Origin of the sequence: Amycolatopsis sp. cmx-11-12 (assembly GCF_046269425.1) — a bacterium.
Taxonomy (GTDB): domain Bacteria; phylum Actinomycetota; class Actinomycetes; order Mycobacteriales; family Pseudonocardiaceae; genus Amycolatopsis.
Genome location: NZ_JADNQM010000052.1, coordinates 1 through 47,777 on the forward strand (window position 1 = coordinate 1; position 47,777 = coordinate 47,777).

The following is a 47,777-nucleotide window of genomic DNA, read 5'->3' on the forward strand; positions in this document are numbered from 1 at the left end:
TGCCGAAGGACCTACCTTCATCTCCGACACAGCATTGCTTTCAAGCGACTCTGGCTTCTACATCAGAACCTCTCAATCGCATTCGAGACACACGATGGAAAGAACAGACCAGCACTAGATTCCGCAGGTCCGTGGGTCCGCCGTCTGCCCAATGATGAATATGGTGAGCGTGACAGTTCTTCGGCCGCCGATGACAGCCCGGGAACGCGCACCCCCGATCCCGGATATTCAAGGCTCGGCGCTGGCCCGGGGTGACGAACCGCCTCAGCCGCCCCACATCCAACGGCTCGCCAGCGGCATTGAGCACCACCGGAAGCATCAGACAATCGCAGGCAGCCATACGGGCTTCGCGGGCAGTCATCGTCCCGACGAAATCGAGGCACGCCGTTCCGAGGCCGGTCTTCAGCTCCTCCAGACCGATGGTCACATGCACCAAGGTCCGGTAGCCATTGGTTCCAGGCTGATCCGGACAGGCCACCGCGAGGTCCACGAGGTCGACCCAGGCGTCACCCTGACGTTCGGCTTTGCTGCGCAGATCCGCCTGACCGAACTCATCCACCGGACGCGGCTTCGCATAGGCCTCCAGCGCCGCCGCGGTCCGGGCCCCGGACTCGTCATCGAGCAGGCCCTTCAGATTCCAGAACCCGTCCTTCCGGCGTTCCAACGTCAGTTCACGGCGGGGCTGGGCGGGTTCGGGATCCTTGGGCTCCTTGCCATCCGGGTCGAGCCATCCCAGCAACTGCTCCCCGAGATCCGACACCTGCCGAGGACCCGCATCCCGGGCCAACCCAGCGAGGGTCTTCTCCGCATGCTCCCGATCCTCCACCGCCACCTCGGCCGGGATTTGCCGCAGGAACTCCAGGATCTGTTTGATCCGTTCCTCGCCGATCGCGCCGTCCGCCGCCGCCGCGCCGGTCGCGGGCGCGAACGCCGGGATCTCGGTGCCATCCAAGGCGCGGGTGGGGTTCAGGTCGATCGCACGATTCACATACGGCCGCGCCTCACCAACAGACAACCCGGCGATATCGGCGAACCACGACACCGTCGTCCCATAGCCGTACAAGTCTTTCACGCCACGAGACTCGACCTCGGCCAAATACCGGCCCAACCCGGCGGACGCTACCCGCATCACCTGCAGGAACTGCTGCACGCCGTGGGCAAGCTCCAGCTTGCCAGCGCGCCACAGTTCCTGCGGCAACTCGGGAAGGATCGTCTCGGACACACCTCCATAATACCGCATTTCTGTCGAACATGTGTTCGTAATTTTACGTTACCGCGAACCGGCGCATTTACCACTGAAGGGTGATCCGGTCGGTTCGCGTGGTTACCGCATTTAGCCGACTAATTGCGGGGAACCCCGGCCGAAAGCAAGCGTTCAGCCAGAATCCGGCACCGCTCCCCCAATTCCACCGGCTCGATCACCTCGAAAGAATGTCCCAGCACCACCACATGCATCAGCAGGAAATCGAGATCCCCCGCCCCGCTCAGCACCTCACACCGCGCGTCCCCACGCGGCCGCACGACAGCCGCCGAGGCGGAAATCTGCGCCCTCACAACCGAAGCGGGCGCGTGCACCAGAAAACGTGCCTGATGCTGATAGACCCGGCTCGTCACGTTTTCCTGGACGTAGGCCGCCGCGTCAGGCGCCGGACGCGGGCGGAATCGCCACGCCCGCGCGGAAACCTCCGTCATCCGGTCGACCCGGAAGTTGCGCCAGTCGTCCCGATCGAGGTCGTAAGCCAGCAAATACCAGCGCCGTCCGGAGGCCACCAGCCGATAGGGCTCGACCCGTCGCCGCATCACACCAGAGGACGACGGATAGTCGAATCCTGCCTCGACCTCGTCCCGGCAGGCCCTGGCCAGGGTCATGAGCACGTCGGGGTCGATCGGCGCGCGGCTTCCGTCGAAGGAGACCACCGAGCCGGAGAGCGCGCGCACCTCGTGTCGCAGTCTGACCGGCAGCACCCGGTCGAGTTTGGTGAGAGCCCGGAGCGCGGCCTCACCGTTGCCCGCGCCGGCGAGCAGGGAGACAGCGGTCGCGATCGCTTCCTCGTCGTCGAACAGCAGCGGCGGCATGTCATGGCCTGGGCCGAGCTGGTAGCCGCCGCCGACGCCGTTGCTGGCCTGCACCGGATAGCCGAGCGCACGCAGCCGCTCGATGTCCCGCCGGATCGTGCGCGGGGTGACGCCGAGCCGTTCCCCCAGTTCGGGACCGGTCCACACGGCGCGCTGTTGCAGCAGCCCGAGCAGGGTGAGCACCCGCTCCGTCGTACCCCGTTCGTCCTCCATGGTCCCAGACTGCCAGAGATAGCGGACCGATCCTGTCCGCTAGGCATGCGAGAGTGTCACCATGAACCGCAAGAGCCGCGAAATCCAGGTCACCTTCGACGCCCACGACCCGAAGGCGCTGTCCACCTTCTGGCGCGATGCCCTGGGCTACGTCCACCCCGGCCCGCCGGGGGTCGACGTGCCCGAGGGCACCGATCCGCTGGACGCCTGGGACGAGTTCCTCGAACGTGTCGGCGTGCCCGAGGATCAGCGCAACTCCCGGTCCGCGCTCAAAGACCCGGCCGGCGAGGGGCCGCAGATCTTCTTCCAGCAGGTCCAGGAGGACAAGATCGCCAAGAACCGCGTCCACCTCGACATCCGCGCCGCACCCGGGCTTCAGGGGGACGAGCGGATGGCGGCCCTCGAAGCCGAATGCGACCGGCTCGTCGGGCTCGGGGCGAAGCGGATTCAGCGCTTCGAGCCCGAGCAGCCGCTGAGCCTCGGCTTCATCGTGATGAACGACCCCGAGGGCAACGAGTTCTGCCTGGACTGACTCAGACCGTCGTCACGGCGATCGCGCTGTCCTCCAGGGAGCCGAAATAGAGGGTTCCGGCCCGCTCACGGACCCCGACGAGCACATGGAACCCGTCGATCTCCCCGCGCAGTTCGTGCACCTGCTTCCCGTCCGGCGTGACACCCCGCACCCCACATTCCCGCGCGGGCGCGGGTTGAAGCGACGTCGGCAGCGCGCGGACACCGGCCCGTAACGGCGCGGGAAGCTTCTGCACCAAGGAAAGCGCGGGGACCTTCGGGCTCGCCACGGTGATCCAGATCAGCCCGTCGCTGCCGGTCGAGATGTTGTCGGGGTATCCCCACAGGTCGTCGACCAGGTAATCCTGCGTACCCGCCTTCTCGCCAGTGAGCCACACGCGAGCGACCCGGTAGGCGCCGGTCTCGGCAACGGCCACATAGGACTCGTCGGGTGGCAGCGCGACGCCGTTGGCGAACTGGAAACCGTCGGCGAGCTGCTCGATCTTCCCGTCCGGGGTCCGCCGCAGGAGACGCCCGCCGCCGGTCTGCTCGATCAGGTCGTCGCGCCACTTCTCGATGCCGAAGCGCCGCGACGAGTCCGTGAAGTACACCGTGCCGTCGGAAGCCACGGCGGCGTTGTTGCAGAACACGAAGTCGAGACCCACCGCCGAAGTCGCCAAAGTGGTGACGTCGCCACCGGCGAGCGGCATGGTCAGCAGACCGGCCTTGGCGTCGCAGATCAGGAGGTCGTCGCCGTAGAACTCCAGCCCCAGCGGGCGGCCGCCGGTGTCGCCGAGGACGTCGATCCGCTTGCCGTCCGGCGCGACGCGCAGGACGCGCCCGTCGTCGACGCCGGTGTAGATCCGGCCCTGGTCGTCGACAAGGACGTCCTCGGGACCGTGCCCGTTGACCGGGATGACCGTGACCTCGCCGAACGCCATCGCGTGTCTCCTATCGATAGGTGAGCAGTTCCGCGGTTTCCGCCTCGAAATGCGGATGTTCGTTGAACGACAGCAGGGTCACCCCGCCGCGGCCGGACACCAGTTTGGTGATGCCCGCGTTCACGGTGACCCGGTTCAGTTTCAGCAGCCCGGCCTCGGGCGTGCCCATCAGCGCGCCGCAGACCGTGGCGATGACCCCGCCGGAGCTGAAGACGACGGCGTGCTCGCCCTTGCCCAGCGACGCCACGAGATCGGCCAGCGCGTCCTTGACCCGCTCCAGGAACTGAGGCCAGGTTTCGGCGCACGGTCCGGCCAGCCCCGCCGCGATCCACGCGCTCAGCGCACCGTCCAAAGCGGCCTGATACGCCCGCGAATCGGTCTGCTGGACACCGGCGGCGTGGTACTTCGCGATATCGACGTGGTCGTATTCGTTCCAGCGCTCGTCCTCGACGACGGCGATCCCGGAGCCGAGCACCTTCAACGCCGTCGCGGCCGTGTCCCGTTGCCGGGCAAGGGAACCGGAGCGCGCCTGGCTGAATTCGACGCCGCGCCGCAGCAGTTCCGCACCGACCACAGTGGACTGTTCGAAGCCGCGCGGCGAAAGCTGGTCGTAGTTTTCCGCGCCGAACGACGCCTGCCCGTGCCGGACCAGGTAGATCGCACCCATCTACGCGTGTCCTCCTCCGATGATCCGGCGGCAGCGCCCGTCCAGATAGCCGACGAACTGCCAAAGATCCTTCAGCGCCGGATTGTTCGTCTGTCCACTGTGGAATCGGTAGTAGATCTGCTGGATCACCACCGCGAGCCGGAACAGGCCGTACACCTCGTAAAACGTCCAGTCGCCGATCTCAAGACCGGATCGCTCCGCGTACCGCCGCACGAATTCGTCGCGCGTGTACATCCCCGGCACGTGCGTCGGCTGACGACGGCTGAGCTTCATCACGTCGTCATCGTCGTCCTGCACCCAGTACGCCAGCGTGCTGCCCAGCTCCATCAGCGGATCGCCGAGCGTGGCCATCTCCCAGTCGAGGACGCCGACGATGTCGAGATCGTCGTCGAGCACCAGGTTGTCGAGCCGGTAGTCGTTGTGGATCAAGCAGATCTTCACCTCGGACGGCTGATTCTCCTTCAGCCACGCCATCACCTCGGCGCAGTCCGGGACGTTCTCCGTGCGTGCCTTGAGGAACCGCTCCGACCAGCCGCGCACCTGCCGTTCGACGTATCCGGCGCCCTTGCCGAGGTCGGCCAGTCCCGCGGCCTCGACGTCGACGGCGTGCAGTTCCACCAGCCTGTCGACGACCTTGCCGCACAGCTCACGTGCGCTCTCCGCCGGAAGTTCGAGATCAGCGGGCAGATCACCGCGCAGGATCAGGCCTTCGAGCCGCTCCATCACGTAGAAGTCGCCGCCGAGCACGGTTTCGTCGTCGCAGAACGCGAGCACCTCAGGCACGTAAGGGAAGACCGGCCGCACCGCCCGTTGGACCCGGAACTCGCGGCGCATGTCGTGCGCGGACGCGGCCTTGTGCCCGCCGGGCGGGCGCCGCAGGATCAGCTCGCGGTCCGGATAGGTCAGCAGATACGTGAGATTCGAGGCCCCACCCGGGAACTGACGAACCTGGGGCGGCGGGTCACCGAGTCCGGGCACCTGTCCGGTCAGCCAGGCATGCACCGCGGCGGGATCGAACGAGTCCTCGCCGCGTACTTCGACGGTCTTGTCCGCGGCCACCGTCATCCGAACTTCTTCAGCATCGACGCCGGGACGAACGGGAAGAGCTTCGAGAGCACGCTCCACGGCCACGTCGGCACGAACGCCTTCGCCGTCTCGGATTCGATCGCCTTCACCAGCGCCTGCGCGCCGGGCTCCGCTTTGACGGCGGCCGGGAGCTTCGAGATGTCCTCGTTCATCTCCGATTCGATGAATCCGGGAAGCAGTGTGGTGACCTTGATCGGCGTCTTCAGCAGCTCGATCCGGGTGCCCTCGGTGAACGCCGAGATCCCCGCCTTCGAGGCGGCGTACGCGGTGGCGTTGCCGGGAACACCGCGAAGCGCGAGGAAGGAGGAAACGACCACGAGGTGGCCGTTCTTCTGCTTGCGGAAGATGCCGACGGCGGCCTCGATCTGGGCGGCCGCGGCGAGGAAGTTCGTCTGGAGCGTCTGGCGGTTGGCGTCGAACCGGCCGGTGCCGATCCGCTGCCCCTTGCCGAGCCCCGCGTTCACGATCACGCGATCGAGGGAGCCGAGTTCCTCGCGGAACTCCTCGAAGACGGCGAAGACCTGGTCGTGGTCGTTCACATCCAGCTTCCGGGTGACCACGGTGATGCCGGGGTACGCCTTCTTGAGTTCCGCCGCGAGGGCTTCCAGCCGATCGACACGGCGGGCGGCCAACGCCAGGTTGCGGCCTCTGGCGGCGTACTGCCTCGCCATTCCCTCGCCGAGTCCGGAGCTCGCCCCGGTGATCAGGATGTTCTTCCGCAGGACCATGTCCGGAGCGTACCGGTTGGTAACAAGTCTGGCGCCCCGCGTTTGAAGAGCACGGACAGGCGGCTGCCCCCGACGCCTGGGGTTCGCCGGGGGCAGCCTGTCCGATAAGGGTCCTACTTCACCTGGAGCAGCTTGTTCGCCGTGCCACCGGTCGGGTTGCTGATCTTGCCGTCCGCAGCCGCGGCGACCAGGCCTTCGGAGACCTGGGCCGGGGTGGCGTCGGGGTGAGCCGACAGGTAGAGCGCGGCAGCGCCGGCGACGTGCGGCGCGGCCATCGAGGTACCGCTGATGGTGTTCGTGGCGTCGTCACCGGTGCCCCACGTGGACGTGATGTCGACACCCGGCGCGTAGAGGTCCACGACCGAACCGTAGTTCGAGAAGCTGGCCTGCTTGTCGGTCTTGTCGCTGGCGGCCACCGTGATGGCCTCCTTGACGCGGGCAGGCGAGGTGGTGCCGGCGTCGGAGGACTCGTTGCCCGCCGCGAGCGCGAAGGTCACGCCCTTCGAAATGGCTCCCTTGACCGACTCGTCCAGGGCGTCGTCCGCGCCGCCGCCCAGGCTCATGTTGGCGACCGACGGGCCCTTGGCGTTCGCCGCGACCCAGTCGACACCGGCGACGACACCCTCGGTGGTGCCGCTGCCGTTGGCGTCCAGCACGCGGACGCCGACGATCTTCACGCCCTTGGCGAGGCCGTGGTCCGTGCCGCCGATGGTGCCGGCGACGTGCGTGCCGTGGCCGTGCTCGTCGTTGGGGGTGTCGTCGTTGTCGACGAAGTCCTTGCCGCCGGTCGCGCGGTCACCGAAGTCCTTGTGCGAGCCGCGGACACCGGTGTCGATGACGTACGCGGTGACGTTGTCGGCCTTGGTCGGGTAGGTGTACTTCTTGTCGAGCGGCAGGTCCGCCTGGTCGACGCGGTCGAGGCCCCACGACGGCGGGTTGTCCTGGGTCTCGCTGATCTTGAACGTCTTGTTCTGCACGACGTATGCGACCTGCGGGTCGGCGGCGAGACGCTTCGCGGCGGCTTCGTCGGCCTTGATCGAGAAGCCGTTCAGCGCCGAGCCGAAAGTGCGGGAAAGCGTGGTGCCGTACTGACCGGTGAGGCCCTGCGCCTTGGCGGCGACGTTCGCGGTGATCTCGCTCGCCGCGGCCACGCCCTGGCCGACCGCGGTGGGCTTGAGGACGACGATGTAGCTGCCACCGACCGCGTTGGCCGCACCGGCGCCGCGGATCTCACCCTGCTGGTCGGCATTGGCCGCACCGGCGCCGAACGTGGCGACCGCCGCGGTCACCCCAGCGAGGGCGACCCCCGCCATCAAGCCGTTCCGGGACTTTCGGGACTTCAGGTTCTTCCGGGACTTGCTCACTGGTTCCCTTCCTGCCGCGCCGCGGATCACCCGGGAGGATGATCGTTGCTGAGAGCCATGCAAGCCGGTGCGCTGGTGGCCGGGCAATGATTCACAGTTACCAGTACTAGGCCAAAAGGAGTAGTGACGCTCGTCCGGAAAGGCGTTTTCGCCTGGCAGAAGGTGCCCCCGAAGCGTTACCTCAGACTGTTAAAGTTATTCGTGTTGTTATCAACCGGGCGGTGTCAAGAAACGGCAGACGGGGGCGGTCGGACAGCATATGGCGGCGGGGAGCGCTATCACGGACGAGGACGACCAGCCGCGTACGGCGTTCGCCACCGCGTTGCGGTCGGCCATCGCGACCAGCGGACTGAGTCTCGACCGCATCCAGGCCCGGCTCCTGACGCGCGGCGCGTCGGTCAGTGTCACCGCGTTGAGTTACTGGCAATCGGGGAAACGGCAGCCGGAACGGCAGAGTTCGCTGTCCGCGGTGCGGGTCCTCGAGGAGGTACTGGCGATTCCCGCCGGGTCGCTGCTGAGCCTGTTGCCGCCGCCTCGGCCGCGCGGGGCGTCGTCACGCCGGAGCCGCGCCACCACCGAACAGCCGATGACCTTCCCGCTCGAAGCACTCCAGGCCCTGTTGGAGAAGGTCGGCGCGCCGAACGCGCTCGAACAACACCATCAGCTGAAACTGGTCGGCCTGCACGACCTGTGCGAGATCGCCGCGGACGGCGGACAGCGCGCGGTGACCGCGCGGGCGGTGTTCCAGGCGGGCGCGGACGGGCAGGACCGCTGGCTGCTGGTCTACGCCCAAGGTGATCCCGGGGCGGGACCACCGGTGCTGAACACGTTGCGGAACTGCCACGTCGGCCGCGCCGAGGTCGACGACGAGCACGGGCTCACGGTGGCCGAACTGCTCTTCGACCGGCCCATCGACCGCGGCGAGACTCACCTGATCGAGTACTCGTTGACGAACCCCGGGCCGCCGTATCCGGAGTGCGAGAACACGCATTACCGCGAGTTCCGGCGGCCCGTCCGGGAGTACCTGCTGGAGATCCGGTTCGACCCGGACACCATCCCGACGAAATGCTGGCAATACAGCAGACAAGGAACGTCGCCACTGGACCGGAAGGAACTCAAACCGGACCAGGGCAGCGGCGTCCACGCCGTCGCACTCGACTTCGGTCCCGGGGTCTTCGGCATCGACTGGGAGTGCTAGTGGTTGCCATCGGAAGTCCTTCGGGGGTATTCGGCGGATCCAGGTTTCCGCTGGGCGTGCGGCCGCGAGGTCCTCGTACCGGTGTTGTACTCGGGCCTTGCGGCCGTGCGTCCAGCGGAAACCTGGGCCGTCGAGACCCCCGGAGGACTTCCGATGGTGACCACTAGTGCAGCTTGTTGCGCAGCACCTTCCCGGTCGCGTTGCGTGGTAGTTCGTCGAGGAACTCCACCTCGCGCGGCACCTTGTACCGGGCGAGGTTCGCCTTGACGTACTCGCGCACGCCGTCGACGTCCAGATCCGACTTCTCGGCCCGCACGACGAACGCCTTCAGCCGCTGCCCGAACTCGGGGTCGTCGACGCCGACGACCGCCGCCTCGATCACGTCCTCGCGCTCGACCAGGAGGTTCTCCACCTCGATCGGGAAGACGTTCTCGCCGCCGGAGACGATCATCTCGTCGTCGCGGCCGTCGATGAACAGCAAGCCGTCCTCGTCGAAGTGGCCGACGTCGCCGCTGGAGAGCAGCCCGTCGATGATCTCCTTGTTCCGCCCGTCGGTGTAGCCCTGGAAGCTCAGCCCACTGCCGACGAACACCCGGCCGGTGACGTGCGGCTCGGTGATCCTGCCGCCTTTCTCGTCGTACAGCGCGACCTTGCAGCCGACCGGCGCGCGGCCGACGGTGCCCGGTGCCTTGCGCCAGTCCTCGGGCGTCGCGACCGTGGCGACCGCGACCTCGGTCGAGCCGTAGAGGTTGTGCACGACGTCCCCGAACGCGGCGGTCGCGCGGTTCCCGAGGTCCGGGGACAGCGCGGAGCCGGCGACGAAGATGATCCGCAGGCACGAAGTGTCGTACTTGGCGCGGACCTCTTCTGGCAGGTCGACGATCCGCTGGAGCATCGTCGGCACGAGGACCAGTGTGGTGCAGCGGTTCTCCGCGACGCCACGCAACGTCTCCTCCGGCACGAACTTGCGCCGCATGACGACCTTCGAGCCGAGCGCGAAGGACAGGATGAACTGCGACAACCCGGTGCCGTGGAACAGCGGCGCGCCCATGTAGGTCGCCTCGCCGGTCCGCAGCGGGATGCGGTCCAGGAACTGCGCCGACGCGAGCGCGGAGGTGTGCGGCCGCGGCGCGCCCTTCGGCGTGCCGGTGGTGCCGCTGGTCAGAAGGATGAAACCGCCCGGTTTCGCGGGCGCGGGCCACGGGCGGTCGTCGGTGCTGGCCACCAGTTCGGTGACGATCGGGATGTCGTCCGAGCGCGCGGTGTCCGGATCGACCCACGCGAGGTAGTGGTCGACGTCGCCCTCGACCGCGTTCAGCAGGTCAGTGAACTCCTGGTCGTACACGAGCGCAGTGACGCCTTCGCGCTTCGCGACGTCCGCGAGCTGTGGTTTGGCGAACCCGGTGTTCATCAGCAGCAGCTTCGCGCCGAGTTTGCCGGAGGCGAGCATCGTCAGCACGAGACCTCGGTGGTCGCGGCACAGCGCGGCGATCACCGAACCCGGGCCGAGGCCACGTTCGGCCCACGCCCTGGCCAGCGCGTTCGACTGGGTGTCGAGCTGTTTGAAGGTCAGCGGCCCGAGCTCGTCGATGATGCCGGTCGCGGTCGGGTCCCGGCGGGCGGCGATCATGGTGGCGCCGGCGAACGGGCCCCACTTCCGCACGAGGACCAGCGAACGCAGACCCTCGTCGACCCGGGGGATCGGGAGCAAGCCCGCTTGGCGCATCACGTCGATGCTGCGCACGGTCTCGGTCACCTTGCCCGCCACCAGGGTGGCGAGGCCGGTGGGGTTTCTCATCCGGGCACCTCCGTTGCTGCTGCGGCGAGACACCATGCCGCCGTCGTTCGCGTACCGGCGGTATGGGGTTGCTACTCGACAGTAGCCGACCGGTAGCTGCAGCGCACTAGCGTGCTCGTGACAGAAATGTCGGTGGCAACTAGCACAATGGCAACGTGCAAGCGTTCGCAGGTCAAGAGGAAGATGGCGACTTCGCGATCGCTCTTTCCGGACAACCTCCACGCCGGGGCCTGAAGCTCCCCGCGTTCGTCGACGAAGTACGGAGTCTGGAGTCGGAGCACGCGCCACGCTGGGTGTTCCCGTCGGTCGAGCGGGCGTACCCGGCGCTGATCAAGGCAGGCGTCCGGGTGCGGCGGTGTCATGACCTGGCGCTGACCGAGGGTCTGCTGCTGGCCCACGAGGGCCGCCCGAAGGAGTCGCGGAGCCTGCACGCCGCGCTGGCCAGGGCGAACGGGCAGGAGGCGCCCGCCGACGAGCCGCCGCCGTGGGCCGAAGACGACCAGCCGACGCTGTTCGAGACACACGGCCCACGGTTGCCCGCCGGGGTCACCCTCGTCGAGGCGGCTCGCCGTGTACTGGCCGAGCAGGAGAAGCGGGTCGCGCTCGCCGAACATCCGGAGCGGCTTCGGCTGCTCTTCGCGGCGGAGTCGGCGAGCGCGCTGGCGGCCGCGGAGATGTCGGCCGACGGGCTGCCGTGGCGGGCCGACCTGCACCTCGAACTGCTCGCCGACCAGCTCGGGCCGCGAGTCCCGGCTGGGCAGCGGCCGAAACGGCTGGTCGAACTGGCGGCGCAGATCAGCGACGCGTTCGGCGGGCGTCCGGTCAATCCGGACGCCCCTGCCAGCGTCGTCCGGGCGCTGGGGCGGGAGGGCATCGAGGTCACCTCGGCCAGGAAGTACCTGCTGCGCGACATCGACCACCCCGCCGTCCCGCCGCTGCTGGAGTACAAGGAACTCGCGCGGCTGCATTCGGCCAACGGCTGGACCTGGCTCGACGAATGGGTGCACGACGGCCGATTCCGCCCGCACTACATCGTCGGCGGCGTCGTTTCGGGCCGCTGGGCCAGCCGAGGCGGGGGCGCGTTGCAGATCCCGAAGGTGCTCCGGACCTGCGTCCGCGCCGATCCGGGCTGGAAGCTGGTGGTCGCCGACGCCGCGCAACTGGAGCCGCGGGTGCTGACGGCGTTGTCCGGGGACCGGAAGCTGGCCGAAGTCGCCGCGGCCACGGATCTGTACGCGAGCCTCGCCGAGGCGATGTTCTCCGGAGTGCGCCGCGTGCCGGTGCCCGCCTGGGACGACAGGGACGATCGCGACCGGGCGAAGATCGCGATGCTGTCGGCGATGTACGGCGGTACGTCCGGCGAGGCCGGGCCGTTGCTGGCACTGCTGCGGACCAGGTTCCCGGACGCGGTGTCCTATGTGGAGCGTGCCGCGCAGGCAGGGGAACGCGGCGAGCGCGTCCGCTCCCGGCTGGGCCGGACCTCACCCGCGCCGTCGGAAGCCTGGCGCGCACTGACCGGCGGCTTCACCGACGACGAAGCGGCCGAAACGAAGGCGCGTCAGGCGTCGCGCGGCTGGGGCCGATTTACCCGGAACTTCGTCGTGCAGGCGAGCGCGGCGGACATGACCGCGGTCCTGCTGGCGACCCTGCGCGGCAAGCTTCCCGCCCCCGCGCACCTGGTTTTCTTCCAGCACGACGAGGTCTTGGTGCACACCCCGGCCGAGTTCGCCGACGAGGTCTCGCAGTCCATTGTGGACAGCATGACGGAGGCGGCGCGGATGCTGTTCGGTGCCGCCTGCCCGGTCCGGTTCCCGCTGCACATCGCGGCCGTGGACACCTACGCCGACGCCAAGTGAGTTCTCCGCCCAATCACGCGAGTTCTCCATCTGATCACGCGTGTGCGCCGCTCAATCACGCATGATCGCCGCCCAATCACAAGAGTCCCGCCGCCCGTCACGGTGGCCCGTGATTGAGCGGCGATCACACGTGATCAGGCGGAGAACTCGCGTGATTGGGCGGAGAACTCGGGTCAGGAGGCGGCGTCGTCCAGGGCCTTGATGACTCGCTTAAGGGAGACGGGGTGGGCGGTGCCGAGAGTTTGGGCGAAGAAGCTCACCCGCAGTTCCTCGATCATCCACCGGATTTCCTGTAGGGCGGGGGAACTCGTCCCTGGCGGCTGGGCGTCGAGCGCGGCCTGATACTCGTTGCGGAGCCAGGCGACGTCGCCGGTGCGCTGGAGGTCGCGGGTCGGCTCGGTCGGGAGTTTCTCCAGCCGCCGTTCGATCCCCCGCAGGTACCGGACGACGTGCTTCAGCCTGTCCTGCCCGGTTTCGGTGACGAAACCCTTGTGCACCAACCCGTTCAGCTGCGTCCGGATATCCGCGAGCGAATCCGCCGGGCCACGGGTGTCGGCCAGCCGCGTTTCGACGTCGTTCGCGGCGCGCAGGATCTTCTCGACATTGGTCAGGACGTCGAGCACTCCGGCGTTCAGCCCGGCGCGCACCTTTTCCTGCAGGACGGCGAAACCGGCCTCGTCCCAGCTCGGACCGCCGTTGTCGGTGACGAGCTGGTCAACGGCGCAGTCGACGCAGTCCTCCAGCAGTGCCGCCACCGAACCGTGCGGATTGCGGTTCAGCACGAGCTTCGACGAATTGCCGAGGTTGCGGGTGATGAACTTCATCGGCGACGGCAGGTTCAGCCGCAGCATCCGCCGCGTGCCCGCCCACATCGATCGTTCCTGCTGTCCCGGCGTGTCCAGCAGCCGCACCGCGACGGTGCCGCCCTCGTCGACCAGCGCCGGATACGCCTTGACGTCGTGCCCGCGCTGCTTGCTCGCGAACACCTTCGGCAGCTCGCCGAACGCGGGCCTGGTCAGGCCCTCGCGCTCGATACTGTCGGCGGCCTTCGAGATCGTCGCCCGCACCTGGCCGCTCAGATCCCGTTTGAGCGCCTCGAGGTCCTTGCCCTCGGAGACCTTCTTGCCGCGGACGTCGACCACGCGGAAGGTCATCTTCAGATGCTCGGGTACCGCGGACAGCTGCCAGGCGTCGTCGGGAATCACCACCCCGCGCAAGGCCTCCAGTTCGTCCGCGACGGCGTGCAGCAGCAGCCCGTCGGCGGGGCCGACCCGCGACAGCACCAGTTTCGCGTGGTCGGGCGCCGGCACGAAGTTGCGCCGGATCGCCTTGGGCAGCGACTTGATCAGCTGCGTCACCAGTTCTTCGCGCAGGCCGGGGACCTGCCAGTCGAAGCCGTCCGGGGTGACCTGGTTCAGCACCGGCAGCGGGACGTGCACGGTGACGCCGTCCGCGTCCGCGCCCGGCTCGAACTGGTACGTGAGTTTGAACGTCTGGCTGCCCTGGGTCCAGAAATCGGGGTAGTCGGCCTCGCGCACGCCACCCGCGGTCTCGTTGATGAGCATCGTCTTCTCGAAGCTCAACAGATCAGGCTCGGTGTGCCGCGCCTTCTTCCACCAGCTGTCGAAATGCCGCGCGGAGACGACGTCGGCCGGGACGCGCTGATCGTAGAACTCGAACAGCGTCTCGTCGTCGACCAGGATGTCGCGGCGGCGGGCCCGGTTCTCCAGGTCCTCGACCTCGTCGAGCAGCGCACGGTTCTCGCGGAAGAAGTGGTGCCGAGTCTCCCAGTCACCCTCGACCAGCGCATGCCGGATGAACAGTTCGCGGCTCATCTCCGGGTCGATGCGGCCGTAGTTGACGCGGCGGTCTGCGACCAGCGGGACGCCGTACAGCGTCACCTTCTCCAGCGCCATCACCGCGCCCTGCTTGCGCTCCCAATGCGGCTCGGAGTAGTTCCGCTTCACCACGTGCCCGGCGAGCGGCTCGACCCATTCCGGCTCGATCCGCGCGTTGACCCGGCCCCACAGGCGCGAGGTCTCGACCAGTTCGGCCGACATCACGAACCGCGGCTGCTTCTTGAACAGCGCCGAACCCGGGAACACCGAGAACCGTGCCCCGCGCGCGCCGAGGTAGTCACCCTTGGCCGGATCCTTGAGCCCCACATGCGACAACAGCCCGGCGATCAGCGACGTGTGCACACGTTGCGGATTGGCCGGGCCGTCGGTGTTGAGGGTGATGCCGAGGGGTTTGGCCAGCTGACGCAGCTGGCTGAAGATGTCCTGCCATTCGCGGATGCGCAGGTAGTTCAGGTACTCGTTGCGGCACAACCGGCGGAACTGGTTGGTGGACAACGCCTTCTGCTGCTCGCTGACGTACTCCCACAGGTTCAGGTACGCCAGGAAGTCGGACGTCTTGTCGGCGAACCGCGCGTGCTGCTCGTCCGCCGCCTGCTGCTTTTCCGCCGGCCGCTCACGGGGGTCCTGAATGGACAGTGCGGCGGCGATGATCATCACTTCGCGCACACAACCGTTGCGCGAGGCCTCCAGCACCATCCGCGCCATCCGCGGGTCGACCGGGAGCAGCGCGAGTTTGCGGCCGGTCTCGGTCAGCTTCTTGCCGTCGGTCATCTCGAAAGCGCCGAGTTCCTGAAGCAACTGGACGCCGTCGGTGACCTGGCGGCGGTCCGGCGGCTCCACGAACGGGAACGCCGCGATGTCGCCAAGGCCGAGCGACGTCATCTGCAGAATGACCGACGCGAGGTTGGTCCGCAGGATCTCCGGATCGGTGAACTCGGGCCGCGCGTCGAAGTCGTCTTCGGAGTACAGCCGGACGCAGATACCGTCCGAGGTCCGGCCACAGCGGCCCTTGCGCTGGTTCGCCGACGCCTGCGAAACCGGCTCGATCGGCAGGCGCTGGACCTTGGTGCGGTGGCTGTAGCGCGAGATCCGCGCGGTGCCGGGGTCGACGACGTACTTGATGCCCGGCACGGTCAGCGAGGTCTCGGCGACGTTGGTGGCGAGCACGACGCGGCGCCCGGTGTGCCGCTGGAACACGCGATGCTGGTCCGACGACGAGAGCCGGGCGTACAGCGGCAGGATCTCGGTGTTGCGCAGGTCTTGTTTGGACAGCGCGTCCGCCGTGTCCCGGATCTCCCGCTCCCCGGACAGGAACACCAGGATGTCGCCGGGACCCTCGTACTGGAGTTCGTCGACGGCGTCGCAGATGGCCTGCGTCTGGTCCCGGTCCTGGTCGGCGGCGGGGTCGTCGGGGTCGATGATCGGCCGGTAGCGGACCTCGACCGGATACGTCCGGCCGGAGACCTCGACGATCGGGGCGTCGTCGAAATGCTTGGAGAACCGCTCCGGGTCGATGGTCGCCGAAGTGATGATCACCTTGAGGTCGGGGCGGCGCGGCAGCAGCTGTTTGACGTAGCCGAGGATGAAGTCGATGTTGAGGCTGCGCTCGTGGGCCTCGTCGATGATCAGCGTGTCGTACTGCCGCAGCATCCGGTCGGTCTGGATCTCGGCGAGCAGGATGCCGTCGGTCATCAGCTTGACCAGCGTGTTCTGGCCTGACTGGTCGGTGAACCGGACCTTGTAGCCGACGGCCTCGCCGAGTTCGGTGTTCAGCTCGGAGGCGATCCGGTCGGCGACCGTGCGCGCGGCCAGCCGCCTCGGCTGTGTGTGCCCGATCTGGCCCCGGATCCCGCGGCCGAGTTCGAGGCAGATCTTCGGCAGCTGCGTCGTCTTCCCGGACCCGGTCTCACCCGCGACGATCACCACCTGGTGGTCGCGGATGGCGGCGGCGATCTCGTCCTTGCGCTGGCTGACGGGCAGCTCTTCGGGGTACGAGATCTTCGGCACGCCGTCGCGGCGGCGGGTGACCCGTAGTTCCGCGGCCTCGATGTCGACCTCGATCTGCGCGGTGATCGACTCGGCGTTCCGCGCTTTCCGGGCACCGTCGAGCCGGCGCCGGAGGCGGTGCTCGTCGCGCGACATGAGTTCGGGCAGGCGAGCGCGCAGGGCGCCGAGCGGGGAAGGGCTGCGGGATGGGGTGCTCTGAGAAGCCATGACCGGCACCAGGATAGCCGTGCGTGACGATCAGGGCCTCCGAATATCCCGCACGTCACCACCACCCCTCGCAATTCGGCACCTGGTTGCGGTAGTTGGCAGGGCGAACTACCGCAACCAGGTGCCGAATTGCGGGGGGTCAGGGGCGCGTGAGGGAGGCGGGGGTGAGGTCGGCGAGGGTGCGGTGACCGGACAGGCCCATGGTCAGGTCGAGGTCGGCGAGCAGGCTCCGCAGCACATGCCGGACGCCGTCGGCCCCCGCGTGCGCGAGCCCGTACACCCACGGCCGCCCCACCAGCACGGCCTTCGCACCGAGCGCGAGCGCCTTGGCGATGTCGGCGCCGGTGCGGATCCCGGAGTCGAACAGCACCTCGATCCGGTCCCCGACCGCGGCCACGACCTCCGGGAGCATGTCGAGCGAACCGACGGCGCCGTCGACCTGGCGACCGCCGTGGTTGGACACGACGATCCCGTCCATCCCGGCCTCGACGGCGCGACGCGCGTCGTCGAGGTGCTGGATGCCCTTGAGCACGATCGGCCCGTCCCAGTGCTCGCGCAGGAACGGCAGCCGGTCCCAGGTGAGATCGCTGCCGGTGATCATCGAGATCCAGCGCAGGATCGCGGTGGGCGCGTCCTCTTCGGGCGTTTTCTCCAGCAGGCCGCGGAACACCGGGTCGCTCAGCGGGACACCGAGTCCCTCGCCCTTGATGAACGGCAGATACGCGTGGTCGAGGTCGTTCGGGCGCCACGCGAGGGTCCAGGTGTCGAGCGTGACCACGAGCGTGGTGAAGCCCGCGGCCTTCGCCCGCGCCAGGATGCTCGCGCAGACGTCGTTGTCGGTCGGCCAGTACAGCTGGAACCAGCGCGGCCCCTCGCCGCTGGCCTCGGCGACGTCCTCGATGCTCGTCGAGGACGCCGTCGACATGATGTAGGGCAGGCCGACCGACGCCGCCGCGCGGGCGGCCGCCGGTTCCGCGCCCTCGTGCACGATCGACTGGACGCCGACCGGCGCCAGCAGGACCGGCGCCGGCACCGGCGTCCCCAGGACGGTCGTCGACAGATCGCGTTCGGTGGAGCCGGTGAGCATGCGCGGCACCAGGCGCCAGCGGTCGAACGCCTCCCGGTTGGCGCGCGCGGTGGCGCCCGAACCGGCCGAGCCCGCGACGTACCAGAACGGGCCGGGGTCCAGGATCTCCTTCGCCGACTCCTCCAGCTTCGTGGCGTCGGTGGAGCACGGCGGGAAGGTCCCGCCGAGCCCCTGCAAGTAGATCTCGTTCTGGTAGCCGCCGAACCGCTCCGTCACCCAGGCCTCCTCGTCACGTCGCCCGTGCCACCTCATCGCGGCCTTCGCGGGTCGAAGTGCCCCGGACGATACCCGCCGGTAGCAACCAGCTGAGTTTCTCCGAGCGGATGACCGCGACTGGACCGATCACGGCCAGCAGCAGGACGTAGCCCGCGACGAACGGCGCGACCCTCGAGTCCAGCCCCGCCGCGGTCGCCATCGCGGCGAGCACCAGCGAGAACTCTCCGCGCGTGAGCACGGTCAGCCCGATGTTCACCCCGGCCTGGCGGTCGAATCCGTGCAGCCGTGCGGCCAGCGCGCCCGCGCCGAGGTTCAGCACGATCGTCAGCGCCACCGCGATCAGCACCGGCACCACCACCGAACCGACCGCGTTCGGGTCGATGCTGAGGCCGAAGATGAAGAAGAACAGCGCGCCGAACGCGTCCCGCAGCGGGAGCACCAGCTTGTGGATACGCGGCGCGACCTTCGAGCCGCCGAGCATCATGCCGACCATGAACGCGCCGATGGCGTCGGACACCCCGACCTCTTCGGCGACGGCGGCACCCATCACGGCGACACCGACGAAGCAGACGGTCAGCAGTTCGTCGTCGGCCGAGCCGAACAGCTTCGACACCACCCGGCCGCCCCAGCGGGCGAGCGCGGCCATCACGATCAGGAACGCGAAGGCCTTGCCGAAATCGGCCATGGCCGACCCGAAACTCCCGGCGCCGGACAGCACCGGTTGCAGCAAAGCCAGGTACAGCGCGAGGAACAGGTCCTCGATCACGATGATGCCCATGATCAGCCGGGATTCGGGGTTGTTCATCCGGCGGGCTTCGAGCAGGAGTTTGGTGACGATCGCCGACGACGAGATCCCAATGGCACCGGCGATGACCAGCGCTTCCCTCGTCCCCCAGCCGAGCAGGAAGCCGAAGGCGAGCCCGCCGCCGATGTTGAGGATCAGGTAGATCAGCCCGGACCAGACGAGTTTGCGCCCGCCCTTGGCGAGATCGTCGAGGGAGAATTCGAGGCCGAGGTAGAACAGGAGGAAGACGAGACCGAGACCGGCGAGCACTCCGAGTTCGCTCGGGTCGTCCACAAGGGACAGTCCGGGGGTGTTGGGGCCGAAGACGAAACCGGCCAGCATGAACAGGGGAATGGTCGGCAGCCCGATGCGGGCGCCCGCTCTGGCGATGACACCGGCGGCGAGGAACGCCCCGCCGACGGCCAGCAGGGCATGACCGGAACTCATGAGACCTCCGATGGTGGCTGATGCGGTTATGGGGACCGGATCAGCGCGGAGGCGCCCGTGCGGCCGCCTGGGGCACCGCACGGCTGACGACGACGGGCTCACCCTGCTCAGGGGCGGGGCCGGCGTCGGGGAGGTCGACGGTCGCCGTTTCGGCGGGCACGTCGGCGAGGGGAACGGCTTGGCCGCCGTGGAAGGCGGGCAGCGGATGGGTCGCGAAAACGGCGACGGGGTCTTCCTTCGCGACGCCGCCATGACCGTGGGGGACGGTCGGCGTGACGAAGGCGAAGACGAGCAAGATCAGCAGAAAGAAGACGGAACGGTGCCGTGAGGCGGGGGCACGGTTCGTCGTCATCTGCCCGACACTTTACCAGTCCTTTATAGACAAATCGACGAGAGATCTGTCACGGGTCACGCCACATCGGCCGCATCGACGGCCCGCCCTCGGCCGCGAACGCCGGGCCGTGGTCACGGAAACCCAAGCGCCGGTACAGTTTCGCGCTCTCCTGGCTGCTGGCATCCAGGTACGCGGGCACGGTGCCGTTGCGGTCGAGCCCATGCCGCAGCAGCCTCGCGCCGATCCCCTGCCGCTGAGCACTCTTGCGGACGCCGATGAACTGCGCGTGGTGGTAGTCGCCGCCGGGGGCGTGCTTCGTCATCAACTCGAACAACGCGGCGAGCCTGCCCAGTTCTTCCCTGGTGAGCCCGGAGAACGCGTCACCGTCCACGTCTTCGCCGCCGCCGGGTGTCCAGAGGACGGCGGCGGACAGGTCGCCGGTGACGTCGACGTGGCCGCCCGCGGCCAGCGTCCCGCGCAGGATCGCGCGATGGAAGATCGGCAGCGCCACCGCGCGGCGCGCATCGCCGGGAAAGACCCACACACTGACAGGGTCCTCGTGAAAGGCCTCGGACAGCACGTCGACCACAGTGTCCATTTCGGACGGTGCGGCGGCGCGCACGATCATCGCCCCGACCTCAGCGGAGCGGGTTCACGTGCTTCACCCTCGTCTTCGAGCGGGCCGCCGATCGCGGCGTACGTCTCGGGATCCCGGGTCCGCAGTACCTCCGCGCGCAGGAAACCCACCAGTGCCGCGAGGACGATCAGGCCGGGCAGGCCCCAGCGCAACAGGAAGCTCCCGGCCGGACCGAGCAGCAGGTCGAAGTTGAGCAGGATCAGCGCGAGGACGGTCGACAACGCGAGGATCGCCAGTCCCGGCGCGATCCAGCGGCGCCAAGCGTTTTCCGCGTGGCGGCGCCGTTTGAAAAAGCCGATCACCGAAAGCGAGACGGCGATCATGATCACCACGACACCGGTCGACGCCGTCGCGCCGAGCCACACGAACAGTTCGGTGACCGGGTCGCGGCCCGCGATCGCGAACGCGGTCACCACGACCAGCGCGAGCGCTGTCTGCGTGAGTGAACCGCCCACCGGCGCCCCGGTGCGCTTGCTGGTCTTGGCCAGTGAACGCGGCAGCAGCCCTTCCCGGCCCAGCGCGAAGAAATACCGCGCGACGGCGTTGTGGAAGCTCAGCAGCGCCGCACACTGGCCGGTCACGAAGAGCGTGTAGGCGATGTCGGCGAACGTGCCGCCCAGATGCTCGCCCGCCAATGTGAACAGCAGATCCGGCCCCTGTGCGGCCGCGGTGGTCACGATGACGTCGGGTCCGGTTCCCACGGCCAGTGCGAGCGACGAGACGACGTAGAGTACCGCCGCGAGACCGATCGCCGCGAACGTCGCCCTGCCGACCGTGCGGCTGGGTTCGCGGGTCTCCTCGCCGTAGGTCGCCGCGCCCTCGAAGCCGATGAACGCGGCGGCGGAGAACGCGAACACCGCGCCAACGCCGGTGGTGAACAGGCTCGATGGTTCCAGCGGCACGAAGGAAACGCTGCCACCGGCGGGATTCGCGAACAACGCGATGTCGACGATCGCCACGACGGCGACCTCGAGGCACAGCGCCACCCCGAGCACCTTGGCGTTGAGATCGACCCGGAGGACACCGAGCGCGCCGATGATCAGCGCCATGATCAGCGCGCACAGCCACCACGGCGGAGGGGACCCGGTGAGCGTGCCGAGCCAGGTCGACACCGACCAGCCGAACAGGCCGTAGATGCTGATCTGGATGGCGTTGTAGGAGATCAGCGTGACGAACGCGATCCCTGCGCCGGTGGATTTGCCGACACCGTTGGCGACGTAGGGATAGAAGGCTCCCGCGTTGGTGATGTAGCGGCTCATCGCCGCGTACCCGACCGCGAACAGCCCCAGTATCGGGGCGAGCAGGAGGAACGACAGCGGCACACCGACACTGCCGGTGACCGCGTAGTTCGTCGGGACCCCGCCCGCGATGGCGAACAGCGGACCCACCGCGGCGACGACGAAGAAGACGATCTGGGCGGCACCGAGCCGCCGGTGGCCGAGGACGCGCCTCGGCCTGTGCGTACCCATTGACCCGTCCCCCCGGACGTCGAATGGCGGTGAACACGGTCGGTTCGTGCTCTTGATCTTGATCTTGATCTTGAGAGGCCATCCAACCTTAGGGCCGGACAAGGCGGCGAGATACGTCCGTTCAGGCTAAAAACGGACCTCGGGTCGCAGTGGTCCGGCGGGTACCGCTACTTTGGCCGTCCCGCACCACAACGCCGGAGGGCGTGCATTCATGCGTCGGCTGACCTTGGTCGATTCCCTGTTCTTCCTCGCCCACGACGAGTTCACCGGAAAACCCGCGCTGCGCCGCACGGGGCTCGGCATCGGAATGGCCGGCTCCGCGCTCTGTGATCTCCTCCTCGCCGAGCGGATCACCGTGGAACGCAAGCGAATCCGGCCGCTGTCGCGACGTGGCCTCGCCCATCCCGCGCTGGATCGGGTGTTCTCGGAAATCCTCCGCGAAGGCGAGTGGCACACCGTCCGGGAATGGGTCGACCACCTTCGTCACGATCTCGGGGAAACAGTCGCCGACAATCTGCTCACCGCGGGAGTGATCAACCGCGAGACCGACCGGGGGCTCATGCGGAAGAATCACCGGTACCCGCCACGGGATCTGCTGATGTCGACGGCCGCGCGCAGCAAGGCAAGGGCCGCCGTACTCGGCACCGAACGGCCGGATCCGCATTCGGTCTGTCTTGCCCTGCTGGCCTGGACCATCGGTCTCGACGATCTCTGCGAACCGGAACTCGACCGCGCCGGGCTGCGGGCGTGGGCCGAGGCCACCCACCGCGAACTCCCGAAGGCGCTGGCCGAGCTGATCTCGGGTGTGGACGCGGTGGGCGCCGCCGTCGTCTACACCGGCGACCGCCACTGACGCTTTCCCGGGCTACCGCAAGTAGAGGACTAGTCGCGGTCTCGGCCGGCGGCCAGCAGGTCGTCGGCGGTACGGGTGTTGATCACCCGGTCCGGCTCGATCCCCAGTTCGGTCGCCCGCGCACAGCCGTAGACCAGCCAGTCCAGCTGCCCGGGCGCGTGCGCGTCGCTGTCGATCGCGAAGTCGCAGCCCAGGTCCACGGCCAGGTTCAGCAGCCGCGTCGGCGGGTCCCGGCGTTCGGGACGCGAGTTGATCTCGACGGCCACCCCGTTGTCCCGGCAAGCGGTGAACACCGCCTCGGCGTCGAACTCCGACTCGGGCCGCTTCCCGCGCGCGCCCATCACCAGCCGCCCGGTGCAGTGCCCCAGGACCCGGACCCTCGGATGCTGTACCGCCGCGAGCATCCGCGGCGTCATCTCCTTCGCGGGCATCCGCAGTTTCGAATGCACGCTCGCGACGACGAAGTCCAGCTGCTCCAGCAGTTCTTCCTCTTGGTCGAGGGTGCCGTCGAGGTGGATGTCGACCTCGATGCCGTGCAGGATCCGGAACGGCGCCATCGTCTCGTTCAGTTCCGCGACGACGTCCATCTGCCGCCGCAGCCGTTCGGGCGAGAGCCCATTGGCGACGGTCAGCCGGGGCGAATGGTCGGTCAGGACCATCCATTCGTGCCCCAGCGCGCGGGCGGCCTCGGCCATCTCCTCGATCGGGCTTCCACCGTCGGACCAGTCCGAATGGGTGTGGCAGTCGCCGCGTAACGCCGCCCGCATCGGGCCACCGTCGGGCAGTTTCGGCTCGCCGATCTTCTCGAAATACGCGGGACGACGCCCGGCGAGGACGTCTTCGACGACGGCCGCGGTCGCCTTGCCGATATTCGGCAACGCGGTCAGCGTGCCGGCCTCGGCGCGTTTGCGCAGGTCGTCCGGCTTGACCTTGGCGATCACCGAAGCCGCCTGCCGGAAGGCCCGCACCCGGTAGGTCGGCTCGCCCGCGCGCTCCAGCCGGAACGCGATCTCCCTCAACGCCTGCGCCGGTTCCATGGCTACCTGTCTACCCCGTCAGCGGCGTAAGGGCAGCTCATGCAGAGCGACATCGCGCAACTCGCCGTCGCGGATCTCGGCGGTCTGGTACGTGCAGAACGGCTGACGCCGCCGGTCGGTCGGCGAGCCGGGGTTCAGCAGCCGTAACCCCTTCGGCGTGACCGTGTCCCACGGGATGTGGCTGTGCCCGAAGACGAGGACGTCGGTGTCCGGGAAGAGATCGTCGCAGCGTCGCTCGCGGCCTTGTTTGCCGCCGGTTTCGTGGATGACCGCCAGCCGGACGCCGTCGAGGTCGGCCCGCGCGACCTCGGGAAGCCGCTCCCGCAGATCCGCGCCGTCGTTGTTGCCGTAGACCCCGATGAGCCGCTTGCTCCGGGCCTCGAGTTCGTCCAGCAGAGCGACCTCGACCCAGTCACCGGCGTGGACGACTACGTCCGCCGCCTCAACCTCGCGCCAGACCTGGTCCGGCAGCGCCTTGGCACGCGGCGGCAGATGCGTGTCGGCGATGAGCAGCAGGCGCATCACTCGTCTCCGATGGCCCCGAGGATCCGGTCCAGGAAGTCGCCGATATGGGCACGCAGCAGCCCGGCGGCGCCGTCCGCGTCACCCTTCTTCGCCGCCGCCAGTACCGCCTTGTGCTCGTTCCATTCCTTGCGCCAGCTGGGATTCGCCTCCCAGCCGACCACGCTGATCAACGCGGCGCGGTCCTTGAGGTCGTCCAGCATCGAGACCATCAGCGGGTTTCCGCAGCCGCTGTAGAGCGCGCGATGGAACCGGCGGTTGAGCAGGCTGAGCTCGGCCTGGTCCTTGTCCGAGATCGCCGCCGACGCCTCTTTCAGCGCCTCGGCGGCGTCTTCGAGCAGGTCCGGCGACCGGCGTTCCACCGACCGGCGCACGGCTTCGGGCTCCAGCACCATACGGACGTCGTAGACCGACTTCGCCAGCTCCGCGTCCACCACGCACACCGACGCGCCCTTGTACGGGCTGAAGGTCACGAGCCCCGAGTTCGACAACACCTTCAGCGCTTCGCGGACCGGCGTCTTCGACACCCCGAGCCGGGCCGCGAGTTCGGCTTCGACCAGCGCCTGACCGGGTTTCAGCTCGCGGGTGAGGATGCCGCGGCGGATCTCGTCGAGCACCACTTCGGTGCGCGAAGCGGGCAGGTTGAAGGTCGATACCATCGGGCAATCATATATGAGATGCCATAATCGTGGTCATGAGGAACCCTGAAGAACTCCGGAGCCATCGCTGGTTCGGCGGCGACGAACTGCGCGGTTTCAGCCACCGGGCCCGGAGCAGGCAACTCGGCTACAACCCGGAAGAGCATCTCGGGAAACCCGTCATCGCGATCCTCAACACCTGGAGCGACATCAACCCCTGCCACATGCACTTGCGCGAACGCGCGGAACAGGTCAAGCGCGGGGTGTGGCAGGCGGGCGGTTTCCCACTGGAGTTCCCGGTCGCGACGCTGTCGGAGACCTTCCAGAAGCCGACGCCGATGCTCTACCGCAATCTGTTGTCGATGGAGACCGAGGAGATCCTGCGGTCCTACCCGATCGACGGCGCGGTCCTCATGGGTGGCTGCGACAAGACGACCCCGGCGTTGCTGATGGGCGCGACGAGCGCGGGCCTGCCCGCCCTTTTCGTGCCGGCGGGCCCGATGTTGCGCGGGCACTGGCGGAACGAGGTGCTCGGCAGCGGCACCGACATGTGGAAGTACTGGGACGACAAGCGTGCCGGGCTGATCGGCGACGAGGAACTGTCCGAATTGGAGCGTGGACTCGCCCGTTCCCCCGGCACCTGCATGACGATGGGAACCGCCGCCACGATGATGTCGGTCGCCGAAGTGCTCGGGCTGACGCTGCCCGGCGCGGCGTCGATCCCCGCCGTCGACTCGGCGCACCACCGGATGGCCGCGGCGAGCGGCGCGCGGGTGGTGGACATGGTGTGGGAGGACCTCACCATCACGAAGATCCTCGACGAGCGCGCGTACGCCGACGCGATCACCACCGTGCTCGCACTCGGCGGCTCCACCAACGCCGTCATCCACCTGATCGCGATGGCCGGTCGCGGGCGGATCCCGTTGTCCATCGACGATTTCGACGCGATCGCGCGCAGAGTCCCCGTGCTGGCGAACATCCGGCCCGGCGGGGACTGGCTGATGGAGGATTTCTATTACGCCGGCGGACTTCCCGGCCTGCTCTCCCGGCTGACCGACCTGCTGCACACCGATCGCGTCACCGTCACCGGCAAAACCCTTGGCGAGACGCTGAAAACGGCGCGAGTGCACAACGACGACGTCATCCGCACCCGCGACAACCCTGTCGCCGCCGAAGGAGGGGTCGCGGTGCTTCGGGGCAATCTGGCGCCGTCGGGCGCGGTGATCAAGCACATCGCCGCGGATCCCCGCCTGCTGGTCCACACTGGACCCGCGGTGGTTTTCGACGACTACAAGGACTTGAAGGCACGTATCAACGATCCCGCGCTCGGCATCACCGAGGATTCCGTTCTGGTGCTGCGCGGTTCCGGCCCGCTCGGCGGCCCCGGCATGCCCGAGTACGGAATGCTGCCGCTGCCCGATCACCTGCTGGCCAAGGGGGTCCGGGACCTGGTCCGGGTCTCCGACGCCCGCATGAGCGGCACCAGTTACGGCGCGTGCGTGCTGCACGTCGCGCCGGAATCCCACGTCGGCGGGCCGCTCGCGCTGGTGCGTGACGGCGACCCCATCACCTTGAACGTCCCTTCGCGACAGCTCAGCCTTGAAGTCGATGATGCGGAATTGCAACGCCGCCGGGCACAGTGGACACCGCCCGCCCCGCGCCACGAACGAGGTTACGGCGCGTTGTACGCCGAACACATCACGCAAGCCGACGCGGGCTGTGACTTCGATTTTCTCGCTCATGTGGGTGAAAATCCCGAACCTGACGCCCAGTGACCACCCGACGGAGTGGCCCGATCACCCAACCGGGCGAGTTGCAGGCCCACAAAACGCGCCCCGTATCTTGAACGTACGTCCGGAACGCGTGGAAGGCCCGGATGTTCGATCACGACGTCCGGCGTGCTCGCCGGACCGTGGAGGGTGGAGTGTTGCCGCAGGAACCGCGCTGGCCCGAGTCCCATGCCGAGCAGACGGACATTCTCCCGGTCGTCACGCCCGGGTTCGCGGAGTCTGCCACGCCGCAGGAGCCCGCGCCACCGAAGCGCCGACGCAGCTACCGCAAGGCCGCCTTCATCGGTGGCGGCGTGCTCGGCCTGCTGGTCGTCGCGTACGCCCTCGACGTGCTGGTCTCCCAGGGCAGCGTCCCCCGCGGCGTCACCGTCGCCGGGGTCGACGTCGGCGGGATGGACCGCGCCGCGGCCGAGAAGGAGCTCAAGGGAAAGATCGAGCCGCGCCTGACCCGGCCGGTGAAGGTCGTCGCGGGCGACGCCGAGGAGTCGCTGGCGCCGAACACGGCCGGCCTGCGCCTCGACTGGCCCGCCACCCTCGACCAGGCGGGCGACCAGCCGCTGAACCCGTTCACGCGGATCGCGTCGTTCTTCTCGACCACCGAGGTCGGCGTCGTCACGCGCACCGAGGACGAGAAGCTCACCTCCGCGCTGGCGAGCCTGCGCGACAAGATCGACCGCGACCCCGTCGAAGGCACCGTCCGCTTCGAGGAGGCCAAGCCGGTGGCCGTCGAGCCGAAGGCCGGGCAGAAGCTCGACGTCGAGGCCGCCAAGCAGACGATCCTCGACCGCTGGGCGAGCGGTGAGCCGCTCACGCTCGCGGTCACCCAGACCCCGGTCAAGGTCTCCGCGGAGGCCGTCCACGCCGCCCTCGAACAGATCGCGAAGCCCGCCGTGGCGTCACCGATGGTGATCAAGGGCGAGGGCAAGGACGCCGTCGTCAAACCCGACGCCATCGCGGGCGCGCTGACCTTCGAGGCCGCCGACGGCGGCGTGCTGAACCCGAAGGTGGACAACAACAAGATCATCGAGGCCGCGGGTCCGCAGCTGAAGTCCACCGAGAAGGAGGGCAAGGACGCGCAGATCGTCTTCGAAGGCGGCAAGCCGACCGTCCAGCCCTCCGAGGACGCCAACGTCGTCGACTGGGAGCCGAGCCTCAAGCCGGTGCTCGACGTGCTCAAGCGCGCCGCGCCCCGCGAGCTGCCGGTGACCTACAAGAAGACCCCGGCCAAGGTGACCACCGAGCAGGCGAACCAGCTCGGCATCAAGGAGGTCGTCAGCGAGTTCAAGACCGGCGGCTTCGCCCCGGACTCGGGGACGAACATCCGGGTCGTGGCGCAGAAGGTCAACGGCGCCATCGTGAAGCCGAACGAGACGTTCAGCCTCAACGGGTTCACCGGCCCGCGCGGCGCGGCACAGGGCTACGTCGAAGCCGGTGTCATCAAGGACGGCGCGCCCGGCCGCGAGGTCGGCGGCGGTATCTCGCAGTTCGCGACCACGCTGTACAACGCCTCGTACTTCGCCGGTATGAAGGACACCGAGCACAAGGAACACAGCTACTACATCAGCCGGTACCCCGCCGCGCGCGAGGCGACCGTGTTCCAGAACCACAGTGGCGGCAGCGTGATCGACCTGAAGTTCACCAACGACGGTGACACCGGCGTCGCGATCCAGACCATCTGGTCGCCGTCGGAGATCACGATCCGGCTGTGGGGCACCAAGAAGTACACCGTCGAGTCGATCCCGGGCGGCCGCACCAACCCGTCCGAGCCGCCGACGAAGCCCGGCCCCGCCGAGAACTGCAAGCCCAGCAACGGCGCGCCCGGCTTCACCACGTCGGACACCCGGGTCATCAAGGACGCCGCTTCCGGCCGCGAGGTCCGGCGGCACACCCGGAACGTGCACTACAACCCTCAGCCGAAGATCACCTGCGGTACGGAGTAATTTTCACCCGGACGCGTTCACCGAGCGCGTCCGCGGAGGTACGCTGAGTGGCGACCCGACTGAACGGGGGTGGCCACCTCGTGACCTCGACGGCGACCTTCCGGCAGATCCTCGCGGTCGGTGAACTGCGGGCGATCTGGTTCGCGGAACTCCAGTCGATCCTCGGCGACCAGGTGGCCAGGGTCGCCCTGTCGGTACTGGTGTTCCAGCGGACCCAGTCGGCGACCTGGCCCGCGCTGACCTACGCGCTCACCTACCTGCCCGACCTGATCGGCGGGCCGCTGCTCGGCGGGCTGGCCGACCGGTTCCCGCGCCGGGCGGTGATGGTCTGCTCCGACGTCGTCCGGGCCGCGCTGGTCGCGGTGCTCGCGATCCCCGGCCTCCCGCTGCCCGCGCTCGCCGCCGTGCTCGTGGTGGTGCAACTGGCGAACGCCCCGTTCACCGCCGCGCAGGCCGCCGTCCTGCCGTCGGTGCTGAGCGGGGATCAGTACGTACTCGGCCAGTCCCTGCTGAAGATCACCAACCAGGTCGGCCAGCTCGCCGGGTTCGCCCTCGGCGGCGTGGTGATCGCCGCGGTCGGGACCAGCCGGGGCCTCGCGATCGACGCGGTGACGTTCGGGATCTCCGCGATCGTCCTGCGGCTGGGTGTCCGTGCCAGGCCCGCGACGGGAGCGGACGGCCCGGCGACGTCGACGTTGCGACGGCTTTCGGCGGGTGCCCGCACGATCTGGCACGACCGCCGGTTGCGCGCGCTGGTCGGCTTGGCGTGGCTGGCGGGTTTCGTGATCGTGCCGGAAGGGCTCGCCGTGCCCTACGCCGCGGAGATCGGCGGCGGGGCGGTGACGGCGGGGCTGCTGCTCGCCGCGCATCCGGCGGGGATCGTGCTCGGGGTGTTCGTGCTGGGCCGCCTTGTCCGGCCGGAGGTCCGGCTGCGGCTGGTCGGGATACTGGCGCTCGGCGCGATCGTGCCGCTCGCGGCGTTCTGGTTCCGGCCTTCGCTCCCCTACGCCGCCGGACTGCTGGTGCTGTCCGGGATGTGCGCGGCCTACCAGGTCACCGCGAGCACCACGTTCATGCGGTTGGTACCCGACACCGAACGAGGCCAAGCCTTCGGCCTCGCCGGGTCGGGACTCATCGCCGTGCAGGGAATCGGGCTGATCGCCGGCGGCCTGCTCGTCGGCGTACTCGGTTCACCCGCGACGACGGTCTCGGTCATCGCACTCGCCGGTCTCGTAGTGGCTGTTCCGGCCACCCGGGCATGGCGCCACGTGGCCCCGCTTCACCCCCTTTGACCGGAACCGGGTATTCACCAGTTCTGCCCGCGCATGGAGCTCACCCCCTCCAAGTCCCGATCCCGGTCACGCGTGGTGCACCCACGCCTACCCATACAGCGTAGTGACACCTAGTATCCAACCGATTACGTTCGTCACCGTGGCGCTAACGAATTGGGCGCTGTGGCGGCTACCCCACCGCGGTTTGATCGGCTTCGTCCTTCTGGTGGACGTCGCGGCGATCGCCGGATCCGCCTGGTCTTTTCTCCGTGTCCCGTTCACTCCGGGTGACGCTGTCCCCTTCGCGATCCTGATCATCAGCGCCGTGCTGTACACGGAATTGTCACGCCCCGTAGAGCGCGTCCGGGAACGTTTCGCGGGGACGCCACACATTTCGCTGGACAGCGTATGGACCTTCGCCGCGGTGCTGCTGATCCACCCCACGCTCGCCGCGCTCGTCATCGCCGTGTCGTTCTTCTACCGCTGGTTCCGCGGGCAGCCGAACCCGCTGTTCCGGCGGACGTTCTCCGCGTCGGCCACCGTGCTCTCCGGTTTCGCGGCCGCGGCGTTCCTCGACCGGTACGCGGCGCCGTTCGACGTCCTCCCCCGCGACCTCCGGTCGTTCGGGCTGGTCGTCGCGGCAGGCGGGGTGTTCCTGCTGGTCAACACCGCGCTGATGACCGTCGCGGTGTACTACGGCAGCCCGCACGACCAGCTGCGCGACGCACTGGCGAAGCCATTCGAGTACGCGCTCGAAGCGGCGACGATCGCGCTCGGCGTCATCGTGGCGTGGGCGCTGCGAGACTGGCCGGTGGTGCTGCTGCTGGTCGTCGGGATCACACTGGTGCTGCACCGCGGGGTACTGCTGCGGCAGCTGAAACGGCAGGCGCGCAGCGATGCCAAGACCGGGCTGCTCAACGCCAAGGCGTGGCGCGAGGCCGCGGCCGACGAACTCGACCGAGCGCGGCGCGCCGGACGGCACACCAGCCTGCTGATGCTCGACGTCGACCGGTTCAAACTGATCAACGACCGGCACGGGCATCTCGTCGGCGATCGATACTTGGCCGCCATCGCGGAAACGCTGCGTACCGAGGTGCGCGGCACGGATCTGGTCGGGCGGTTCGGCGGTGAGGAGTTCGTCGTCCTGCTGCCCGGCACGCCCGCGGTGCACGCGCACGCCATCGCGGAGCGGATCCGGTCGAGTGTGGCGTCGCGTGCGGATAACCTGCCGGAGCACGTGACCGTGTCGATCGGCCTCGCCGACCGGCCGGGCGTGACCGACCTCGACGCGGTGATCGCCGTCGCGGACCAGGCGCTGTACGAGGCTAAGAACACCGGGCGGAACCGGACCTCCGGCTACCAAGTCACCGGCTGATCCCCACCGCGCGCGTTATGAACGGTCCGTTCATAACAAATTTTGTTATGAACGGTCCGTTCATAACAGCTACGGGAGGCTCGCGAGAGACTTCTCAAGGACGGAGTCGGGCAGCGCGTTGTCGGCGATGTCGCCCGCCAGGTACGCGCCGTACGCCGGGAAGTCGAGGTGCGCGTGGCCGCACAGCGCCGTCAAGATCACCTTCTCCTCGCCAGTTTCTTTGCACCGCAACGCTTCCTGGATACACGTCGCGAGCGCGTGCCGACCGGCTCGCGGGTGCCCGGATGCAGCGGTGGCGGTGGCGGCTCCGGCAGATCCGGGATGACGTTGTACCACCTGGTCGGCATGTCCGCTTCGTCGAGGATGTACTTCGTCCGCTCCGCCATTGAGCCTCCTCCGTTCCCTTCAACCTAAGGGGACGGACAGCGCGACACCAGGCGTGACTACTACGGTGGGGTGATGGGGAATCTCGTACTGCTCGACGCACCGTCCAACCTCGGCCTGCGTCCGCCCGCCGAAGGTGTGGTTCCTGGCTGCTACAAGGCGCCGGGCGCACTGCGTGACCACGGCCTGCTCAGCCGTTTGGGAGCGACCGACGGCGGCGTGGTCACTCCGCCGCGGTATCTGCCGGACTGGTCGCCGGACGGCGGCGCCCGGAACGCGGCCGGTATCGCGGACTACACGGCGGCCCTCGCCGGGCGGCTCGCGAAGATCCGCGCGGACGGCGGCTTCCCGGTCGTTCTCGGCGGCGACTGCTCCATCGCGCTCGCCGCGATGCTGGCCCTGCGCCGCGAAGGCCGCTTCGGCATCGTCTACTTCGACGGGCACGACGACTTCCGGCACCTCGGCAACTCCGACCACGTCGCCTCCGTCGGCGGTGAGGCCCTCGCCGTCATGACCGGCCGCGGCACACCGGAACTGGCCGATGTGGACGGACTGGGTCCCTACGTCCGCGACGAAGACGTCCTCGTGCTCGGCGTGCGCGCGGAGGAATCCGCCGAGGCGCGGGAAGCCGGGCTTCGCATCGTGACCAGCCAGGAGATCATGGCCTCCGGCACCGACGGCGCACTCGCCGCCGCACACGAGATTTTCGCGCCACTGGACGGTTTCTGGATCCACATCGACATCGACACCCTCGACCCGGAGTTCGTGTCCGCTGTGGACAGTCCCGATCCCGACGGGATCGACCCGGACAAGCTCGTCGAACTTCTTCGCGGTCTGCTCGCGATCCCCGGCGCGGCCGGACTGGAGCTGACCATCTTCGATCCCGACCTCGACCCCGACGGCACGCAGGCGGCTCTGGTGACGGACTGTCTCGTGCACGCGCTGGAAGGAACCCGATGACGAAAGTGACCGTCGCCGACGGCTCGTTCGACGCCCCGCTCTGGCTGCCCGAATCCGGCTCCGGCCCGGGACTGGTGCTGATCCAGGAGATCTTCGGTCTCGACGACTACCTCAAGTCCGTCGCCGCCGACCTGGCCGCGCTCGGCTACGTCGTCGCCGTGCCCGAACTGTTCTGGCGTATCGAACCCGGCTGGTCGGCCACCCACGACGAAGCCGGGGTCTCGGCGTCGATGGCGGTCGCGGGCCGACTCGACCCGGCACGCGCGGTCACCGACGTACTCGCGACACTGGCGATGCTGCGTTCCCTGCCCGAAACCGATGGCCGCGTGGGCGTCTTCGGCTTCTGCCTCGGCGGCTCGATGGCCTACGCGGCCGCCGCCGAGGGCGACCCGGACGTCGCCGTTTCGTACTACGGCTCGCGGGTGACGGAGCAGCTTCCCTTGCTGGACAAGATCACTTGCCCGATCCAGTTCCAGTTCGGCGGTGCGGATCCGTACATTCCCGTCGAAGGCGTGCGTCGCCTGGCCGACGCGGTCGCTTCTCACGACGGCGCGGAAATCCACATCCACGAGGGCGCGGGGCACGCTTTCCACAACCATGTCGCGCCGATGTTCCATCAGCCCGAGCCCGCCGCGGCGGCTTGGGCACTGACACTGGAGTTCCTGAACCGAACCTATCCGACTCAGGCTTAGAAGTCCGTGAAGGCTGCCTGCCATTTACCCCCGGAGACAGCACATGGCAGTTTGCGCGGAGCTTCGGGCGCCGGGGCTGGATTCTCGTGCCGTGGCCGCCGCCCACTTCCAGGACGATCCAGACCTGCGCTGGTGACTCTCCGAAAACATCCGGATCCGGGATGTCGTCGTCAGGGCTGTAAGCCGACCTCAGCGGGTGGGTGCGTGCCGGAATATGTCGGTGCCTCCCGGTAGTTTCCCCACCATGGCCACATTGGTGAGTTTTCACGCCCACCCCGACGACGAGTGCATCGTCGCGGGCGGCGTCATGCGCAAGGCCTTCGAGGAAGGTCACCGTGTCGTGCTCGTCGTCGCGACCAGGGGCGAGGTCGGCGAGGTTCCGGACGGGTTCCTCGACGACGGGGAGGAGTTGTGGCAGCGCCGTGTGCAGGAGACGCACGCTTCGGCAGAGGTGCTGGGGGCCAAGCGTGTGGAGTTCCTGGGGTACACGGATTCCGGCATGATGGGCGAGCCACGCAACGACGTGCCCGGCACGTTCTGGCAGGCCGACGTCGAGGAGGCCGCGCAGCGACTGGCCGAGATCCTGCGCGAGGAGCAGGCCGACGTCCTGACCATCTACGACGACAACGGTGGCTACGGACATCCGGATCACATCCAGGTGCACCGCGTCGGGATGCGCGCTGCCGAGCTGGCGGGCACGCCGCGGGTGTACGAGGCCACGAGCAACAGTGACGAGATGCGCCGCGGGATGGAAGAGGCGGTGCGGACCGGGCAGATGAAGGCCGAGGACCTTCCCGATTTCGAAGACGGTTCCGAATTCGGCAAGCCGGAAGCGGTCCTGACCGCGAGGGTCGACGTCTCCGCGTACCTGCCGCAGAAGCGGGCCGCGATGCGCGCGCACGCCAGTCAGATCAGTGAAGATTCGTTCTTCCTCGCGATGCCCGACGAAGGTTTCGCGTGGGCGTTCGGTGTCGAGTGGTTCATCCGCGCGGGTCAGGGGCCGGGCATCACCGAGACCGACCTCATGGCGGGGCTCTGACCGATGGGCATGTGCGGTGCGTACTTTCGTGTCACGTCCGGTGAACTGCGTGAGCTGATCGACGAGCCCGATCGGTACTGGGAGTACGCCGAGAAGACCACGGACACCGAGCGGGCCGTGGACATCGACAAGGCGTGGCACGCGTTGTGGTTCCTGGCCGGGCGAGGCGGGATCGAGGTCGACTTCGTATTGGGCGGGACGCTGCTGGGGGAAGAAGGCGGCGACGGACCGGCGCGGTACTTCACGGCCGACGAAGTGGGGAAAGTCGCCGCGGAGCTGTCACGAACCGGGTTCGACAAGCTCGCGCGGGGTGTCGAACTCTCGGACCTCGAGGCCGAAGGGATCTACCCGTCGATCTGGGACGAGCCTGACGCGCTGGACTACGTGCGCGGTTACTACGACGTGCTCGTGACCTTCTTCGCCGATGCCGCGAAGGCCGAGGATCCGGTCGTCACGATCATCACCTGACCATCCCGCTTCCCAGGTCTGGACGGAAGGTCCTGTTCGAGAGCGGTGCCGGTGACCGGCCCCGATACCGGACCTCGACCCTCAGTGTGTGGATTTTGGTGCTTTAGAGGACCCAAAATCCACACAGTCCCTGTGACCGCCGGATCCAGAAGAGGGTGTGTGGAAATAGGGACACTCAACGTCCCTATTTCCACACACCCCTCGCCCTGCGTCACCTTTTGCCCTACCCCTCACTAACGGCGTCAGGCCGTGGCGGCGGTGACGTCGAGTTCGACGAGCTGCCCGGGGTAGCCGAGCTGCGCGACGCCGAGCAGGGTGCTCGCGGTCGTGAACGCCTCCCCGATCTCCGACTCGACGAACCGGTCCCATACGGCCGAAAGCACGTCCGCGTCCGGCGTCACCACGTAGAGCACCGTGCGCACGACGTCGGCCGGGGTCGCCTTGGCGAAGGCGAGCGCGGCGGCGGTGTTCGCGACGACCTGATCGACCTGGGCGAGCACATCGCCCGCGACGACCTTGCCGTCTTCGGCGAGCGGGCACTGGCCGGCGAGGTGGATGTCCCGCCGTCCTTCGACGATGGTCACGTGGTGGTAGGTGGGCGTGGGGTGCAGACCGGGCGGATGGTGGCGTTGAATGGTCACGAACCGCATCCTGACCGAACCGGACTCGGCCGGCCAACTGGATTTCACGGGGGAGTCATGCGCAGGACGATCGACTGGACCGGCGACGCGGTCACGATCATCGACCAGACCGTGCTGCCCGCCGAGTACCGCGTGCTCGAATTGCGCACGGTCGGCGAACTCGTCGACGCCATCCAGCGTCTCGCGGTTCGCGGGGCGCCCGCGCTCGGCGCGGCGGGGGCGCTCGGCGTGGTACTCGCGACCCTCGCGAAAGGTGACGTCGAGGCCGAGGCGGAACGCGTCGCCAAGGCCCGGCCGACCGCGGTCAACCTGAGCTGGGGCGTCTCCCGCGCGCTCGCGAAGCTCCCGGAGGGGCCGGAAGCGGTCCTCGCCGAAGCGCTGGCGATCCTCGACGAGGACGAGCGAATCAATCACGAAGCCTCCCGGCTGGCGACCGAAGTAGTGCTCGAACACTGCGAGCAGCGGCCGTTGCGGCTGCTCAGCCACTGCAACGCCGGCCACCTCGCGACGGTCGGCTGGGGCAGCGCGCTCGGCGTCGTCTGGCACCTGCACGCTCGCGGTCTGGTCGAGTCCGTGCTGGTCGACGAGACCCGCCCGCTGTTGCAGGGTGCCCGCCTGACCGCATGGGAACTGGCCGAAGCCGGTGTCCCGTACCGGATCCAGCCCGACGGCGCGGCCGCCGCCGCGATGAGCCGCGGCCTGGTCGACTGTGTGCTCGTCGGCGCCGACCGGATCGCCGCCAACGGCGACGTCGCCAACAAGATCGGCACCTACGGCCTGGCGATCGCGGCGAAGCACCACGGAGTCCCGTTCGTGGTCGTCGCCCCGTCGTCCACTGTGGACACCGCGATGCCGGACGGCACCGGGATCGTGATCGAGGAACGCGATCCCGGCGAGGTCCTGAGCTTCGGCGGCACGAAGGTCGCCCCCGAAGGCGCGCAGGTCTTCAACCCGGCCTTCGACATCACACCGTTCGACCTGGTCACCGCCGTGGTCACCGAGCACGGAATCCTGAACCGCTAGAAGGATTCCAGGCAGGTCGGCTCACGATCGGAGGCGAACGCCGCCGTCGCCCGCGAAACCGCCCCGGCGGTCCGTTCCTTGATCCGCCCGGCCGCGGCCAGTGTGCTCGGCCGGGTCCCGCCGAGGAAGATCGCGCCGAGGTCGATCACGTCCAGTTCGAGATCCGGCGCGTCCTCCACCCTGGTCACTTCGGCGTTCCCGTCGGTATCGGTGACGAGCCGCCAGTTCCCGGTGTTCCACGGGCAGAACGCGTCGCGCACGCCGAACACCAGATCCACCGGCACGTTGTAGCGGCGGGTGACCAGGGCCCGATCGACGTCGACGAGCCGGACCCACAGGGAGTCACCGGCGGACCGGGTCATGGCACGGGGATTGGCGAGAAGGTGGATGAGCGGTTCGTCGAGGGCGGCGAACGTCTCCACGGTGAAGACCAGGTCGTAGTCGAGCAGGAACCGGTACAGCGTCGCGTACGCCTCCGGCGTGGTCGCGACCAGTTCCTGCACGGTCAACGTCCCTCGCGGGCCTTCCTCATTCCAGTCGTTCTTCAGCCGGTAGATCGCGTAGCCGTCCGGCAGGACGGCGAACCTCAGCGCGGTCGCGCCGTTCCTTCGCCGCTCCGGGTCGTCGAGGTTGAACTCCCACGTCGCCCCCGGCCGGTCCAGCGCGCCGACCCGTTGCGGCGCTTCCTTCTCGTAGATCGCTTTGACCAGCGGGAGCGCCTGCTCGCGGCCGACTTCGCGCACGCGCTCGGCGTCGAGTGCGACGCCGGGCCGGAACGCGGACTTCGCGCGCACCTTCGCGCGGTAGAACTGCGTCGCGAGGCCGTAGCCGAAGCGGGGGTAGATGACGGCTTCGGAGGCCCACAGCGCGGCGATCGGCTCGGCGCCGTCCTCGTGCAGGCCGTGGAGCTGCGCCCGCATGACGCGGGTGAGCGCGCCCCGCCTCCGATGTCCCGGAGCGACGCCGACCGACGTGATCCCGGCGAACGGTGTCGGCCCGGAACCCGGCAGGGTGATCTTCCGGCTGAGGATCTCCCCCATCCCGATCAGTTCGTCACCGTCGAAGACGCCGTGCGAACGCTCGGGTTCGAACACCAGCCCCTCACGGTGCTGGAACCCTTCCGAGGGGTCGGCGAGAAACGCGCGGGCCAGCATGTCCGAGAGGGCGGGCAGGTCGTCGGTGGTCAGGGTGCGGAGGGTCAAGCCGTCGTCGCTCACCCTGTCGTCCTACGCCCATTCACCGACGACCGCCACGCATTAAAGTGCGGAAATCAGGGCCGCGGCCCGATCACCTCACCCTTTTCCGTCACCTCGATCGCCATCGCGGGGCAGGAGTCCGCCGCGTCGAGCACGCTCTCGTCCGGATTCACTTCCCCCTCGACCACCGTCGCCGTGGCGCCTTCGAGTTCGAAGACCTTCGGCAGTAGCGCGGCGCACATCCCCGAGCCGATGCACGTCCCGCCATCGACCTCGACTTTCCAGCTCATGGTCACCATCCGATCGGCATGGTGCGGGGCCCCCGCACCAGCATCTGCGTCTTCCACACGATATCGCCGTCGAGGTGCAGTCCGGGGAGATCGCGCAACAAAGCCCGCAAGGCCTCCTGTAGTTCCAGCCTGGCCAGCGGGGCACCGAGACAGTGGTGCACGCCGTGCCCGAAACCGAGGTGGGGATTGGCTTCCCTGCCGAATTCGAGGGTTTCCGCCGAGGTGAACTGGAGCGCGTCCCGGTTGGCGGCGCCGATCGCGACCATCACCGGCTCGCCTTCCTTCACCAGCACGTCACCCACCTGGATGTCTTCGGTGGCGTAGCGGGCGAACCCGGCTCCGGCACCCAGAGGGATGAACCGCATCAGTTCCTCGACGGCGGCCGGGATCAGGTCCAGGTCGCCGCGCAGGCGGGCGAGCTGGTCCGGCTGTTCGAGCAGGGCGTAGACGAAGTTGGGGATCTGGCTGGCGGTGGTCTCGTGCCCGGCGACCAGGATGCCGATGCACATGTCGACCAGTTCCAGCTCGCTCAGCCTGTCGCGGACGTCGCGTGCCTCGATCAGCGCGGTCATCAGGTCGTCCTGAGGCCGGGCACGATGCTCTTCGACGAGCACGTGCATGTACGCCCGCAGCTCGTCCTGGTTGGCCATCATCTCTTCGGTGGTCAGCGGGCTGGTCGACAGCGCGGCGTCGCTCCAGACCCGAAACTTCGGCCGGTCCTCGACGGGGACGCCGAGCAGTTCGCAGATCACCGCGACCGGGATCGGCAGCGCGTAGTCCTCGACCAGGTCGGCGGGCTGTCCCTTGACCTTCATGTCCTCGATCAGGCCCGCCGCCAGGTCCGCGACCCGTGGCCGCAGCAGCTCGACACGGCGCATGGTGAACGCCTTCGCGACCAGCGTACGCAGCCGGGTGTGGTCGGGCGGGTCCATGCTCAGGATCCCGCCGGGCCGCCTGCCCGGCGCCATCCGCGGCTCGTCCTTGTCCTCGGCCATCGCGCGGGAGAACCGCCGGTCGCCCAGCACGAGACGCGCGTCGGCGTAGCGGGTGGCGAGCCACGTCGGCTCACCGTGCGGGAGACGGACGCGGAGCATGCCCTCGGTGGCACGGGCGGCGGCGTAGGCCTCGTCGAGTTCGAGTCCCTCGTCCTGGTTGAAGGGATAGGCCACGAATTCGGCGTCTGTGGTGGTCATTTGTCCGGAAACCCCCCTGCTCGGCGGTTTGTAAGCAACTGCTTACAACGCTAACCAGGATCACGGACAGCGTCAATGCGCCTACCGTGCGACGTCCGGCTAGCCTGTGCCCGATGACGGAAGAACCGCAGGTCCGCAAGCGCGACGCGGCCGCGACCAGAGCGGCCCTGCTCGACGCGGCGGCGGCACTTTTCGCCGAACGCGGTTTCGACCGGACGACCGTGCGAGACATCGCGAAGCTCGCCGGAGCCAATCAGGCGCTGCTGTTCCGCTACTTCGGCTCGAAGGACGCGCTCTTCGAGGAGGTACTGGCGCGGGGTGGGCGCGAGCAGATCGCCACCACCCCGCCGGATGAACTGCTCGGGACGGCGTTGCGCAGCATGCTGGAGTCCGACACCAGGCGGGATCGCACGCTCGACGCCTACCTGCGCTCGACCGGGCACGACAGCGCGGCGACCACGGTCCGGCGGCAACTCGGCGAGGAGTACGCGAAGGTGCTGGCCACGTTGACCGACGCCGACGACGCGGATCTGCGGGCCGACCTCATTCTGGCGTGGCTGCTCGGGATCGGCCTGGTCCGCGAGATCACCGGCAAGGAACCCTTGGCCAGCGCGGATCCCGACGACGTCTGCCGCCTCGTGCTCGGCGCGGCACGGACGCTGCTGGAGCGCAGCGGGTAATTACCTCGCCGTCCGCGGCCCGCTGTCCTACGGTCGGTGCCGTGACCTCGTTCCCGCCCGCCGGCACCGAAGCCGAGTTCGACGCACTGACCAGGCAAGACCTGCTTCCGGCGGTGACGTCGCTGACCGGGTCGCTCGGTCTCGGCGAAGTCGTCCCGTTCACCGAAGGCTCGCTGCCGGTCTACGCCGTCAGCGAAGACCTGGTGCTCAAGCTGTTCCCGCCGGTGCATCTCGACGAACTCCCCACCGAGCGGACGATGCTCGAGGCCCTGCACGGCAAGCTCCCGATCCCGACGCCCGCCGTGCACGACGTCGGCGAGCGGGACGGCTGGGGCTACGTGCTCATGGAGCTCCTGCGCGGCGAAACGCTGAAGGACGCCTGGCCGAAACTGTCCACAGAGGACAAACACCGGCTCGCTCCCGAACTCGGCGAGGCGCTGGCCGCCCTGCATTCGCTGCGCGACCCGCGACTGGACGTCTTGGATCCGCCGGACTGGGCCGCGTTCGTCGCCGAGCAGCGCGCGAACGCCGTCGAGCATCACCGCCGGACCGGCCTCGACGAGGCCTGGATCGCCCAGATCCCGGCGTTCCTCGATTCCGTCGAGCTGGGGTCGCCTCCCGTCGTCCCGCTGCACACCGAGTTCATGCGCGACCACGTCATGGTCACCCACGACGGCGAACGTCCGCGGCTGACCGGGCTCTTCGACTTCGAACCGGCGATGCGGGGCGCGGCCGAGTACGACTTCGTCGCCGTCGGCCTGTTCGTTTCCGGCGGGGACAAGGACTTCCTGCGGCGGCTGCTCGCCGGGTACGGCGTCGATCCGGACGACGGGTTCTCGCGGCGCTGCCTGGCGTACGCGCTTTTGCACGTCTACAGCAATTTCACGTGGTACTTCAAGGTTCTCCCGGCGCCGGACGAGCCGACCCTGGAGAGCCTCAGCCGCGTTTGGTGGTAGCCCACGTCACCGGCACGGCCTCCGGGCCGCGGACCGAAAGCGGTGGGCGCCACACGATTTCCGGGAGCGGCACCGCGAGATCCAGTCCCGGCAGCCCGTCGAGCAGGGTCCGGAACGCGATCTCCCCTTCGAGCCGCGCGAGCGCCGCGCCGAGGCAGAAGTGGAGGCCATGCCCGAAGCCGAGTTGCGGGGCGTTGCGGCGCCGGATGTCGAACCGCGACGCGCCGGGAAAGGCGCTCTCGTCACGGTTCGCCGCGCCGGCGTGCGCCAGGACGGCCTCGCCGCGCCGGACCAGGCCACCACTCAACTCGACGTCCTCCAGCGCGACCCGGAGCAGCGACGCGTCGGCCGGTCCGTCGAAGCGCATGATCTCTTCGACGGCCCCCTCCGTCAGCTCGAGATCCTCGCGCAGCGCGGCGAACTGGTCCGGATTCGCCGACAACAGCACGATCCCGGTCGCGATCAGGCTGACCGTGGTCTCGTGCCCGGCCAGCAGGAGTTGCGTGGCCAGATCGATCAACTCGGCCTCGGTGAACCGGTCACCGTCTTCGTCACGGGTGTGCACGAGGACGCTCAGCAGGTCCTCCCCCGGCTCCGCCCGCTTGACCGCGACGAGCGCGGCCATGTCTTCCGCCCCGTCACGTCGGGCCTGCGCCACTTCCGCCGGGGTGTACGCCATCGGCGTGACGATCACCCGCGACCACTGGCGGAACCGTTCCTTGCCTTCGAACGGGACGCCGAGGATCTCGCACATGACCGCGGTGGGCAGCGGGAAGGCGAACGTCTCCACGAGGTCCACCGGCGGCCCGTGCGCGACCATCGTGCGCAGGAGTTCGCCGGCGATCTCCTGGATCCGCGGCCGCAGCGCGGCGATCCGGCGGACGGTGAAAGCCGGTGCCGAAAGCTTCCGCAACCGCGTGTGATCCGGCGGGTCCATGTTCAGGATGCTGTGCTCACCGGTGGAGAAGTCGCCCGGCTCGATGAGGCAGGGCGCGCCGGGAGCGAGCAGGTTCCGGGAGAACCGCGGGTCCGAGAAGATCAGGCGGACGTCTTCGTACCGGGTCACCAGCCAGCCCTCGCAGCCGCTGGGGAAGACGACCCGGGACATCGGCGGATACTCGGCGTAGATCGCGCCCATCGGGGTCGCGGCGTGGTCCTTGGCCGCGGGATACGTGGCTGTCATGGGCCGATGATGAGCGGCGGGTCCGCACTTCGGAAGGCTCCGGCCCATCCTTCTCACCGCGTGATAATCCCGCGCAGGAACTCCAGATAGCCCGGCCGCTCGGCCGTGGACAGCAGTGTCCCGCCGCTCGCCCGCTGTGCCTGGATCAACCCGATGAAAGCCGTGTAGGCCAGCAAACCGCGATGCCGGGCCTCGGTTTCAGGGCGATCCATCTCCCGGAAACACCGGACGATGAACTCGACGCGCCGCGCGGTGACGTCGGCGAGCAGCGGGCCGATCACCGGATCGCCGGCATGGGCGAGCAGCGCCAGTTCGGCCCGCTCGTCGTCAACGCCGGCGAAGACGAGTTCGAAGAGTTCACGCAGCCTTCGTTCCGGATCCGCGATGCCGTCCAGCAATGTGATCAGCGCCTCGGTGTCCTGCTCGGCCCACCGGCGCACGGCGGCTTCGACCAGCGCGTCCCGGTTCGCGAAATGCCAGTAGAAGCTGCCTTTCGTCGTCCCGAGTTTCGCCGCGATGGGTTCGACGGCGATCGCGGCGACCCCGCCGTCGCACAGCGCTTCGAGCGCCGCGTCCGCCCAATCTTCGCGCGCGAGCTTCCGTTTCCCGGCCACGCCGCATACGCTACCGTATGGAAAACCATACGGCATCGTACGGAGGCGGCCATGCCTTTCGGATCACCCGTGAACTGGGGCGCGACCCCGGAAGAACGCCGCCGCGCGCAGCCGGCGGACATCCTGCTCGACGGCCCTGTCACCCGCTTCGACCGGGCTGTCACCGTGCACGCGCCCGCAGAGCTCGCCTACCGCTGGCTCTGCCAGATCTCGGTCGCGCCCTACAGCTACGACCTGCTCGACAATCTCGGCAAGCGCAGTCCGCGCACCCTCACTCCCGGCGCCGACGAGCTCGCTCCCGGCGACACACTGATCGTGTTCGAGCTGGCCGAGGTCGAGCGAGGACACAGCCTCAGCGGCCGCACTTTCGCCAAGTCCGAGAAGCTGTTCGGACCGGTGGCCGCCACCTACTCGGTCGAGCCGATCGACGAGCGGTCGTGCCGGATGCTGTGCCGCGTCGTCGTGACCTCGAAGGGATTCCGGGGCCGCCTCAAGGAGTTCCTGCTCGGCTGGGGTGACCTGATCATGATGCGGAAACAGCTGCTGACGCTGAAGAAGTACGCCGAACGCGACGCACGGCTCGGCCGCGTGTCTTGAGTGCGAATGTCGTGAGCGGCGGCTCCGTCAGTCGAGGCGCGTGTCGCGAAAGCCACTTTCGCGACCTCGGACGTCCCGAAAGTGGCTTTCGCGACACGCTCGCTGGGCGCTCGCGAGTGTTGACTAGGAGGGCGGCAGCGCACGCCTTAGCAACTCCGCCAGGTGCACGGCCTTGCGTCCGTCGAGTTGCTCGATCTGCGTCCGGCAGCTGAACCCGTCCGCGACCACCTCGGTGCCCTCGGCCGCGGCGCGGATCGCGGGCAGCATGCGATCTTCGGCGCAGGCGACGGATACGTCGTAGTGCCCGCGTTCGAAGCCGAAGTTGCCGGCCAATCCACAGCAGCCGGAATCCATTGTGGAATTGTGGATACCCGCGGCGCGCATCGCGGCCTCGTCGGCGCCGAAACCGAGCACGGCGTGCTGGTGACAGTGCACCTGGCTGAGCGCTTCGACGTCCAGCGACCGGAATTCGAGCGGCGAGTCCTCGACGAGTTCCGCGAACGTCCTGGTCTGCCCGGCGAGCAGTTTCGCGACCGGATCGCCCGGCAGCAGTGCCTCGAGGTCGCCGCGGAAGAGAGCCGTGCAACTCGGCTCCAGCCCGGCCACCTGGTATCCCGCCCGCAAGTACGGTTCGAGCACGGAAAGCGTGCGGCGCAACACTTTCTTCGCCACGTCGAGCTGTCCGGTGGACACCCAGGTGAGGCCGCAGCAGACACCGCGATCGGGCAGGACGACGTCGTAGCCCGCCGCGGTGAGCACCTCGGCCGCGGCGTCGAGGACGTCCGGGGTGAGGTAGTTGTTGAAGGAGTCGGGCCACAGCACGACGGGCCGCGAGCCGGTCGCCCACCGCCGGAGATCCTTGCGGCGCCCGGTGAACGACGTCCTCGCGAACGTCGGCAGCTCCCGTTCCGGCGCGATCCCGCCGAACTTCTTCAGCAGACCGGAGAAACGGCGCGACATCGTGTTCGCCAGCCGCGGCGCCAGCGACGCCGCGCGCAGCCACACCGGCAGCCAGCCCATCGAATAGTGCGACGCCGGGCGCAGCCGCCCCTTGTGGTGCTGGTGCAGGAACTCCGCCTTGTAGGTCGCCATGTCGACATCGACCGGGCAATCGGACAGGCAGCCCTTGCACGACAGGCACAGATCCAGCGCCTCGGCGACCTCTTCGGAGCGCCAGCCGTCGGTGATCAGTTCGCCGTTCACCATCTCGGCGAGCAGATGCGCGCGGCCCCGTGTCGAGTGCTTCTCCTCGCGAGTGGCGCGGTAACTCGGGCACATCACACCCGCGCCGGTGGTGTTGCGGCATTTGCCGACACCGACGCAGCGCCGCATCGCCTGCCCGAAGCTCCCTTGATCCTCCGGATACGCGAGTGCGGTGACGTCTTCGAGCTCCAACGGCGCTCGCCGCACCCGGAGATCGGCGTCGACCGGCCTCGGCTCGACGAGGATGCCGGGGTTCATCTTGCCCGCCGGGTCGAAGATCCCCTTGAACCGCGCGAACAACGCGAGGATCTCGGGGCTGTACATCCGGGGCAGCAGTTCCGAGCGAGCCTGGCCGTCGCCGTGTTCCCCGGACAGTGAGCCTCCGTGCGCGGCGACCAGGTCGGCCGCCTCTTCGAGGAACGACCGGAATCCGGCGATCCCTCGCGGGGAAAGCAGATCGAAGTCCAGCCGCAGATGGAGACAGCCCTCGCCGTAGTGGCCGTAGACCACGCTCTTGCGGCCGTGTTTCCGCATGAGTTCCTTGAACTCGCGCAAGTAGGCACCTAAACGCGCGGGCGGGACGGCCGCGTCCTCCCAGCCGGGCCAGGCTTCCTCGCCGCCGGCCAGTCGCGTCGCGAGCCCGGCGCCCTCCTCCCGGATCCGCCACAACCGCTTTTGCGCGGCCGCGTCGTCCAGCAGCGCGGATCCGGTCAAAGCGCCACGCAGGTCCGCGATCAGCCCACGTGCCTTGTCTGGATCGGTCATCTCGACGAACAACCAGGCTCCGCCCGGCGGAAGTCCGTCGGCGCGGCCCGGTTCCAGCAGCGCGACGAGGTCCGCGTCGACGCCCTCCACTGTCAGCGGCGACCACGGCAGGATCGCCGGGACGGCGTCGGCCGCGGCGATGTCGGACTCGAAACCGAGCACCGCGAGCACCTTGCGTTCCGGCACCTTCGCGAGGGAGACCGTCGCCTCCAGCACGGTGACACAGGTGCCCTCGCTGCCGATGAGTGCCTTGGCAACGTCGAAACCGTTCTCCGGCAACAGGTGTTCCAAACCGTATCCGGACACCCGCCTGCTGAACGTGGACAGTTCGGTGCGCAGCAACGCCAGGTTGTCGCGGACGAGCGCGCGCAACTCCGAAAAGACCCGGCCTTCCGTACCGGGCCTGGCCGCCCGCGCGTCCACTTCGGACGGTGAGGTCGGCCCGACGGTCAGCCGGGTGCCGTCGTAGAGCAGCACGTCCAGTTCGCGGACGACGTCGACCGTGCGCCCGTAGGCGACCGAATGCGAACCGCAGGCGTTGTTGCCGATCATCCCGCCGATCGTGCAGCGCGAATGCGTCGACGGGTCGGGCCCGAACCGGAGACCGTGCGGCGCGGCGAGCGCCTGGAGGTGGTCGAGGACAGTGCCGGGCGCCACCCTCGCCGTCCGCGCCACGGGATCGAGATCGAGAACACCGCCGAGGTGGCGTGACGTGTCGATCACGACGCCCGGACCGCACGAGTTGCCCGCGACGCTGGTGCCGCCGCCTCTGGCGATCACCGGCAGCCCGGCCTCACGGCAGGCGGCGACGGCCTCGATCACCTCGTCGACGCTCCGCGGCAGCACCACGCCCTGGGGCACGTGCCGGTAGTTGGAGGCGTCGGTCGTGTACAGCGCCAGTGTCGCGGCGTCGGCCAGGATCTCCACGGAGTCCATTCAAGACAACCGGAGGCGAGAACGCATCGGTGAACCTCTCCAGCCGGGTGTGTCGGAAACCACGCCCAGTGTGCGATCGTGAGCGCGTGACGGCCAGACGGCACGCCGCTGAAGACCTCGCCGCCGAGCACAGCGCGGTGCTCGGCGGGCTTCTGCGCGAGCGTGAAGAGCTGCTCGCCACCCTCGACCGGGTCGCGGCGCTCAACGGCACCGCGCGGCTGATCCGCGAGTCGATCGGCACGCATTCCGGTTTCGTCGCCGAGATCACCGGGCCCGAGCAGGCGGTGATCCGCTGGCTGTCGGGCAACCGCACGGACGCGCTGCAGGACCTCGCCGTGCCGATCGGCCAGGGCATCGGCGGGCGTGTGCTCGCGCTAGGCAGGCCGGTCCGCGTCAACGACTACGTCAGCTCGCCGAGCATCACCCACCAGTTCGACGCGCAGGTCCGCGGGGAGGGCCTCGCCGCGATGATCGCCGTCCCGATCATGAGTGGGACCGACACCGTCGCCATCGCGTACGCCGCCATGCGCGAGCCGCGCGACTTCGGCGACGACGCCGTTCTGTCCCTTGAAGAGATCGCCGGAGAGGCTGGCCGGGCGCTGAAACTGGCGTCGGTCGCCGAGGCCGACCGCGAGACGGCCTTGTCCGCCGAACGGCTGCGGATGCAGAGCGCGCTGCACGATTCGGTCGGCGCGCTGCTGTTCTCCATCGGCGTCCAGGTCCGGAACCTGCACGAGGACATCAGCGACAACCCGGCGCTCGAATCACGGCTGCGGCGACTGGAAGGCGACGTGTCGGCCGCATCACGGGCACTGCGCGAGTCGCTGCTGGCACTGTCGGAGTCGAGTCCGGAACGCGCGCTGCCGGTGGAACTGGCCGAGCACTGCCGCTCGTTCCAGGCCCGGTGCGGCGTCCCGGCTCGGTTCGTCCAGCTCGCGCCGGTGCCGCGACTGGACGCCGAACGCACCGGACTGCTGGTGGCTGCCGTCCGGGAGGGCCTGCTCAACGTCGAGAAACACGCCGACGCGCTGTCGGTCGTGGTCAGCCTGCTGCCTAGCGACGACGGCGTGCAGGTGGTCGTCGCCGACGACGGGACCGGTCATCGCGGCGAGGAACCGGCGCCCGGGACCGGGATGGGCCTGCGTGCACTGGCGGAACGCGCCGCGCGGCTCGGCGGCCGGGTCAGCCTGGTCCGCGACGAGGACGACGGGTGCACACTGCGAGCTTGGGTGCCGGAACCGTGCCGTCGCCGGTGACCGTGCTCGTCGTGGACGACCATCCGGTGGTCCGCGACGGGGTGAGCCTGCTGCTGCGCTACGACCCGGCGATGACCGTGGTCGGCTCGGCCGAGACCGGCCGGGCCGCGATCCAGCGGGCGGGTGAGCTGAAACCCGCGCTGATCCTGCTGGACCTGCGGCTGCCGGACATGCTCGCGCCCGAGGTCATCGCCGAACTCCGGCGAGTGCACCCGGCCGGGCGGATCGTGGTGTTCACCGCGCACGGCGACCATCAAGGAGTGCGGGCCGCGCTGGACTCCGGCGCGCACGGCTGCCTGCTCAAGGATGTCGCCGGGACGAACCTGGTGGCGGCGTTGCGGCAGGTCCTCAAGGGCGATCGGGTCGTCGACCCGCGGATCTTCCCCGACGACGGCCAGCGGTCCGACGCGCTGGCCCGCAGCGGCCTGACGCGGCGCGAGTACGAGGTCCTGCGGCTGGCGGCGCAAGGGCAGACGAATCCGGAGATCGCGGAGTCGACCGGGCTGGCGCGGAACACGGTGAAGACCTACCTGCAGTCCGCGCTGCACAAACTCGGCGCCCGCAACCGCGTCGAAGCCATCGGTAAGGCCTCGGAAGCCGGCCTCCTCTGACCTCTCCGCAATTAGTCACCTACTTGCGGTAGTGCGACGCCGAACCACCGCAACTAGCCTCGATCTTGCATGGGTTTCTGTGAGTTCGTCGGGATTGCTGCTGCGGCTGGGTTTTGGTCGGAAATCGTGCTGTGGGCAGGGTTGTGGGCCGACTGTCGTGTCGGTGGGCGGGTTCCGAGG

General features: G+C 68.7%; 43 protein-coding genes and 1 pseudogene. 18 read left to right on the forward strand and 26 right to left on the reverse strand.

Annotated elements, in window-relative coordinates; all coding sequences use genetic code 11:
• Window positions 1–40 precede the first annotated feature (40 nt).
• Window positions 41–1,222: a DUF222 domain-containing protein gene (locus tag ACLARN_RS40425; RefSeq protein WP_409496765.1), complete on the reverse strand. Its 1,182-nt coding sequence runs from the start codon at window positions 1,220–1,222 to the stop codon at window positions 41–43.
• A gap of 119 nt (window positions 1,223–1,341) precedes the next feature.
• A complete protein-coding gene (locus tag ACLARN_RS40430; RefSeq protein ID WP_409496766.1) occupies window positions 1,342–2,289 on the reverse strand; it encodes a helix-turn-helix transcriptional regulator in 948 nt (315 codons plus the stop codon).
• A 61-nt stretch (window positions 2,290–2,350) separates the two neighbouring features.
• Between ACLARN_RS40430 and ACLARN_RS40435 the strand changes: the two genes are divergently transcribed.
• Window positions 2,351–2,821 (forward strand): VOC family protein, encoded by a 471-nt coding sequence (locus ACLARN_RS40435; protein ID WP_409496767.1) that lies wholly within the window; start codon window positions 2,351–2,353, stop codon window positions 2,819–2,821.
• A gap of 1 nt (window position 2,822) precedes the next feature.
• Here the strand turns inward: ACLARN_RS40435 and ACLARN_RS40440 are convergent, their stop codons facing one another.
• From ACLARN_RS40440 to ACLARN_RS40460, 5 genes are all read right to left on the reverse strand, one after another.
• On the reverse strand, window positions 2,823–3,740 hold the full coding sequence (locus tag ACLARN_RS40440; RefSeq protein ID WP_409496768.1) for an SMP-30/gluconolactonase/LRE family protein: 918 nt from the start codon (window positions 3,738–3,740) through the stop codon (window positions 2,823–2,825).
• A gap of 10 nt (window positions 3,741–3,750) precedes the next feature.
• Window positions 3,751–4,407 (reverse strand): histidine phosphatase family protein, encoded by a 657-nt coding sequence (locus tag ACLARN_RS40445; RefSeq protein ID WP_409496769.1) that lies wholly within the window; start codon window positions 4,405–4,407, stop codon window positions 3,751–3,753.
• Window positions 4,408–5,472, reverse strand: a complete 1,065-nt coding sequence (locus ACLARN_RS40450) for a phosphotransferase family protein (RefSeq protein ID WP_409496770.1) — start codon at window positions 5,470–5,472, stop codon at window positions 4,408–4,410.
• Window positions 5,469–6,221: an SDR family oxidoreductase gene (locus tag ACLARN_RS40455; protein WP_409496771.1), complete on the reverse strand. Its 753-nt coding sequence runs from the start codon at window positions 6,219–6,221 to the stop codon at window positions 5,469–5,471. The genes ACLARN_RS40450 and ACLARN_RS40455 overlap by 4 nt, the downstream gene beginning before the upstream one ends.
• Window positions 6,222–6,334: 113 nt before the next feature.
• On the reverse strand, window positions 6,335–7,585 hold the full coding sequence (locus tag ACLARN_RS40460) for a S8 family peptidase (protein ID WP_409496772.1): 1,251 nt from the start codon (window positions 7,583–7,585) through the stop codon (window positions 6,335–6,337).
• A 259-nt stretch (window positions 7,586–7,844) separates the two neighbouring features.
• Here ACLARN_RS40460 and ACLARN_RS40465 point away from each other — a divergent pair, with 259 nt between their 5' ends.
• Window positions 7,845–8,783 carry a hypothetical protein gene (locus tag ACLARN_RS40465; RefSeq protein ID WP_409496773.1) on the forward strand — a complete coding sequence of 313 codons (939 nt, stop codon included), beginning with the start codon at window positions 7,845–7,847 and terminating at the stop codon, window positions 8,781–8,783.
• Between the two features lie 163 nt (window positions 8,784–8,946).
• On the opposite strand, the gene ACLARN_RS40470 is transcribed toward ACLARN_RS40465, so the two are convergent.
• The gene (locus ACLARN_RS40470; protein ID WP_409496774.1) at window positions 8,947–10,581 is read right to left on the reverse strand and encodes an acyl-CoA synthetase; all 1,635 of its coding nucleotides are present in this window, start codon (window positions 10,579–10,581) and stop codon (window positions 8,947–8,949) included.
• 155 nt (window positions 10,582–10,736) lie between these two features.
• Here ACLARN_RS40470 and ACLARN_RS40475 point away from each other — a divergent pair, with 155 nt between their 5' ends.
• Complete coding sequence (locus ACLARN_RS40475; protein ID WP_409496775.1) at window positions 10,737–12,437, forward strand: bifunctional 3'-5' exonuclease/DNA polymerase; 1,701 nt, start codon at window positions 10,737–10,739, stop codon at window positions 12,435–12,437.
• 173 nt (window positions 12,438–12,610) lie between these two features.
• On the opposite strand, the gene hrpA is transcribed toward ACLARN_RS40475, so the two are convergent.
• From hrpA to ACLARN_RS40505, 6 genes are all read right to left on the reverse strand, one after another.
• A complete protein-coding gene (gene hrpA, locus ACLARN_RS40480; protein WP_409496805.1) occupies window positions 12,611–16,438 on the reverse strand; it encodes an ATP-dependent RNA helicase HrpA in 3,828 nt (1,275 codons plus the stop codon).
• Between the two features lie 211 nt (window positions 16,439–16,649).
• A complete protein-coding gene (locus ACLARN_RS40485) occupies window positions 16,650–17,813 on the reverse strand; it encodes a lactate 2-monooxygenase (protein WP_409496776.1) in 1,164 nt (387 codons plus the stop codon).
• Window positions 17,814–17,826: 13 nt separating this feature from the next.
• A complete protein-coding gene (locus tag ACLARN_RS40490) occupies window positions 17,827–19,044 on the reverse strand; it encodes a cation:proton antiporter (RefSeq protein ID WP_409496777.1) in 1,218 nt (405 codons plus the stop codon).
• Between the two features lie 40 nt (window positions 19,045–19,084).
• On the reverse strand, window positions 19,085–19,396 hold the full coding sequence (locus tag ACLARN_RS40495; RefSeq protein WP_409496778.1) for a hypothetical protein: 312 nt from the start codon (window positions 19,394–19,396) through the stop codon (window positions 19,085–19,087).
• Between the two features lie 49 nt (window positions 19,397–19,445).
• Window positions 19,446–20,006: a GNAT family N-acetyltransferase gene (locus ACLARN_RS40500; protein ID WP_409496779.1), complete on the reverse strand. Its 561-nt coding sequence runs from the start codon at window positions 20,004–20,006 to the stop codon at window positions 19,446–19,448.
• Window positions 20,003–21,484 (reverse strand): APC family permease, encoded by a 1,482-nt coding sequence (locus ACLARN_RS40505; RefSeq protein WP_409496780.1) that lies wholly within the window; start codon window positions 21,482–21,484, stop codon window positions 20,003–20,005. Before ACLARN_RS40505 ends, ACLARN_RS40500 begins: the two co-directional genes overlap by 4 nt.
• Before the next feature lie 211 nt (window positions 21,485–21,695).
• Here ACLARN_RS40505 and ACLARN_RS40510 point away from each other — a divergent pair, with 211 nt between their 5' ends.
• Window positions 21,696–22,337: a GOLPH3/VPS74 family protein gene (locus tag ACLARN_RS40510; RefSeq protein WP_409496781.1), complete on the forward strand. Its 642-nt coding sequence runs from the start codon at window positions 21,696–21,698 to the stop codon at window positions 22,335–22,337.
• Between the two features lie 29 nt (window positions 22,338–22,366).
• On the opposite strand, the gene ACLARN_RS40515 is transcribed toward ACLARN_RS40510, so the two are convergent.
• From ACLARN_RS40515 to ACLARN_RS40525, 3 genes are read right to left on the reverse strand one after another with little or no spacing between them, the layout of a single operon-like run.
• Window positions 22,367–23,374 (reverse strand): PHP domain-containing protein, encoded by a 1,008-nt coding sequence (locus ACLARN_RS40515; protein WP_409496782.1) that lies wholly within the window; start codon window positions 23,372–23,374, stop codon window positions 22,367–22,369.
• 18 nt (window positions 23,375–23,392) lie between these two features.
• The gene (locus ACLARN_RS40520) at window positions 23,393–23,896 is read right to left on the reverse strand and encodes a metallophosphoesterase family protein (protein ID WP_409496783.1); all 504 of its coding nucleotides are present in this window, start codon (window positions 23,894–23,896) and stop codon (window positions 23,393–23,395) included.
• Complete coding sequence (locus ACLARN_RS40525) at window positions 23,896–24,555, reverse strand: GntR family transcriptional regulator (protein ID WP_409496784.1); 660 nt, start codon at window positions 24,553–24,555, stop codon at window positions 23,896–23,898. The genes ACLARN_RS40520 and ACLARN_RS40525 overlap by 1 nt, the downstream gene beginning before the upstream one ends.
• Before the next feature lie 35 nt (window positions 24,556–24,590).
• On the opposite strand from ACLARN_RS40525, the gene araD reads away from it, so the two are divergent.
• The 4 genes from araD to ACLARN_RS40545 all read left to right on the forward strand — a co-directional run bounded on the left by araD (window position 24,591) and on the right by ACLARN_RS40545 (window position 30,910).
• A complete protein-coding gene (gene araD, locus ACLARN_RS40530) occupies window positions 24,591–26,309 on the forward strand; it encodes an L-arabinonate dehydratase (protein WP_409496785.1) in 1,719 nt (572 codons plus the stop codon).
• Window positions 26,310–26,410: 101 nt separating this feature from the next.
• A complete protein-coding gene (locus tag ACLARN_RS40535; RefSeq protein ID WP_409496786.1) occupies window positions 26,411–28,264 on the forward strand; it encodes a VanW family protein in 1,854 nt (617 codons plus the stop codon).
• A gap of 80 nt (window positions 28,265–28,344) precedes the next feature.
• Complete coding sequence (locus ACLARN_RS40540; protein ID WP_409496806.1) at window positions 28,345–29,556, forward strand: MFS transporter; 1,212 nt, start codon at window positions 28,345–28,347, stop codon at window positions 29,554–29,556.
• A gap of 139 nt (window positions 29,557–29,695) precedes the next feature.
• A complete protein-coding gene (locus ACLARN_RS40545; RefSeq protein WP_409496787.1) occupies window positions 29,696–30,910 on the forward strand; it encodes a GGDEF domain-containing protein in 1,215 nt (404 codons plus the stop codon).
• A gap of 69 nt (window positions 30,911–30,979) precedes the next feature.
• On the opposite strand, the pseudogene ACLARN_RS40550 reads toward ACLARN_RS40545, so the two are convergent.
• Together ACLARN_RS40550 and ACLARN_RS40555 are read right to left on the reverse strand one after the other, a co-directional pair.
• Window positions 30,980–31,171: pseudogene (locus ACLARN_RS40550) on the reverse strand (TrpB-like pyridoxal-phosphate dependent enzyme); the annotation flags it as partial.
• Complete coding sequence (locus ACLARN_RS40555) at window positions 31,108–31,296, reverse strand: hypothetical protein (RefSeq protein WP_409496807.1); 189 nt, start codon at window positions 31,294–31,296, stop codon at window positions 31,108–31,110. The pseudogene ACLARN_RS40550 and the gene ACLARN_RS40555, both read right to left, overlap by 64 nt.
• A gap of 73 nt (window positions 31,297–31,369) precedes the next feature.
• Here ACLARN_RS40555 and ACLARN_RS40560 point away from each other — a divergent pair, with 73 nt between their 5' ends.
• From ACLARN_RS40560 to ACLARN_RS40575, 4 genes are all read left to right on the forward strand, one after another.
• Window positions 31,370–32,254, forward strand: coding sequence for an arginase family protein (locus ACLARN_RS40560; protein ID WP_409496788.1), 885 nt, complete (start codon window positions 31,370–31,372; stop codon window positions 32,252–32,254).
• Window positions 32,251–32,946, forward strand: a complete 696-nt coding sequence (locus tag ACLARN_RS40565; protein WP_409496789.1) for a dienelactone hydrolase family protein — start codon at window positions 32,251–32,253, stop codon at window positions 32,944–32,946. Before ACLARN_RS40560 ends, ACLARN_RS40565 begins: the two co-directional genes overlap by 4 nt.
• A gap of 244 nt (window positions 32,947–33,190) precedes the next feature.
• Window positions 33,191–33,985, forward strand: a complete 795-nt coding sequence (locus ACLARN_RS40570) for a PIG-L family deacetylase (RefSeq protein WP_409496790.1) — start codon at window positions 33,191–33,193, stop codon at window positions 33,983–33,985.
• Window positions 33,986–33,988: 3 nt separating this feature from the next.
• Window positions 33,989–34,453, forward strand: coding sequence for a YfbM family protein (locus ACLARN_RS40575; protein ID WP_409496791.1), 465 nt, complete (start codon window positions 33,989–33,991; stop codon window positions 34,451–34,453).
• A 242-nt stretch (window positions 34,454–34,695) separates the two neighbouring features.
• On the opposite strand, the gene ACLARN_RS40580 is transcribed toward ACLARN_RS40575, so the two are convergent.
• Window positions 34,696–35,094, reverse strand: coding sequence for a RidA family protein (locus ACLARN_RS40580; protein WP_409496792.1), 399 nt, complete (start codon window positions 35,092–35,094; stop codon window positions 34,696–34,698).
• A 57-nt stretch (window positions 35,095–35,151) separates the two neighbouring features.
• On the opposite strand from ACLARN_RS40580, the gene mtnA reads away from it, so the two are divergent.
• Complete coding sequence (gene mtnA / locus ACLARN_RS40585; protein ID WP_409496793.1) at window positions 35,152–36,117, forward strand: S-methyl-5-thioribose-1-phosphate isomerase; 966 nt, start codon at window positions 35,152–35,154, stop codon at window positions 36,115–36,117.
• On the opposite strand, the gene ACLARN_RS40590 is transcribed toward mtnA, so the two are convergent.
• From ACLARN_RS40590 to ACLARN_RS40600, 3 genes are read right to left on the reverse strand one after another with little or no spacing between them, the layout of a single operon-like run.
• A complete protein-coding gene (locus ACLARN_RS40590; RefSeq protein ID WP_409496794.1) occupies window positions 36,114–37,334 on the reverse strand; it encodes a GNAT family N-acetyltransferase in 1,221 nt (406 codons plus the stop codon). The genes mtnA and ACLARN_RS40590 overlap by 4 nt on opposite strands.
• A gap of 53 nt (window positions 37,335–37,387) precedes the next feature.
• Complete coding sequence (locus tag ACLARN_RS40595; RefSeq protein WP_409496795.1) at window positions 37,388–37,603, reverse strand: ferredoxin; 216 nt, start codon at window positions 37,601–37,603, stop codon at window positions 37,388–37,390.
• A 2-nt stretch (window positions 37,604–37,605) separates the two neighbouring features.
• Window positions 37,606–38,796 carry a cytochrome P450 gene (locus ACLARN_RS40600; protein WP_409496796.1) on the reverse strand — a complete coding sequence of 397 codons (1,191 nt, stop codon included), beginning with the start codon at window positions 38,794–38,796 and terminating at the stop codon, window positions 37,606–37,608.
• A gap of 113 nt (window positions 38,797–38,909) precedes the next feature.
• On the opposite strand from ACLARN_RS40600, the gene ACLARN_RS40605 reads away from it, so the two are divergent.
• Together ACLARN_RS40605 and ACLARN_RS40610 are read left to right on the forward strand one after the other, a co-directional pair.
• Window positions 38,910–39,476 carry a TetR family transcriptional regulator gene (locus tag ACLARN_RS40605; protein WP_409496797.1) on the forward strand — a complete coding sequence of 189 codons (567 nt, stop codon included), beginning with the start codon at window positions 38,910–38,912 and terminating at the stop codon, window positions 39,474–39,476.
• Window positions 39,477–39,517: 41 nt separating this feature from the next.
• Entirely contained in the window at window positions 39,518–40,432 is a 915-nt protein-coding gene (locus tag ACLARN_RS40610; RefSeq protein WP_409496798.1) for a phosphotransferase family protein, read from the forward strand.
• Here the strand turns inward: ACLARN_RS40610 and ACLARN_RS40615 are convergent.
• Window positions 40,413–41,615, reverse strand: a complete 1,203-nt coding sequence (locus tag ACLARN_RS40615; protein ID WP_409496799.1) for a cytochrome P450 — start codon at window positions 41,613–41,615, stop codon at window positions 40,413–40,415. The two genes, ACLARN_RS40610 and ACLARN_RS40615, sit on opposite strands and share 20 nt — an antisense overlap.
• A gap of 53 nt (window positions 41,616–41,668) precedes the next feature.
• On the reverse strand, window positions 41,669–42,229 hold the full coding sequence (locus ACLARN_RS40620; protein ID WP_409496800.1) for a TetR/AcrR family transcriptional regulator: 561 nt from the start codon (window positions 42,227–42,229) through the stop codon (window positions 41,669–41,671).
• Between the two features lie 51 nt (window positions 42,230–42,280).
• On the opposite strand from ACLARN_RS40620, the gene ACLARN_RS40625 reads away from it, so the two are divergent.
• Complete coding sequence (locus ACLARN_RS40625; protein WP_409496801.1) at window positions 42,281–42,826, forward strand: hypothetical protein; 546 nt, start codon at window positions 42,281–42,283, stop codon at window positions 42,824–42,826.
• A gap of 123 nt (window positions 42,827–42,949) precedes the next feature.
• Here the strand turns inward: ACLARN_RS40625 and ACLARN_RS40630 are convergent, their stop codons facing one another.
• Window positions 42,950–45,730: an FAD-binding and (Fe-S)-binding domain-containing protein gene (locus ACLARN_RS40630; RefSeq protein ID WP_409496802.1), complete on the reverse strand. Its 2,781-nt coding sequence runs from the start codon at window positions 45,728–45,730 to the stop codon at window positions 42,950–42,952.
• An 86-nt stretch (window positions 45,731–45,816) separates the two neighbouring features.
• Between ACLARN_RS40630 and ACLARN_RS40635 the strand changes: the two genes are divergently transcribed.
• Both ACLARN_RS40635 and ACLARN_RS40640 read left to right on the forward strand, forming a co-directional pair.
• Window positions 45,817–46,986 (forward strand): GAF domain-containing protein, encoded by a 1,170-nt coding sequence (locus ACLARN_RS40635; protein WP_409496803.1) that lies wholly within the window; start codon window positions 45,817–45,819, stop codon window positions 46,984–46,986.
• Window positions 46,956–47,597, forward strand: a complete 642-nt coding sequence (locus tag ACLARN_RS40640) for a response regulator (RefSeq protein WP_409496804.1) — start codon at window positions 46,956–46,958, stop codon at window positions 47,595–47,597. The genes ACLARN_RS40635 and ACLARN_RS40640 overlap by 31 nt, the downstream gene beginning before the upstream one ends.
• Window positions 47,598–47,777: the final 180 nt, after the last annotated feature.

Coding starts and splice junctions, on each gene's coding strand:
- ACLARN_RS40430 (WP_409496766.1), bottom strand. CDS start 2,289: ATGGAGGACGAACGGGGTACGACGGAGCGGGTGCTCACCCTGCTCGGG.
- ACLARN_RS40435 (WP_409496767.1), top strand. CDS start 2,351: ATGAACCGCAAGAGCCGCGAAATCCAGGTCACCTTCGACGCCCACGAC.
- ACLARN_RS40440 (WP_409496768.1), bottom strand. CDS start 3,740: ATGGCGTTCGGCGAGGTCACGGTCATCCCGGTCAACGGGCACGGTCCC.
- ACLARN_RS40445 (WP_409496769.1), bottom strand. CDS start 4,407: ATGGGTGCGATCTACCTGGTCCGGCACGGGCAGGCGTCGTTCGGCGCG.
- ACLARN_RS40450 (WP_409496770.1), bottom strand. CDS start 5,472: ATGACGGTGGCCGCGGACAAGACCGTCGAAGTACGCGGCGAGGACTCG.
- ACLARN_RS40455 (WP_409496771.1), bottom strand. CDS start 6,221: ATGGTCCTGCGGAAGAACATCCTGATCACCGGGGCGAGCTCCGGACTC.
- ACLARN_RS40465 (WP_409496773.1), top strand. CDS start 7,845: ATGGCGGCGGGGAGCGCTATCACGGACGAGGACGACCAGCCGCGTACG.
- ACLARN_RS40470 (WP_409496774.1), bottom strand. CDS start 10,581: ATGAGAAACCCCACCGGCCTCGCCACCCTGGTGGCGGGCAAGGTGACC.
- hrpA (WP_409496805.1), bottom strand. CDS start 16,438: ATGTCGCGCGACGAGCACCGCCTCCGGCGCCGGCTCGACGGTGCCCGG.
- ACLARN_RS40490 (WP_409496777.1), bottom strand. CDS start 19,044: ATGAGTTCCGGTCATGCCCTGCTGGCCGTCGGCGGGGCGTTCCTCGCC.
- ACLARN_RS40495 (WP_409496778.1), bottom strand. CDS start 19,396: ATGACGACGAACCGTGCCCCCGCCTCACGGCACCGTTCCGTCTTCTTT.
- ACLARN_RS40500 (WP_409496779.1), bottom strand. CDS start 20,006: ATGATCGTGCGCGCCGCCGCACCGTCCGAAATGGACACTGTGGTCGAC.
- ACLARN_RS40505 (WP_409496780.1), bottom strand. CDS start 21,484: ATGGGTACGCACAGGCCGAGGCGCGTCCTCGGCCACCGGCGGCTCGGT.
- ACLARN_RS40510 (WP_409496781.1), top strand. CDS start 21,696: ATGCGTCGGCTGACCTTGGTCGATTCCCTGTTCTTCCTCGCCCACGAC.
- ACLARN_RS40515 (WP_409496782.1), bottom strand. CDS start 23,374: ATGGAACCGGCGCAGGCGTTGAGGGAGATCGCGTTCCGGCTGGAGCGC.
- ACLARN_RS40520 (WP_409496783.1), bottom strand. CDS start 23,896: ATGCGCCTGCTGCTCATCGCCGACACGCATCTGCCGCCGCGTGCCAAG.
- ACLARN_RS40525 (WP_409496784.1), bottom strand. CDS start 24,555: ATGGTATCGACCTTCAACCTGCCCGCTTCGCGCACCGAAGTGGTGCTC.
- araD (WP_409496785.1), top strand. CDS start 24,591: ATGAGGAACCCTGAAGAACTCCGGAGCCATCGCTGGTTCGGCGGCGAC.
- ACLARN_RS40535 (WP_409496786.1), top strand. CDS start 26,411: ATGTTCGATCACGACGTCCGGCGTGCTCGCCGGACCGTGGAGGGTGGA.
- ACLARN_RS40555 (WP_409496807.1), bottom strand. CDS start 31,296: ATGGCGGAGCGGACGAAGTACATCCTCGACGAAGCGGACATGCCGACC.
- ACLARN_RS40560 (WP_409496788.1), top strand. CDS start 31,370: ATGGGGAATCTCGTACTGCTCGACGCACCGTCCAACCTCGGCCTGCGT.
- ACLARN_RS40565 (WP_409496789.1), top strand. CDS start 32,251: ATGACGAAAGTGACCGTCGCCGACGGCTCGTTCGACGCCCCGCTCTGG.
- ACLARN_RS40570 (WP_409496790.1), top strand. CDS start 33,191: ATGGCCACATTGGTGAGTTTTCACGCCCACCCCGACGACGAGTGCATC.
- ACLARN_RS40575 (WP_409496791.1), top strand. CDS start 33,989: ATGGGCATGTGCGGTGCGTACTTTCGTGTCACGTCCGGTGAACTGCGT.
- mtnA (WP_409496793.1), top strand. CDS start 35,152: ATGCGCAGGACGATCGACTGGACCGGCGACGCGGTCACGATCATCGAC.
- ACLARN_RS40595 (WP_409496795.1), bottom strand. CDS start 37,603: ATGAGCTGGAAAGTCGAGGTCGATGGCGGGACGTGCATCGGCTCGGGG.
- ACLARN_RS40600 (WP_409496796.1), bottom strand. CDS start 38,796: ATGACCACCACAGACGCCGAATTCGTGGCCTATCCCTTCAACCAGGAC.
- ACLARN_RS40605 (WP_409496797.1), top strand. CDS start 38,910: ATGACGGAAGAACCGCAGGTCCGCAAGCGCGACGCGGCCGCGACCAGA.
- ACLARN_RS40615 (WP_409496799.1), bottom strand. CDS start 41,615: ATGACAGCCACGTATCCCGCGGCCAAGGACCACGCCGCGACCCCGATG.
- ACLARN_RS40625 (WP_409496801.1), top strand. CDS start 42,281: ATGCCTTTCGGATCACCCGTGAACTGGGGCGCGACCCCGGAAGAACGC.
- ACLARN_RS40630 (WP_409496802.1), bottom strand. CDS start 45,730: ATGGACTCCGTGGAGATCCTGGCCGACGCCGCGACACTGGCGCTGTAC.